Annotated in this window: 50 protein-coding genes and 4 tRNA genes; 24 read left to right on the forward strand and 30 right to left on the reverse strand. The window is 72.3% G+C overall.

The window, feature by feature from the left end; translation table 11 throughout:
* The first annotated feature begins 615 nt into the window (after window positions 1-615).
* The 5 genes from AC07DA_RS34355 to AC07DA_RS34375 all read left to right on the forward strand — a co-directional run bounded on the left by AC07DA_RS34355 (window position 616) and on the right by AC07DA_RS34375 (window position 5309).
* Complete coding sequence (locus AC07DA_RS34355) at window positions 616-1386, forward strand: LPXTG cell wall anchor domain-containing protein (protein ID WP_479132150.1); 771 nt, start codon at window positions 616-618, stop codon at window positions 1384-1386.
* 137 nt (window positions 1387-1523) lie between these two features.
* Window positions 1524-2303, forward strand: coding sequence for an HAD-IIA family hydrolase (locus AC07DA_RS34360; RefSeq protein ID WP_479132151.1), 780 nt, complete (start codon window positions 1524-1526; stop codon window positions 2301-2303).
* Between the two features lie 122 nt (window positions 2304-2425).
* Complete coding sequence (locus AC07DA_RS34365; RefSeq protein WP_479132152.1) at window positions 2426-3262, forward strand: hypothetical protein; 837 nt, start codon at window positions 2426-2428, stop codon at window positions 3260-3262.
* A gap of 2 nt (window positions 3263-3264) precedes the next feature.
* Window positions 3265-3936 carry a class F sortase gene (locus AC07DA_RS34370; RefSeq protein ID WP_479132153.1) on the forward strand — a complete coding sequence of 224 codons (672 nt, stop codon included), beginning with the start codon at window positions 3265-3267 and terminating at the stop codon, window positions 3934-3936.
* Window positions 3937-4268: 332 nt separating this feature from the next.
* Window positions 4269-5309: a glycoside hydrolase family 6 protein gene (locus AC07DA_RS34375; protein ID WP_479132154.1), complete on the forward strand. Its 1041-nt coding sequence runs from the start codon at window positions 4269-4271 to the stop codon at window positions 5307-5309.
* A gap of 81 nt (window positions 5310-5390) precedes the next feature.
* On the opposite strand, the gene glxA is transcribed toward AC07DA_RS34375, so the two are convergent.
* The 4 genes from glxA to AC07DA_RS34395 all read right to left on the reverse strand — a co-directional run bounded on the left by glxA (window position 5391) and on the right by AC07DA_RS34395 (window position 10577).
* Window positions 5391-7331 carry a radical copper oxidase GlxA gene (gene glxA / locus AC07DA_RS34380; RefSeq protein ID WP_479132155.1) on the reverse strand — a complete coding sequence of 647 codons (1941 nt, stop codon included), beginning with the start codon at window positions 7329-7331 and terminating at the stop codon, window positions 5391-5393.
* Window positions 7328-9328 (reverse strand): glycosyltransferase family 2 protein, encoded by a 2001-nt coding sequence (locus tag AC07DA_RS34385; protein ID WP_479132156.1) that lies wholly within the window; start codon window positions 9326-9328, stop codon window positions 7328-7330. The genes glxA and AC07DA_RS34385 overlap by 4 nt, the downstream gene beginning before the upstream one ends.
* Window positions 9329-9652: 324 nt before the next feature.
* Window positions 9653-10366, reverse strand: coding sequence for a FadR/GntR family transcriptional regulator (locus AC07DA_RS34390; RefSeq protein WP_479132157.1), 714 nt, complete (start codon window positions 10364-10366; stop codon window positions 9653-9655).
* A 137-nt stretch (window positions 10367-10503) separates the two neighbouring features.
* Window positions 10504-10577, reverse strand: a tRNA-Lys gene (locus AC07DA_RS34395).
* A 199-nt stretch (window positions 10578-10776) separates the two neighbouring features.
* Between AC07DA_RS34395 and AC07DA_RS34400 the strand changes: the two genes are divergently transcribed.
* From AC07DA_RS34400 to AC07DA_RS34415, 4 genes are all read left to right on the forward strand, one after another.
* Window positions 10777-12084, forward strand: a complete 1308-nt coding sequence (locus AC07DA_RS34400) for a peptidoglycan-binding protein (protein ID WP_479132158.1) — start codon at window positions 10777-10779, stop codon at window positions 12082-12084.
* A gap of 134 nt (window positions 12085-12218) precedes the next feature.
* On the forward strand, window positions 12219-13340 hold the full coding sequence (locus tag AC07DA_RS34405) for an SPFH domain-containing protein (RefSeq protein WP_479132159.1): 1122 nt from the start codon (window positions 12219-12221) through the stop codon (window positions 13338-13340).
* Window positions 13341-13441: 101 nt separating this feature from the next.
* Complete coding sequence (locus AC07DA_RS34410) at window positions 13442-14047, forward strand: lytic polysaccharide monooxygenase auxiliary activity family 9 protein (RefSeq protein WP_479132160.1); 606 nt, start codon at window positions 13442-13444, stop codon at window positions 14045-14047.
* Between the two features lie 97 nt (window positions 14048-14144).
* Window positions 14145-14612: a hypothetical protein gene (locus tag AC07DA_RS34415; protein ID WP_479132161.1), complete on the forward strand. Its 468-nt coding sequence runs from the start codon at window positions 14145-14147 to the stop codon at window positions 14610-14612.
* Between the two features lie 52 nt (window positions 14613-14664).
* Here AC07DA_RS34415 and AC07DA_RS34420 read toward each other — a convergent pair.
* The 6 genes from AC07DA_RS34420 to ehuB all read right to left on the reverse strand — a co-directional run bounded on the left by AC07DA_RS34420 (window position 14665) and on the right by ehuB (window position 18839).
* A tRNA-Lys gene (locus AC07DA_RS34420) sits at window positions 14665-14738 on the reverse strand.
* A gap of 95 nt (window positions 14739-14833) precedes the next feature.
* Entirely contained in the window at window positions 14834-15592 is a 759-nt protein-coding gene (locus AC07DA_RS34425; RefSeq protein ID WP_479132162.1) for an IclR family transcriptional regulator, read from the reverse strand.
* Between the two features lie 197 nt (window positions 15593-15789).
* On the reverse strand, window positions 15790-16575 hold the full coding sequence (ehuA, locus tag AC07DA_RS34430; protein ID WP_479132163.1) for an ectoine/hydroxyectoine ABC transporter ATP-binding protein EhuA: 786 nt from the start codon (window positions 16573-16575) through the stop codon (window positions 15790-15792).
* Entirely contained in the window at window positions 16565-17215 is a 651-nt protein-coding gene (ehuD, locus tag AC07DA_RS34435) for an ectoine/hydroxyectoine ABC transporter permease subunit EhuD (RefSeq protein ID WP_479132164.1), read from the reverse strand. Before ehuD ends, ehuA begins: the two co-directional genes overlap by 11 nt.
* Window positions 17212-17913, reverse strand: coding sequence for an ectoine/hydroxyectoine ABC transporter permease subunit EhuC (gene ehuC, locus AC07DA_RS34440; RefSeq protein ID WP_479132165.1), 702 nt, complete (start codon window positions 17911-17913; stop codon window positions 17212-17214). The genes ehuD and ehuC overlap by 4 nt, the downstream gene beginning before the upstream one ends.
* Window positions 17910-18839: an ectoine/hydroxyectoine ABC transporter substrate-binding protein EhuB gene (gene ehuB / locus AC07DA_RS34445; protein WP_479132166.1), complete on the reverse strand. Its 930-nt coding sequence runs from the start codon at window positions 18837-18839 to the stop codon at window positions 17910-17912. Before ehuB ends, ehuC begins: the two co-directional genes overlap by 4 nt.
* Window positions 18840-18946: 107 nt before the next feature.
* On the opposite strand from ehuB, the gene AC07DA_RS34450 reads away from it, so the two are divergent.
* Entirely contained in the window at window positions 18947-19441 is a 495-nt protein-coding gene (locus AC07DA_RS34450) for a DUF3830 family protein (RefSeq protein WP_479132168.1), read from the forward strand.
* Here AC07DA_RS34450 and AC07DA_RS34455 read toward each other — a convergent pair.
* Complete coding sequence (locus AC07DA_RS34455) at window positions 19422-20831, reverse strand: amidase (RefSeq protein WP_479132169.1); 1410 nt, start codon at window positions 20829-20831, stop codon at window positions 19422-19424. The two genes, AC07DA_RS34450 and AC07DA_RS34455, sit on opposite strands and share 20 nt — an antisense overlap.
* 17 nt (window positions 20832-20848) lie before the next feature.
* Window positions 20849-21796 carry a D-2-hydroxyacid dehydrogenase gene (locus AC07DA_RS34460; protein ID WP_479132171.1) on the reverse strand — a complete coding sequence of 316 codons (948 nt, stop codon included), beginning with the start codon at window positions 21794-21796 and terminating at the stop codon, window positions 20849-20851.
* 194 nt (window positions 21797-21990) lie between these two features.
* Between AC07DA_RS34460 and AC07DA_RS34465 the strand changes: the two genes are divergently transcribed.
* Together AC07DA_RS34465 and AC07DA_RS34470 are read left to right on the forward strand one after the other, a co-directional pair.
* A complete protein-coding gene (locus AC07DA_RS34465; RefSeq protein WP_479132172.1) occupies window positions 21991-22806 on the forward strand; it encodes a maleate cis-trans isomerase family protein in 816 nt (271 codons plus the stop codon).
* Window positions 22803-23534 carry a maleate cis-trans isomerase family protein gene (locus AC07DA_RS34470; protein ID WP_479132173.1) on the forward strand — a complete coding sequence of 244 codons (732 nt, stop codon included), beginning with the start codon at window positions 22803-22805 and terminating at the stop codon, window positions 23532-23534. The genes AC07DA_RS34465 and AC07DA_RS34470 overlap by 4 nt, the downstream gene beginning before the upstream one ends.
* A gap of 341 nt (window positions 23535-23875) precedes the next feature.
* Here the strand turns inward: AC07DA_RS34470 and AC07DA_RS34475 are convergent, their stop codons facing one another.
* Window positions 23876-24016, reverse strand: a complete 141-nt coding sequence (locus tag AC07DA_RS34475) for a hypothetical protein (RefSeq protein ID WP_479132174.1) — start codon at window positions 24014-24016, stop codon at window positions 23876-23878.
* Window positions 24017-24332: 316 nt separating this feature from the next.
* Between AC07DA_RS34475 and AC07DA_RS34480 the strand changes: the two genes are divergently transcribed.
* Complete coding sequence (locus tag AC07DA_RS34480; RefSeq protein WP_479132175.1) at window positions 24333-24602, forward strand: hypothetical protein; 270 nt, start codon at window positions 24333-24335, stop codon at window positions 24600-24602.
* Window positions 24603-24699: 97 nt separating this feature from the next.
* On the forward strand, window positions 24700-25797 hold the full coding sequence (locus tag AC07DA_RS34485) for an LLM class flavin-dependent oxidoreductase (protein WP_479132176.1): 1098 nt from the start codon (window positions 24700-24702) through the stop codon (window positions 25795-25797).
* On the opposite strand, the gene AC07DA_RS34490 is transcribed toward AC07DA_RS34485, so the two are convergent.
* Entirely contained in the window at window positions 25767-27617 is a 1851-nt protein-coding gene (locus AC07DA_RS34490; RefSeq protein WP_479132177.1) for a putative bifunctional diguanylate cyclase/phosphodiesterase, read from the reverse strand. The genes AC07DA_RS34485 and AC07DA_RS34490 overlap by 31 nt on opposite strands.
* Before the next feature lie 322 nt (window positions 27618-27939).
* On the opposite strand from AC07DA_RS34490, the gene AC07DA_RS34495 reads away from it, so the two are divergent.
* Window positions 27940-29205, forward strand: a complete 1266-nt coding sequence (locus AC07DA_RS34495; protein ID WP_479132179.1) for a M6 family metalloprotease domain-containing protein — start codon at window positions 27940-27942, stop codon at window positions 29203-29205.
* 59 nt (window positions 29206-29264) lie between these two features.
* Here AC07DA_RS34495 and AC07DA_RS34500 read toward each other — a convergent pair.
* From AC07DA_RS34500 to AC07DA_RS34530, 7 genes are all read right to left on the reverse strand, one after another.
* Window positions 29265-29338: transfer RNA gene (locus AC07DA_RS34500), tRNA-Lys, on the reverse strand.
* On the reverse strand, window positions 29329-29925 hold the full coding sequence (locus tag AC07DA_RS34505; protein ID WP_479132180.1) for a bifunctional DNA primase/polymerase: 597 nt from the start codon (window positions 29923-29925) through the stop codon (window positions 29329-29331). Before AC07DA_RS34505 ends, AC07DA_RS34500 begins: the two co-directional genes overlap by 10 nt.
* Before the next feature lie 121 nt (window positions 29926-30046).
* Window positions 30047-30415 carry a hypothetical protein gene (locus tag AC07DA_RS34510; RefSeq protein WP_479132181.1) on the reverse strand — a complete coding sequence of 123 codons (369 nt, stop codon included), beginning with the start codon at window positions 30413-30415 and terminating at the stop codon, window positions 30047-30049.
* 122 nt (window positions 30416-30537) lie between these two features.
* Complete coding sequence (locus tag AC07DA_RS34515) at window positions 30538-31872, reverse strand: AAA domain-containing protein (RefSeq protein ID WP_479132182.1); 1335 nt, start codon at window positions 31870-31872, stop codon at window positions 30538-30540.
* Window positions 31869-33461 carry a hypothetical protein gene (locus AC07DA_RS34520; RefSeq protein ID WP_479132183.1) on the reverse strand — a complete coding sequence of 531 codons (1593 nt, stop codon included), beginning with the start codon at window positions 33459-33461 and terminating at the stop codon, window positions 31869-31871. The genes AC07DA_RS34515 and AC07DA_RS34520 overlap by 4 nt, the downstream gene beginning before the upstream one ends.
* The gene (locus AC07DA_RS34525; protein ID WP_479132184.1) at window positions 33452-34573 is read right to left on the reverse strand and encodes a hypothetical protein; all 1122 of its coding nucleotides are present in this window, start codon (window positions 34571-34573) and stop codon (window positions 33452-33454) included. Before AC07DA_RS34525 ends, AC07DA_RS34520 begins: the two co-directional genes overlap by 10 nt.
* Window positions 34524-35477: a phosphatase PAP2 family protein gene (locus tag AC07DA_RS34530; RefSeq protein ID WP_479132185.1), complete on the reverse strand. Its 954-nt coding sequence runs from the start codon at window positions 35475-35477 to the stop codon at window positions 34524-34526. The genes AC07DA_RS34525 and AC07DA_RS34530 overlap by 50 nt, the downstream gene beginning before the upstream one ends.
* Before the next feature lie 189 nt (window positions 35478-35666).
* On the opposite strand from AC07DA_RS34530, the gene AC07DA_RS34535 reads away from it, so the two are divergent.
* Window positions 35667-36260, forward strand: a complete 594-nt coding sequence (locus tag AC07DA_RS34535) for a histidine phosphatase family protein (protein WP_479132186.1) — start codon at window positions 35667-35669, stop codon at window positions 36258-36260.
* Here the strand turns inward: AC07DA_RS34535 and AC07DA_RS34540 are convergent.
* Window positions 36257-37708, reverse strand: a complete 1452-nt coding sequence (locus AC07DA_RS34540) for a hypothetical protein (RefSeq protein WP_479132187.1) — start codon at window positions 37706-37708, stop codon at window positions 36257-36259. The two genes, AC07DA_RS34535 and AC07DA_RS34540, sit on opposite strands and share 4 nt — an antisense overlap.
* A 301-nt stretch (window positions 37709-38009) precedes the next feature.
* On the opposite strand from AC07DA_RS34540, the gene AC07DA_RS34545 reads away from it, so the two are divergent.
* Both AC07DA_RS34545 and AC07DA_RS34550 read left to right on the forward strand, forming a co-directional pair.
* Window positions 38010-38405 (forward strand): hypothetical protein, encoded by a 396-nt coding sequence (locus AC07DA_RS34545; RefSeq protein ID WP_479132188.1) that lies wholly within the window; start codon window positions 38010-38012, stop codon window positions 38403-38405.
* Window positions 38406-38545: 140 nt separating this feature from the next.
* Window positions 38546-39415, forward strand: a complete 870-nt coding sequence (locus tag AC07DA_RS34550) for a spermidine synthase (RefSeq protein ID WP_479132189.1) — start codon at window positions 38546-38548, stop codon at window positions 39413-39415.
* A 13-nt stretch (window positions 39416-39428) separates the two neighbouring features.
* Here AC07DA_RS34550 and AC07DA_RS34555 read toward each other — a convergent pair whose 3' ends face one another.
* Window positions 39429-39941 (reverse strand): hypothetical protein, encoded by a 513-nt coding sequence (locus tag AC07DA_RS34555; protein WP_479132190.1) that lies wholly within the window; start codon window positions 39939-39941, stop codon window positions 39429-39431.
* Between the two features lie 134 nt (window positions 39942-40075).
* On the opposite strand from AC07DA_RS34555, the gene AC07DA_RS34560 reads away from it, so the two are divergent.
* The 5 genes from AC07DA_RS34560 (at window position 40076) to AC07DA_RS34580 (ending at window position 45553) form a co-directional block, all read left to right on the forward strand.
* Entirely contained in the window at window positions 40076-40780 is a 705-nt protein-coding gene (locus AC07DA_RS34560; RefSeq protein ID WP_479132192.1) for a response regulator transcription factor, read from the forward strand.
* Complete coding sequence (locus tag AC07DA_RS34565; RefSeq protein ID WP_479132193.1) at window positions 40777-42165, forward strand: HAMP domain-containing sensor histidine kinase; 1389 nt, start codon at window positions 40777-40779, stop codon at window positions 42163-42165. The genes AC07DA_RS34560 and AC07DA_RS34565 overlap by 4 nt, the downstream gene beginning before the upstream one ends.
* 174 nt (window positions 42166-42339) lie before the next feature.
* Entirely contained in the window at window positions 42340-43653 is a 1314-nt protein-coding gene (locus AC07DA_RS34570; protein WP_479132195.1) for an ABC transporter substrate-binding protein, read from the forward strand.
* Between the two features lie 32 nt (window positions 43654-43685).
* On the forward strand, window positions 43686-44669 hold the full coding sequence (locus AC07DA_RS34575; RefSeq protein WP_479132196.1) for a carbohydrate ABC transporter permease: 984 nt from the start codon (window positions 43686-43688) through the stop codon (window positions 44667-44669).
* Window positions 44666-45553 carry a carbohydrate ABC transporter permease gene (locus tag AC07DA_RS34580; protein ID WP_479132197.1) on the forward strand — a complete coding sequence of 296 codons (888 nt, stop codon included), beginning with the start codon at window positions 44666-44668 and terminating at the stop codon, window positions 45551-45553. Before AC07DA_RS34575 ends, AC07DA_RS34580 begins: the two co-directional genes overlap by 4 nt.
* Before the next feature lie 94 nt (window positions 45554-45647).
* Here AC07DA_RS34580 and AC07DA_RS34585 read toward each other — a convergent pair whose 3' ends face one another.
* The 4 genes from AC07DA_RS34585 to AC07DA_RS34600 all read right to left on the reverse strand — a co-directional run bounded on the left by AC07DA_RS34585 (window position 45648) and on the right by AC07DA_RS34600 (window position 50457).
* Window positions 45648-47084, reverse strand: coding sequence for a GH1 family beta-glucosidase (locus tag AC07DA_RS34585; protein WP_479132198.1), 1437 nt, complete (start codon window positions 47082-47084; stop codon window positions 45648-45650).
* A 114-nt stretch (window positions 47085-47198) separates the two neighbouring features.
* On the reverse strand, window positions 47199-48104 hold the full coding sequence (locus tag AC07DA_RS34590) for a carbohydrate ABC transporter permease (protein WP_351350647.1): 906 nt from the start codon (window positions 48102-48104) through the stop codon (window positions 47199-47201).
* An 11-nt stretch (window positions 48105-48115) separates the two neighbouring features.
* Complete coding sequence (locus tag AC07DA_RS34595; RefSeq protein WP_479132205.1) at window positions 48116-49129, reverse strand: carbohydrate ABC transporter permease; 1014 nt, start codon at window positions 49127-49129, stop codon at window positions 48116-48118.
* A gap of 5 nt (window positions 49130-49134) precedes the next feature.
* Window positions 49135-50457: an ABC transporter substrate-binding protein gene (locus AC07DA_RS34600; RefSeq protein ID WP_479132200.1), complete on the reverse strand. Its 1323-nt coding sequence runs from the start codon at window positions 50455-50457 to the stop codon at window positions 49135-49137.
* A gap of 410 nt (window positions 50458-50867) precedes the next feature.
* Between AC07DA_RS34600 and AC07DA_RS34605 the strand changes: the two genes are divergently transcribed.
* Window positions 50868-51923: a LacI family DNA-binding transcriptional regulator gene (locus tag AC07DA_RS34605; RefSeq protein WP_479132201.1), complete on the forward strand. Its 1056-nt coding sequence runs from the start codon at window positions 50868-50870 to the stop codon at window positions 51921-51923.
* Window positions 51924-52043: 120 nt separating this feature from the next.
* Here the strand turns inward: AC07DA_RS34605 and AC07DA_RS34610 are convergent.
* From AC07DA_RS34610 to AC07DA_RS34620, 3 genes are all read right to left on the reverse strand, one after another.
* Window positions 52044-52116, reverse strand: a tRNA-His gene (locus AC07DA_RS34610).
* Window positions 52117-52231: 115 nt separating this feature from the next.
* Window positions 52232-52834 carry an oligoribonuclease gene (gene orn, locus AC07DA_RS34615; protein WP_479132203.1) on the reverse strand — a complete coding sequence of 201 codons (603 nt, stop codon included), beginning with the start codon at window positions 52832-52834 and terminating at the stop codon, window positions 52232-52234.
* A gap of 207 nt (window positions 52835-53041) precedes the next feature.
* Window positions 53042-54295: a helix-turn-helix domain-containing protein gene (locus AC07DA_RS34620; protein WP_479132204.1), complete on the reverse strand. Its 1254-nt coding sequence runs from the start codon at window positions 54293-54295 to the stop codon at window positions 53042-53044.
* Window positions 54296-54393 lie beyond the last annotated feature (98 nt).

The following is a 54393-nucleotide window of genomic DNA, read 5'->3' on the forward strand; positions in this document are numbered from 1 at the left end:
CTACGAACGCAAGGCCGAGCACTTCCTGGCCTTCACGGCCATCGCCTGCAGCCTCATCTGCTACCGCAGACTCACCAAATGAGACGACGTCTAAACAGCCCTCGACTGCTCCGACTGCTCCGACTGCTCCGACTGCTCCGACTGTCCCGAGTTCTCCGACCCTCCGACTGCTCCGACTGCGCGACCGCGCGACTGCCCCGACTGCGCGACTGCTCCGACTGCGCGACTGCCCCGATGGGCCCGAGGGTTCCGCCCCCTGACCGCCCTGAACGCCCGGACCGCCCCGACCACCCCGGCTCGCCGAGGCCTCGACGGCCCGGCCCCCGCCCACCCGGGCCCGCTGACTTCTGACCGCCCGGCCCCCGGACCACCCGAGCCCGCCGAGCCCAAGACCGCCCGCCCCTCCCGACCACCCGAGCCCGCCAAGCCCAAGACCACCCCGACCGCCCCGACAACCCCTAGCCCCCGACCACCCCAAGTCCTCGCCCCCGCCGCCCCCCCGGCCCCCCGCCCCCCAGGACCTGTCCGCCGAGCGGGCGGATTCGTGCCGCCGTTCGGGGCACTTCCCGGCCCGGCCGACTTCCCTCCGGCCCCGGGCGGCAAGGTCACGTCATCATGCGACTCTGCACGCCCGCTCGTCTCTGCCTGGCGGCGGCAGCCACCGCCGTCCTGTTCACGGGTGCTCCCCCGGCGTATGCCGAGGACCCGGCGCCCGCCTGTGCCGCGCCCGACGACCACACCTTCCCGCTCACCACCCGCCTGCGCGGCGGGCCGGACACCTACACGGCCGGGGGCGGCTTCGGGACCTGGTACCTCGACCTGACCAACACGACCGACCGGACCTGCTCCGCCATCCATCCCGTCGTCGTGCTCGTCGACGACCGGCGCGCCCTGGAGCCCTCCCAGCCCCGGCTGGAGTTCTTCGCAGGGGACCGCGCCCACCCCGTGCGGTTCGAGCGGACCGGCGAGGACGAACTCGTCGGGGCGTTCACCGACGAGGAGGACCGCTTCGGCGGGTTCACCGTCGCCCCGGGCCGGACCGTCACCGTGAAGGTGCGGCTCGCGGTCACCTCGGACGCCGCGCCCAACGAGGTGACCGCCAACGCCGCGGTCGTGCAACGGCACGACGACGACGGCGACTGGGTCGGCCAGTCCAACGACTACCGCTTCCGCATCGAGGGCGACGGTCCCGGCACCGACACCGGCACCGGAACCGGCACCGAGCCCCGCCCCGACCCCGACACCTCCGTCCCGCCCCGCGAGGACCGTTTCCCCTTCGCCGAGGAACTGGCCCGCACCGGAACCGGCGTCCAAGTCGCCGCGGCCACCGCGGCCGGGCTGCTCATCGGGGGCGGGGTACTGCTCCTGGTCCGCAGACGCTCCTGACGCACCGTCCCCGGCGGGCGGCACGGGGACCCGCGCGTCCCGCCTGTCGGGACGTGGCCGGCGGCCCATTCCGCAAGATCCCGCCACTGTTTAGGCTGGGTCGCACGCTGGACCGCGTACGGCAGGAGATCCCGCACATGGCAGACCGCAAGCCCATCGAGTCGTGGCTCACCGACATGGACGGTGTACTCATCCACGAGGGCGTACCGATCCCCGGAGCCGACGCCTTCCTCAAGAAGCTGCGGGAGTCGGGCAAGCCCTTCCTGGTGCTGACCAACAACTCGATCTACACCCCGCGCGACCTGCACGCCCGGCTGAAGCGCATGGGCCTCGAGGTGCCGATCGAGAGCATCTGGACCTCGGCTCTGGCCACCGCCCAGTTCCTGGACGACCAGCGGCCGGGCGGCTCGGCGTACGTCATCGGCGAGGCGGGCCTGACCACCGCGCTGCACGACATCGGCTACATCCTCACCGACCACGAGCCGGACTACGTCGTCCTCGGCGAGACCCGCACGTACTCCTTCGAGGCCATGACGAAGGCGGTCCGGCTGATCCTCGGCGGTGCCCGGTTCATCGCCACCAACCCCGACGAGACCGGCCCGTCCACCGAGGGCCCGCTGCCCGCCACCGGCGCGGTGGCCGCGCTGATCACCCAGGCCACCGGCAGGAAGCCGTACTTCGCGGGCAAGCCCAACCCGCTGATGATGCGCACGGGGCTGAACGCCATCGGGGCGCACTCCGAGACCAGCGCGATGATCGGCGACCGCATGGACACCGACGTGCTGGCCGGCATCGAGGCCGGGATGCGGACGTTCCTGGTGCTCACCGGCCTGACCCGGCCCGATCAGGTCGAGGACTTCCCGTACCGGCCGTCGCAGATCGTGGACTCGATCGCGGACCTCGTCGACCGCGTCTGAACCCCCCGGCGGCACGTCCGCCGGCCTCAAACCCGTCGCCACCCGTACGGAGCAGTCACCGCGTCGCTGCGGATGCGGTGACCGCTCCCGCGGGGGAGGCTCCAGGCATCTGGAGGTTCACGATGGGTTCCCTGAGAGTCACGGTCTGTACGGCTGTCCTGGCCGCGGCCGCCCTGACGCCGACGGCGTACGCGGCGGACACGGCAGGCGCGGCGGAGAGAGGGGACACGGGGAAGGCGGGGAGCGTCTCGGTGACCCCGGCGACCGCCGCGCCCGGCACGGACGTCGCGCTCCGGGTGACCGGCTGCGCCGGGCGCACGGCCCTCGCCGCCTCGCCCGCGTTCGTCGCGGACGCCCGGCTCACCGTCGCGGACGCCGCCCGCGAGCTCACCGGCGACACCCGCGTCCGCTCCACGCTCGCACCGGGCCCGTACACCGTGCGGGTCACGTGCGGCGAAGCGGAACGGACCGGCACGTTCACCGTCCGGAAGGGCACCGCCGACGGAGGATCGGCCGTACGAGCGCCCGCACCCGGGGCGGACGGGCAGCCGCCCGCACCCGTGGGGGAGGGGCGGGCACCCGCCGGCGGCGCCGGCGAGGACCACGGGGAACCCGGGACGGCCGGACGGCCCGCGTCCGGCACGGCCGGCCGACCCCTGGACCTGGAATCCGGGACCGGCGGGCCCCCGCCCGTCCCCGGTGGCGACGGGCGGTCCGCCCCTCCCGATCCCGGCCACGAGGGCGACGAACCGGGGTCCGCCGCCGACCGCCCCGGCGCGCCCGCTTCGCCCGTCGCCCCCGTCCGGGCCGGCGGGGGCGGTGCCGCCGGCCTGGTCGCCGCCCAGGAGCGCGGGACCGGTCCCGGTACCGCGCAGGGGGTGACCGGCCTGGTGCTCGCCGGCGTGGCCGCGCTGGTCGTCGCGCTGGGCGGGTTCCGCCGGAGCCGTGGAACGGGTTGACCATGTCCGACCAGGAACCGCGGCTCTCCGCGGGCACCGGCCGCCTGCTGACCGGCGTGGCCTGGGTGGTGCTGCTGCTCGGCCTGTGGCTGTGGGGCCGCGAGGTCACCGACGTGCGGCACGGCATGTCCGCGCCGACCACGGGAGACATGGCGGCGGCCGGCCGGCCCCCGGACGTCAAGCTGCCCCCCGCCCACCGCCCCCTCACCGACGCGCTGCCGCAGCGCGTCGACATCCCCGGCCTCGGGGTCCAGGCCCCCGTGGTGGCACGCGGGCTGGACGCGCACGGCGCGCTCGACCCGCCGCCCTACGACCAGCCGGGCGTGGTGGGCTGGTACGCCGGTGGGGTCGCGCCCGGGGCGCCCGGCACCGCGCTGCTGGTCGGCCACGTCGACACCGACACCCGGCCCGCGGTGTTCTACAAGGTCAGCGCCATGCGGCCGGGCCAGACGATCCGGGTGATCCGGGCCGACGCGAAGGTCGCCGAGTTCACCGTCGAGTCCGTCCAGGTCCTCACCCGCGACCGCTTCGACGCCCACCAGGCCTACGGCCCCCGGGAGTCGGGGCGGGCCGAACTGCGGCTCGTCACCTGCGGCGGCAGCTTCGACCGTACGACCCGCAGCTACACGGCGAACGTGGTCGTCTCGGCGTATCTGACCGGAACCGGCCTGTAGCGGACGGCACGGCCCCCCGGGCCCGGCCGGCGGCCCGCTCCCCCTGAAGCCGCCGACCGGGCCGGCCTCGACCGCGCGCGCACGGGCCGCGGGAGTAACCCGGCGAGCTGCGCGGGAGGACACGGGAGCCACGGTGGGTGAATCTCTGGCCGGAGGCCGGCCCGCAGGAAAGACTCTAGAACCAAAGAACCGCCCGGGCCTAGAGGCGGGATGACGCCACGTCCCGATACGGTGGCGCTGCGTCATCCGCGCAGGTCCCGCTCGGCATCGTGGGCGCTGCGGGACGTATGTCAGGATTGAGCCTCGGAACGCTGCACCCAAGGGGGAGCTGGATGTACGGCAGCAGGGGGGTCGGGACGCACGCCGGGCGGCGGGTGTCCGCGGTGGTGCTGGGGGCGGCACTGCTGATCGCGGGATGTTCGGGCGGCGACGGTGGCGACGACGGTCCGGACCCGGGCGCCGAGGCGGGCGCCGGCATCACCCAGCAGCCGAAGGACACCGCCCCGTTCTGGGTCAACCCGAACGGTACGGCGGCCCGGCAGGTCGCCGCGCTGGAGAAGGCCGGCAAGAAGCAGGAGGCCGAGCAGATCCGCAAGATCGCCGAGCAGCCGGTCGCCGAGTGGGTGGGCCCGGACAACCCCGAGGTACAGACCCGGGGCTTCACCGAGGCCGCCGACAAGGCCGGCCGTACGGCGCTGCTCGTCCTCTACAACATCCCGCACCGCGACTGCGGCCAGTACTCCCAGGGCGGTGCCGCCGACGGCGACGCCTACCGGGCCTGGCTCGACGGCGTCGCGGCGGGCATCGGTGACCGCTCGGCCACGGTCGTCCTGGAACCGGACGCCCTGCTCCACCTGGTGGACGGCTGCACCCCGCAGCAGTTCCACGAGGAGCGCTACGACCTGCTCAAGGGGGCGGTCGCCAAGCTGAAGTCCCTGAAGAACACGAAGGTCTACCTGGACGCGGGCAACGCCGGCTGGCAGAACCCCGACCAGATCTTCGAACCGCTGCGGCGCGCGGGCATCGATCAGGCCGACGGCTTCTCGGTCAACGTCTCCAACTTCTACTCCACGGAAGACTCCATCGCCTACGGCAAGCAGCTCTCCGCCAAGGTGGGCGGCAAGCACTTCGTCATCGACACCAGCCGCAACGGCAAGGGCCCCTACACCCAGGGCGCCCCGGACGAGCGCTGGTGCAATCCGCCCGGCCGCGCCCTGGGCGAGAGGCCGACGACCAGGACGGCGGACCCGCTGGTCGACGCCTACCTGTGGATCAAGCGGCCCGGCGAATCGGACGGTGAGTGCAAGGGCGGCCCGAAGGCGGGCCAGTGGTGGGAGGACTACGCGCTGAAGCTGGCGAAGGCCGCTTCCTGATCCGGTTCCCCGCCACCCCGGCACGTGGAAGGGGGCGCTCTCCTCGTGGAGAGCGCCCCCTTCCGCCGTCTCAGCCGCCGGTCACGGCACCCTGACCCACTGCGCCTTGCTGGGCGTGCCCTCGGCGTCCGTCACGAAGAGCATGTACCAGCCCGCCTGGACCAGGTTCCGGTTCTCCGGCACGGTCACCGTCAGCTTGTCGCCGGACGCCTTGAAGTCCAGCGCGATGGAACGCTGGTCGATGTCCGTGACGTGCGTGGCGGCGCTCGGCCGGATCAGCCGCACCTTCTTGACCTTCGCCGCGTCGGAGGAGGTGAAGGCCGCCGTGCCGCCGCGCTCGATGGTCTTCGGCCCGCCCGACAGGGAGGGCCGGTCGGCGTCCCCGTAGAGGTAGGGCGGCGTGTAGATCTCGATGCGCTGCTCGAACTTGCCCGGCTTGGTGTTGGCCTTGTCGGCGTAGAGCGAGTCGGAGCCGAAGACCATCACGCGGCCGTCGGGGAGCAGGACCGAGCCGGAGTGGTAGTTGCGGCCCACCAGCGGGTCGGCGACCCGCTTCATCTCGTTCTTCTCCGGGTCGTACAGCCGCGCCTCGAAGATGTTGGAGTCGCCGCGGCCCCGGTAGTCCTCCGAGCCGCCGGAGATCAGCACGCTGTCGTCCGGCAGGACCGAGGCGTTCGGGTAGCGGGTGCCCTTGTCCAGGGACGGGCCGTCCACGAAGCCCGGGTCGGGCTTCTTCAGGTCGACGATCCGGGTCTTCTCGCTGGACCGCTGGGACTCGCCGACGCCACCGCCGCCGATCACCATGTACTTCTCGTCCTGCGCCGGCGGCAGCAGCACCGTGCCGGACGTCTCCATCAGCTTGGGGTCGCTCAGGCCGGGGATCTTCGTGAACTTGTTGGTGTCCACGTCCCAGATGCCCGGGTCGCGGCCCACGTTGTCCGGCCCGTAGCCCGCGTTGGAGCCCGAGTAGAAGATCTTGCCGTTCTGCATGAGGAACAGCGCCGGGTAGGTCGGGAACTGCCGGACCTTGTCCGTGTAGGTCCACTTCCTGGTCTTCGGGTCGAAGACCTCGTTCTTGCCCGGGACCAGCTGGCCGATGTCGTCCAGGCCGGAGACGCTGAGGATCTTCCCGTCGCTCAGGGTGGTGAGCGTCGGGTACCAGCGGGCCTCCTTCATGGGGTCGACCTTGATGTACTTCTCGGCGACGGGGTCGAACTCGAAGGCGTCGCGGATGCCCTGGAAGTCCTTCTTGTCCAGGGCGAGCTTCTGCGCGATGCCGTAGGTGTTCTTGGCGTCGGCGCCCTTCAGACCGTGCACGCGGTAGTTGTCCTGCGTGCCCGTCTCGAACTTCTTGCCGCGCTTCTGCGCCTCGACGTAGATCCGGCCCAGGCCGGGGTCGTTGCGCAGGAACCTGCCGGTGGCCTTGTCGAAGACCTTCTTGGCGCGCGGCACCAGCACCGGGTCCTTCGAGACGAAGGTCTTGCCGTTCTCCTTGCCCGTGAACTTCGTGCCGGCGGGCAGGGTGATCGGCTTGTCCGGGTTCTCGTTGTGGACGATCATCAGGCCGCCGGCCTTGGTGACGTCACCCTTGAGCTTCTCGTACCGCTTGGTGCCGCCCGCGATCAGCAGGTTGCCGTTGGCGAGCTGGGTGTGGCCGGTGCAGAACAGGTCGCTGGGCGTGGGGACCTTCTTGATGGTGCCCTTGACCGGGTCCCAGATCCGGGTGTCGAACTTCTTCGCGTCGAAGTTGTCCTGGTTGTTGCCCGAGCCCGCGACGAGCAGCACCTTGCCGGTGCGCAGCAGCGCCGCGTGGATCGTGTTCTGCCGGTACTCCTCGGGAAACTCGATGATCTCCCACTTGCCGTTCGCGGCCTTGTACTCCGGCTGGTTGATCTTGTACTGGTGGTATTTCTCGGTGCTGAAGCGATAGAGCCACGGCCCGTTCATCCCGGCCAGCGCGAGTACCACCGCCGTGCCGATCGCGAGTCGACGGGCCCGGCGGCGGCCTGCACGGTCGTTCATTCCTTACGTCCCCCAAGTCCACCAAGGGCGATCTGCATGGTCTGGTCGGTCCCCCCGACCTCCCCGTGTGCGCCCGGGGTCGCGGCCCACGTGGGCTTGTGCTGCGGGGCGTGCGGCGCGTGCTGCTGCGGGACGGGCAGCGGCTGCGTCCGGTGCGGGCCCGCAGAGTCCTGCGGCGGCTCCCCGGAGGGAGCGGCGGGCTTCTTGGCGTCCTGCCTCATCTGCCAGCGCCACGCGAAGATCGGCGTGGCCGTGATCAGCATCGCGAAGGTCGCCCAGATGATCATCGCGGGGTGCGAGTGGCCGAAGACGAAGCCGGCCGTGATCGAGCCGCCGAAGATCAGGATGAAGTACCAGTGGTAACGGAACGTCCCGAACCAGCGGTCGGGGCTCGCGGAGTCGCCCTTGGGCGTGACCACGAACTTGCTCTTGCGGCGCAGCGCGGAGTCGATCAGCGCCTTGGCGTACAGCGGCGCCGACAGCGCCGACATCACCATGCCGGCCACACCGCCGGAGCCTTCCGGCTCGTGCGGCGAGACGTTGTGGCGGCGGTTCCAGACGTACAGCCCGATCTGCAGGGCGGAGGCGTTGCCGTAGAGCATCAGCCACACGGCCGGGTCGATGTTCACACCCGAGGCGCCCAGGCCCAGGAACAGGCAGCAGCTCAGCGCCGCCAGGATCCAGTTCAGGGCCGACATCGGGTAGAAGATGATCATCATCGTGTAGTTGAAGAGCTTGCTCGGCGGCAGCGAGTACCAGCCCTTCCAGTACTGCTTGAGGATCGTCTCGTACGTCCCTCGCGACCAGCGCATCTGCTGGGTGAAGAAGTCCGTCCAGGCGCTGGGGCCCTCACCGACGGCGAGCACGTCCGGGGTGTAGACCGAGCGCCACTTGTTGCCCGTCGCCGGGTTCTTGTGGCGGTGGATCTCGAAGCCGGTCGCCATGTCCTCGGTGATCGAGTCGTACAGGCCGCCGATCTGCTTGAGCGCCTTGATGCGCACGGCGTTGGACGTGCCGACGAACATCGGGGCGCCGTAGCGGTTGCCCGCGCGCTGGATCAGGGCGTGGAAGAGGAACTGCTGCGACTCGGCGGCCTTGGTGACGAACGAGTCGTAGTTGCCGTAGACCTGCGGGCCGATGACGAAGCCGACGTCCGGGTCGCGGAAGAAGCCGAGCATCCGCTCCAGGTAGTTGGGCAGCGGCACGTGGTCGGTGTCGACCGAGGCGAAGAAGTCGTAGTCGTCGCCGTGGGCTTCGAGCCAGGCGTTGTAGTTGCCGTGCTTGGTCTTGGCGCGGTGCGGGCCCTTGGCCTGGTTCCACTTCGCGACACCCTTGCGGGAGAAGTGGTGCACGCCGAGGCGCTCGCAGACCGCCTTCACCTCGGGGTCGTCGCCCTCGTCCAGCAGCCAGACGTGCATCAGCCCCCGGTGGCGGATCTTCACCGCCGCCTCCAGGGTCTTCGTCACCATCTCCAGCGGCTCCTTGCCGGGCACGAAGGAGGTGAGGAAGGCCACTCTGGTGCCGACCTCGGGCACCACCGGGATCGGGTCCCGGGCGACGAGCGTGGCGTGCGCGTTGGACACCACGTTCATGCAGCGGAAGAACTCGATCAGGCCGATCGAGACGAGCATCACCATGTCGAGCGCCGGCAGCCAGTCGAACGCCGGGTAGTCGCGCTCGGTCCAGTGCTCCGGCTGCAGCAGCCAGAACAGCAGCACCAGCGACAGCACCGGGGCCGCGGCCAGCATCAGGGCGACCCGGATGCGGTGCGGCTCCTGCGAGATGAGCGAGCGGTACTGCACCTTGTACGGCTTGCTCGGATCGGGCTGGGTGAGGGGACCCGCGAGCCGGCTGTAGTGCTCGTAGTCGTACCTCGGCAGCGTCTTCTTGATCCGCCGGAACGTCCCCGTGGTGCTCATCCGGTGGGACGGCACCCTCAGCTGGGTCGTCTGGGACGGGTCGTTTTCCTGCCGGGCACCCGTGGGCCTCGACGTCATGAGTCATCCCCCCACACGCGGAGCACCGCGTGTTTCGTCGCTTCCTACCGTCTGCTGCGGTCCCCCTCGACCTTCACAGACGTATCAGTGGTGGGTCGCAGTCACCACGTCATCCACACCCTATAGACATGGCAATGCGACCTTCCGGTTGCATGATGCCCCCCACGGCATCGCTTCATGAACGGGGCCCCTACCCCCACCCGGTGTGCAACCGGTTCCAAATCCCCCCAACTGCCGCGAACCCATAGCATCTTGAAAAACCAGGAAACCAGGGTTGTACGGCGTCCATCATGATCGCAAGATGCGAAACGCGGTGTTTACCGGTCATACGCGCTCATTGTGGCGGATGTGGGGACTCCGTGGAGCCGTCGGGGACAGGCGGGCGCGGATGTTGCCGAAATGCTCCCTTATGGCCTCCTCTGCCCGCATCGCGTCACCGGACCGGACCGCGTCGAGGATCTCCCGGTGCTGCCGGCAGGTCACCTTCGGATCCTGCGGCACACCCCCGAGGTCGGTCCTGACCCGGTGGAAGGCGTCCCAGAACGCCTCCAGGACCTCGCTGAGCAGCACGTTGTCCATCCCTCGGTAGAGGGTGGCGTGGAACGCGCGGTCGGTCTCGGCGAGGCCGGCTCCCCGCGCGGCCTGCTCTTCCATACGGTCGACGAGGGCGTCCAGTTCAACGAGGTCGTCCGGTGGTATCCGCCCCGCGAGCCGGGAGGCCAGGCCGGTCTCCACCGCCTCGCGCAGTTCGAGCAGCTGGAGCAGGGAGTCCTCGCCCCGGTAGTGCCCGGCGACCGTGCGGAAGGCGAGGCCCTCGATCATCGGGGCCAGCGACATCGGGCCGACGTAGGTGCCGAAGCCGTGCCGGATCTCGACGATGCCCATCGCCTGGAGCGCCTTCAGCGCCTCGCGCACCGAGTTCCGGCTCGCGCCGAGGTACTCCATCAGCTCAGGCTCGGTCGGCAGCGGGGCCCCGGAGGCCAGCCGGCGGTCGATGATGAGCTTCTTGATCCGCTCTTGGAGGTCACGCGCTGCCATGGCGAGAGGGTATCCGGCCAAACGTGCGGTGGCCCCGGTTCCGGCCAGAGAAAAGTTCCGGCCAGCACGGAACCCGGGCGCGGGACCCCTCCGGGCACGCGAAAAGGCCCCTCGTCGCCGAGGGGCCTTCCGGTCGGTGCGCCGCCAGGGACTCGAACCCCGGACCCGCTGATTAAGAGTCAGCTGCTCTAACCAACTGAGCTAGCGGCGCGCGCTGACGTCGTAACTCTACAGGACGCACGGGGGTGCTCCCGACCACCCCCGCCCGCCCGGGCGGGCGCCCGGGAGCGGGCCCCGTACATCATTCGGACCGTCAGCATGCGCGTCGGGAAGACAGTTGCGAAACTGACGACGCGCGCCCGGACGTCCACGGGCACCGCGTTTTCCGCCGGAAGTGTGAGGGGAATCGCATGGAGTCTCCGGTATTCGAGGAATTCGACCCCGCGAGCGACTGCGACTGCCCCGGCTGTGTCCACTGGCGCCGCGTCCTGCCGCATTCCCCGGCCGGCCGCACAAGCGCCCACCCGGCCGCCCACCGTGCTCTCGCCCTGGCGGCCGTGGCGTCCGCCGCGCTCGGCGCGGGACAGGTCGCACCGGCCGCGGCCGCCCTGCCCCACGCCCCCCACCGGCCGGGTGTTCCCCCAGGTGAGGAGTCCGACACCCCGCAGGGCCACCGCGCGCCGCTGCACGGCCCGGCCGGGCGGCCGGCGCTCCCGCGCAAGCCCTCCGCCATCACCCGCACGGAGATCATCGACCGGGCGAAGACCTGGGTGGACGCGAAAGTGCCGTACAGCATGACCGCCTACTGGTCCGACGGTTACCGGCAGGACTGCTCGGGTTATGTCTCGATGGCCTGGAAGCTGCCCGGGAACGAATGGACGGGCAGTCTCGCCCAGTACGCGGATCCCATTTCCAAGGAGGAACTCCAGCCGGGCGACATTCTGCTGTTCCACAATGCGGCCAACCCTGAGAGCGGGTCGCACGTCACGATTTTCGGCGGCTGGACGGACGACACGCACAGCCACTACATGGCCTACGAGCAGACCCGCCCGCACACACGGCGGCAGTCCACCCCGTACGCCTACTGGAGCGACTCCGACCGGTACGTCCCCTACCGCTACAAGGGCGTGACCACCGAGGAGCCGGCCCCCGAGCCGGACGGCGGGACGCCGGGTGCCCCGGCGGCCACGCCGTTCCCGGGGGCGGCGTATTTCGGCCCCGGCGCGCACAACAAGTACGTCACACTGCTCGGCCGCATGCTCGTCGCGCGCGGGGCCGGCGCCGCCTACGCCTCGGGCCCCGGACCGCGCTGGACGGACGCGGACCGGCGGGCCACCCGGGCCTTCCAGCTGGCGCAGGGCTGGACGGGCGCCGACGCGGACGGGCTGCCCGGGCCGCGCACCTGGGAGCTGCTGGTCACGGGCGAGGGCAACGACGTCAAGGGCGGAGCGGTGGGCCCGCCGCCGTCCTCGCACGGCGTCCCGGGCTACCCGGGGCGGGCGATGTTCCGTCCCGGCGCCGACAACGTGTACGTCACCCGGCTCGGCAGGCAGCTGGTGCGCAAGGGGTTCGGCAGGTTCTACGCGGTCGGGCCGGGGCCGCGCTGGACCGAGGCGGACCGGCGTGCCGTGGAGGCGTTCCAGCGCACCCAGGGCTGGCGGGGCGGCGCGGCCGACGGCTACCCGGGCCCGGAAACCTGGCGACGTCTCTTCTCCTAGGCCCAAGGGCCCCGAACCCGGCCGACCTGGCCGAATCCCGTCCCGGCCGGCCCGGGAGGCCCGCACCCGGCAGGCCCGGGCCGGTGCCGGGAACCACCGTTGTGACGCATCTGGCGCGGAGGCTGGAGGCAGGCATGAGTACGACCACTTCCCACACGTCCGAGCCCGACGGACCCGCCGAGGGGCCGGGCAGGCCCGCCCGGCTCATCCAGAACGAGGCCACCACCGAGATCCCCGTCCACCTGCTGTTCCGCGACGACCCCGACCCGGCCACGGTGGCGCTGCGGCCCGCGGTGGTCGGCCGCAGGCAGGGCACGGGGGAGCAGCCCCGCACGCGGCGAGCGGCCGCCGCGGCGCCGCGGCCCGCGCCGCGGATCGACCCCGACCTGGCCGAGCGGCCCGCACGGGTGCTGCCCGGGACGGTCGGCGTGCTGGCCGGGACGTGCGGGGCGGCCGGGTGCGCGGCCACCTCCTGGTGGGCCGGGCTGCTGCCGCCGCTGGTCCTGGAGGCGCTCGGGCTGCCCGCCCAGACCGGGGCCGGACTCGGCCCCGCGCAGTGGGCCGCGTACGCGGGCGCCGGCGCGCTCGGCCTGTTCGGGTTCGGGGGACTGGCCCGGGGGCGGACCGGCCGGGCCTGGGTGCTGGACCTGTTCGGCCGCTACCGGGGGACCGTCCGGCGCTCCGGGCTGCTGTGGGTCAACCCGCTGCTGCTGCGCCGCCGGGTGGACGTACGGCTGCGGCACTGGCGCAGTGAGCCGCTGCCCGCCACGGACGCGGGCGGGGTCGCGCTGCGGGTGGTCGTCCAGGTGGTGTGGCGGGTGCGGGACACCGCGCGGGCGACCCTGGGCGTGGAGGACCACGAGTCGTACCTGCGCGAGTGCGTGGAGGCGGCCCTGGCCCGGGTGCCGGTGGAGACGCCGGGCGGGGCCAGGGGGGCGGGGGACACCGGGGCCGAGGCCCTGACCCGGCTGGTGGCGTCGGACGCGGCCCCGGTCGGCCTGGAGGTGTTCTCGGTGCAGCCGCTGCGGGTGGAGTACGCGCCCGAGGTCGCGGCCGCGATGCACCGCCGCCGGATCGCCGCCCTGGACGCCCGGCACCGGGCGAGCGTGCTCACCTCGGTCGTGGACTCGGTGGAGGACACGGTGACCCGGCTGACCATGCGGGGGCTGGTCGACCTCGACGACTACGAGCGCAAGGCGCTGGTGAAGGACCTGACGGTGGCGTTCTGCGCGGGCCGCGGGGAAACAGGTCCGTGATTGGTATGGACATGTTCAACTAACGGCCATACTCTCAGACTTGGTCTAGACCTACCTGCACGCCTCAGCGAAACTCCCCCACGTTCTCCAGGAGCGGCAGCATGCGCACAAGGACCAAGTTGTCCGCACTCGCGGTGGGACTGGCCACGACCGGAGCCCTCGTACTCTCCTCCGGCGGCGCCAGCGGTCACGGCTACACCGACCTCCCCATCAGCAGGCAGAAGCTCTGCCAGAACGGCACGGTGACCAACTGCGGTTCCATCCAGTGGGAACCGCAGAGCGTCGAGGGGCCGAAGGGCTTCCCGGCCTCCGGACCGGCCGACGGGCAGATATGCAACGGCGGCGTCGGCCACTTCAGCCAGCTCAGCGCGCCCCGCACCCCGTCCGGCGGCGCGTGGCCCGCCACGAAGGTGACGGGCGGGCAGAACTACACGTTCCGCTGGCAGTTCACGGCCATGCACGCCACGACCGACTTCAAGTACTACATCACCAAGCCGGGCTGGAACCAGAACCACAACCTGGCCCGGTCCGACCTCAACCTCACACCGTTCTTCACGGTGCCGTACAACGGGCAGCGCCCGCCGCAGACCCTCTCCCACACGGGCAGGCTGCCGTCCGGGCTCAGCGGCCGGCACGTCATCGTCGCGGTGTGGACGATCGCCGACACGGCCAACGCGTTCTACGCCTGCTCGGACGTCACCTTCTGAACCTCTGAGGTTCCCTTGAGTCACCGCGGTGGCCGGTGTGGGTAGGTTCCTCCCACGCCGGCCGCCGGGGCCGGCGCACCGGCTTCGGGGGTGCGTGATGGACGTGATCCTCTGTGCCGTGCCCGGCCTGGTCATGGCACTGGCCGTCTGGATGGCCTCTCGCGTGGTGCGGTGCTGGTGGCGGATCCGCGGCGCCTGGGACAGCGGACTGACGGTCGAGGCGCGGTGCCTCGGGGCGTACCCGGCGGGGCGGGGCGGGCTCCACCACGTCTACGAGTTCATCGCGCACGACGGCCGGGTCATCCGCTTCGAGGAGGACGGCGGTCCCGCGACGACCACCGAGGGCGACTACGTCATGGTCCGCTACACCGGCGGTCGCCGAGTCGTGGCCACGGCCCAGGCGCCGAGCCGGGCACGACGGGCGATGACCGCGGTCGGCCTGCTCGCGTTCCTCGGCGTGGTCGCCCTGTTCTGCGCCGGCTTCCTCACCGCGTACGGCCAGGCCTCCGGCCCGTACGGCGACCTCGTCTCCGGTGTCGACCGGGGGACGTCCGTGGCGCCGTGACCTCGGTACAACGCCGAAGGGCCCCTCGCTCCCACGAGAGGCCCTTCACCGGTGCGCCGCCAGGGACTCGAACCCCGGACCCGCTGATTAAGAGTCAGCTGCTCTAACCAACTGAGCTAGCGGCGCATGACTCCCGCCGACCGCCAAAACCGTGTTCCGCGGCGGCGACGGAGAAAATACTACCTGGTCCGAAGGGGTGCTCCGGACCAGGCGGCGCGGCGCTAGATCGCCATGGACAGCAGCACCGGCGCGGCGTTGCGGTTCAGGGTGTCCGCGGCCTGGCGCAGGCGGTGGGCGTGCTCGACGGGCAGCGACAGGGCCAGGCAGCCGACGGAGGAGCCGGCCGTGATGGGGACGGCCGCGCAGACCGTGCCGACGGCGTACTCCTGGAGGTCCAGGACGGGCACGGTCGGCGGCTGGGCCTCCAGCCGGGACAGCAGCAGCCGGTCGCTGGTGATGGTGCGCGAGGTGAGGCGGGCCATCTTGTGCCGGGCGAGGTGGTCGCGGCGGCCGGCGTGGTCGAGCTGGGTGAGCAGGCTCTTGCCGATGGCGGTGGCGTGGGCCGAGGAGCGGAAGTCGACCCACTCGTTGACCTTGGGGGTGGCCGGGCTGTCGGCGTACTGGGTGACGCTGATCTCACCGTCGACGTACCGGCTCATGTAGACGGCGGCGCCGACCGAGTCGCGCAGCCGGTCCAGGGTCTGCTGGATCTTGTCGCGCAGGGCCTGCTCACGCCGGCGGGCGGAGGCGAGACGGGCCAGGGCCTCGCCGGTGACGTACGCGCCGTCGGTGATCTGCTCGACGTAGCCCTCGCGGCGCAGCATGCGCAGGAGCGTGGTCAGTCGCTCCGGTCCGATGCCGGTGCGCCGGGCGAGCTCGGCGTCGGTGACGCCGGAACTGTTTCGCGCCACCGTCTCCAGGACGCGCAGGGCTTCCTGGGCCGAGTGGTACGGGGTGGTCGGCTCGTGCTTCAGCGCCACGGTGGTCTCCCCCTGCGCTTGCTGTAGGGCCGTGATCCGGTCAGTGAACCGTGTCCAGACTAACCGGCAAAGCCGCTGCGGGGAGCGGGGCTTGACAAGATTCCCGGGCATCCGAACTGGGACACTGATCCTCTGGCATATGCCAGAGGCATGCCCCAGTCCGGCGTCCGCGCGTTCTGCCTGCTCACGTGCCGTAGTCAGAGCACTGCGCTGAGGAACTCCCGGGTGCGGTCCTTCTCCGGTTCGCTGAAGATCTTCTCCGGCGGACCGGCCTCGATGATCCGGCCCGAATCGAACATCAGCACCTGATCGGAGATGTCCCGGGCGAAGTTCATCTCGTGGGTCACGCAGAGCATGGTGATGTCGGTGGAGCGGGCGATGTCCCTGAGCACGTCGAGCACGCCGGCGACCAGCTCCGGGTCGAGCGCGGAGGTCACCTCGTCCAGGAGCAGCACCTGCGGGCGCATCGCCAGCGCCCGGGCGATCGCCACCCGCTGCTGCTGGCCGCCGGACAGCTGCCCGGGGTGCTTGTCGAGGTGGTCGGTCAGCCCGACCAGCTCCAGCAGCTCGCGCGCCCGCTCCTCGGCCGCGTCCTTGGACAGGCCGAGGACCGTGACCGGCGCCTCGGTGATGTTGCGCAGGACGGTCATGTTCGGGAACAGGTTGAACTGCTGGAACACCATCCCGATCTTCTTGCGGACCTCGCGGACCTGCTTCTCGGGCGCCGGGAACAGCCGCTCCCCGTCCACGGTGATCGTGCCCTCGTCCGGCTTGGTCAGCGTCATCAGCAGCCGCAGGATCGTGGTCTTGCCCGACCCGGACGGGCCGATCAGCGTGACGTGCTTGCCCGCGTCCACGGAGAAGTCCAGGTGGTCCAGGACCGTGTGGTCGCCGAACCGCTTGGTGACCTGCTCCAGCCGGACCAGCTCGCCGCCGCTCCTGGCGGGGTTCTTCTCGGGGTGGGGGAGGATGTCAGTGGACAAGGCGTCGCTCCAGGGCTCGCAGGGCAAGGGAGGCCAGGTAGGAAATGACGATGAAGGCCACTCCGATCACCGTCAGGGGCTCGGTGAACCGGAAGTGCTCCTGCGAGAACAGGCGGGCGTGACCGAGCATCTCCAGGACGGTGATCGCCATCAGCAGCGGGGTGTCCTTGAGCATCGCGATGACGTAGTTGCCGAGCGCGGGCACGACCCGGCGCACCGCCTGCGGCAGGATCACCGCGGTCCACGTGCGGCGCAGCGGCAGGTTCAGCGCCGTCGCCGCCTCCCACTGGCCGGCCGGCACGGCCTCGATACCGGCCCGGTAGACCTGCATGGTGTACGTCGAGTAGTGCAGCCCGATCGCGAAGACTCCCGTGGCCAGCGCCGAGAAGGCCAGGCCCCATTCGGGCAGCACGTAGAAGAGGAAGAACAGCTGCACCAGCAGCGGGGTGTTGCGGACGAACTCCGTCACCGCCCCGACCGGCCAGGTCACCCAGCGCGTCGGCGCCCGCATCAGCAGCGCCCACACCAGGCCCAGCGCGAACGAGATCAGTGAGCCGAGCACCAGGATCTGCAGGGTGACCAGCAGGCCGGCCCAGAAGTCCGGCATGAAGTCGGAGACCGCGCTCCAGTCCCAGTTCATCGGACCGCCTCCACCGCGACCGGATCGGGAGCCCTGGTCGTGCCGCCGGGCTTCCTGCCGACGCCCGGCTTGAGCTTCTTCTCCAGACCGCGCATGACCCGGGTGAGCAGGAAGGCGATCAGGAAGTAGATGACCAGGACGTACGTGTAGATCTCCGCGCTCTCCTGGAGCGCCAGGCGCACCAGGTTGCCGCTGAAGGCCAGGTCGCCCATGCCCATGACCGACACCAGGGCGGTGCCCTTGAGCAGTTCGATCAGGAGGTTGGAGAACGGCGGGATCATCTCCGGCACCGCCTGCGGCAGCAGGATCAGCCGCATCCGCTGCCAGGGCGTGAAGCTGAGCGCGATCCCGCCCTCCTGCTGCGCCGGGTCGACCGCGGTCAGCGCGCCGCGCACGATCTCCGAGCCGTAGGCGCCGTAGGTCAGGCCGAGCGCCAGCGTGCCCGCCCACAGCGGCACCAGCTGCCAGCCGAAGGCCGGGGGCAGCACGAAGAACACCCAGAAGATCATCACCAGGGCCGAGGTGCCGCGGAACACCTCCGTGTAGAAGCCCGCGAGGAAGCGGACGATCCACAGGCGGTGGGTACGCGCGACGCCGACGACGAAGGACACCGCGGCGGCCAGCAGCGCGCTGCAGACGAGCAGTTGGACGGTGACCCAGACGCCCTTGAGTACCAGTTCCCAGAGTCCCGGGGTCATCCGCCGCAGAGCTCCTTCGCGGTCAGATCCGTCATCTCGGCCTCGGTGAAACCGAACGGCTTGAGGATGCGGAGGAGTTCGCCGCTCTTCTTGAGCTTGCGCAGCTCGGCGTTGAAGGCGTCGCGCAGCTTCGTCTCGGTCGGCCGGAACGCGAACGCCCCACCGTCGACGTGCGGTTCGCCGTCCACGATCGGCTTGAACGGCTCGGTGGCCTCCGCCTTGGCGGACTTCTTCACCACCTCGCGCACGGTGAGCGCCGTGCCGGCGAACACGTCCACGCGGCCCGCCTCGACCGCGTTCAGCCCCGCCACCTGGTCCGGGACGATGAGGATGTCGCTCTCCTCGTACCCCGCCTCGACGGCGTACTGGATCTCGGCGTATCCGGTCCCGGTGGCGAACTTCGCCTTCTTCTCGACGACGTCCTCGTAGCCGCGCAGCCCCTTCGGGTTGCCCTTGCGGACGATGAACGCGTCGAGCATCTGGTAGTCCGGGTCCGAGAAGATCACCTGCTCGCAGCGCTCGGGGTTGACGTACATCCCGGCGGCGACGACGTCGAACTGCTGGGAGTTCAGGCCGGGGATGAGCGAGCCGAACTCGGTCGGCACGGGCTGCACCCGGTCGACGCCCAGGCGCCTGAAGATGACCTTGGCCAGTTCCGGTGCCTCTCCGGTCAGCTCGCCGTCCTTGTCGATGAAGCCGAACGGGATCTCGCCGGCGATGCCGAGCCGGACCACACCCGCCGCCCGGAGCCGGTCGAGGAGGTCACCACCCTCGGCGTCCGAGGCCGTCGCGACGCGGCTGCACCCGGTCGCGCCCAGCGCGCCGAGCGCCGCGACCCCCGCGAGCAGCGACCGGCGGGCGGGCCCGGATCCGGGCCGGGGTATGTGTTGCGGACTTCTCAGTGGGCTTCTGTGTGCTGGAGCCATGGGCGCGCGGCTACCCGAACGCATCCGGGTTATGCCGCTCTTTTCGAGCCCCCCACCTCGCCCGTGCGCCCTTGACCGCGGCCGACGGGGGCACTCCGATGGAGGACATGGCTGATCGCTACCTCGAAGTCTCGCTGGTCAAGCGCGGCGTGACCTGCACGGCCAGGCTGCTGGACGACCGCGCGCCGATCACCTGCGCGGCCGTCTGGGACGCCCTTCCGCTGGCCGGGGACGTCTACCACGCGAAGTACGCGCGCAACGAGATCTACGCCCTCTTCCCGCCTTTCGCCCCGGCCGAGCCACCCCTGGAGAATCCGACCGTCACCCCCATTCCCGGCGACCTGTGCTACTTCACCTTCGCCGGCGCGGAGCTGGGCACCACGTCCTACGGCTACGACCGCGAGGTCCGCGCCGGGACCACGCTCGTGGACCTGGCCCTGTTCTACGAGCGCAACAACCTGCTGCTGAACGGCGACGTCGGCTGGGTGCCCGGCATCGTCTGGGGCCAGGTCGTCGACGGCCTGGCGACCATGGCCGAGGCGTGCAACGACCTGTGGCGGTCGGGGGCGGCGGGGGAGACGCTCAGCTTCCGGAGGGCGTAGGCCGGCCGCCCGGCGCCACCCCGGCCCCGTACAGCGCGTGGGCCGCCCGCAGCACCAGGTCGTCCCGGTGCCGGGCGGCCACGAGCTGCAGCCCGACCGGCAGTCCGTCCCCGTCGAAGCCGACCGGCACGCTCGCCGCGGGCTGCTGCGTCATGTTGAACGGGTAGGTGAACGGCGTCCAGCCCGTCCAGCGCCGGTGGCCGGACCCCTTCGGCACCTCGGCGCCCGCCTCGAACGCCGTGATCGGCAGGGTGGGGGTGGCGAGCAGGTCGTAGGTGTCGTGGAAGCGGCCCATGCGGCGGCCCAGGTCCATCCGGACGTCCACCGCGGCCAGGTAGTCCAGCGCCGAGTACCGGGCGCCCCGCGCGCAGATCTCCCGCAGGCCCGGGTCCAGCGACTCCCGCTGGTGCGGGGCGAGGTGCCGCGTGACCCGCGCGGCCCCGCTGAACCACAGGGTGTGGAAGGCCCCCACCGGGTCGGTGAGGTCCGGGTCGGTCTCCGTGACGTACGCGCCGAGTTCCGCCAGCCGCTCCACCGCCCGCCGCACCGCCGCCGCCACCGCCGGGCGCACCGCCACCTGCCCGCCCAGCGTCGGGGAGTACGCCACCCGCAGCCCGCGCACCCCGCCGCCCAGGCCCTCGGTGTACGACCCGGGCGGCGGGGCCAGCGCCGACCAGTCGCGCGAGTCCGGGTGGCCGATGACGTCCAGCAGCAGGGCCGCGTCCGCCGCGTCCCGGGTCATCGGTCCGACGTGCGCCAGGGTGCCGAAGGCGCTCGCCGGGTAGAGCGGCACGCGTCCGTAGGTCGGCTTCAGGGCGAAGATCCCGCAGAACGACGCCGGGATGCGGACGCTGCCGCCGCCGTCCGTGCCCAGCGAGAGCGGCCCCGCGCCGAGCGCCACGGCCGCCGCGCTGCCGCCGCTCGAACCGCCCGCGGTGCGCGAGGGGTCGTACGGGTTGCGGGTCACGCCGCTCAGCGGCGAGTCCGTCACGCCCTTCCAGCCGTACTCGGGCGTCGTCGTCTTGCCGAGGAAGACCGCCCCGTGCTCGCGCAGCCGGGCCACGGACGGGGCGTCCTCGTCCCAGCGCCCCGCGGGGTCCACCGCCTTCGAGCCGCGCAGGGTCGGCGCCCCGCGCAGCAGCAGGATGTCCTTCACCGTGACGGGCACCCCGTCCAGCAGCCCCCGTGGCTCACCGCGCCGCCAGCGCTCCTGCGACTCCCGGGCCCGCTCCAGCGCGTCCTCGGCGGTCAGCCGCACGAAGGCGTTCACCTCCGGCTGGATCGCCTCGGCCCGCTGAAGCGCCGCCCGGGTCACCTCGACGGGAGAGAACTCGCCCGCGCGGTACCCGTCGAGCAGTCGTACGGCCGTCAGCTCGGTGAGCTCGGTCATCCACCCTCCCAGGGGCGTCAGTGTCCGGGTACGTACCCACGCTGCTTGTCGACCACGTTCCGCAACGGCTCGCCGGACGCCCACAGTTCGAACAGCTCCACGAACTGGGCGCCGAGCTCGTCGCGCCAGCCGACGGTGTCGCCGCTCATGTGCGGGGACACGATCAGGCCCGGGGCCCGCCACAACGGACTGTCCCGGGGCAGGGGTTCGCTCTCGAAGACGTCCAGGGCGGCGCCCGCGATCCAGCGTTTGTCCAGGGCCTCGGCGAGGGCGTCCTCGACGACGAGCGGGCCGCGGCCGATGTTGACGAACCGCGCGGAGGGCTGCATCACGCCGAAGCGCCGGGCGTCGAACATGCCGCGCGTCCGCTCGGTGAGGGGCGCGGCCGCGATCACCCAGTCGGCGCGGGACAGCAGCCGGTCCAGGTCCTCCGGGCCGTGCACGCCGGCGCGCGCGGCGCGGCCGACCAGCGAGGTCGTGATGTCCAGTGCCTTCAGCGTGCGGGCGATCGCCCGGCCGATCGGGCCGGACCCGACCACCACCGCCCGGCTCCCGGCGACCTTGACCGACGCGCGGTGCCGCCAGGTCCGCTCCCGCTGGAGCTCCAGGGTGCGGGGCAGGTCCTTGGCCATGGCCAGCACGAGCGCGGCGACGTACTCGGCGATCGGCTGGTCGAAGACGCCGCGGGCATTGGTCACGACCGTGTCGGAGGCGGCCAGTTCGGGACACATCAGATGGTCCACCCCGGCGCTCGCGGTGTGCACCCAGCGCGGGCGCGGGCCCTCGCCCGGCCAGGCGTCCCGGACGGCGCGCGAGGTGAAGTCCCACACCAGGAGTACGTCCGCACGCGGCAGGCGCTCCGCGAGCCCCGCCGCGTCGGTGTGCTCGATGCGCGCGCGGCCGGTGAGGCGGCCGAGACGGGGGAGGGGTTCGGCGTCCAGGACGAGCAGGGTGGGGGTGGGCATGAGCAGCCGTTTCTCCAGCCGTTCGGCGGGCCGGGGCCGTACGGGGGCCGCGGGTGACGACGAGTTGACCCGGTGTTGACCAGGGGGTGATCCGGGCGGATTGACCACGCTCGCACCCGAACCTACCGTCGTCAACACGGGCGTTCCCACGATCCGTTGCGTACTCGTCGCCCAGCGTGAGGCCGGTGCCCGCCATGGACGTCCCATTGCTCGGCGGGCCCGGCCCGCAGCGCGGGGTCGGCGTCGTCGCCCCCTTCGACTTCGCCCTGGACCGCGAACTGTGGCGCTGGGTCCCGGACGGCGTCTCCCTCCACATGACGCGCACGCCCTACGTCCCCGTCGAGGTGAGCCTCGACCTCGCCCGCCTGGTCAGCGAGCACGAGACGCTGAGCGAGGCGGTCCGCACGCTGACCGCGATCACCCCGGAGGTCGTGGCCTACGCCTGCACCTCCGGCAGTTTCGTCGGCGGCCTGATGGGCGAGCGCGCGATGTGCGAGGCGATGAGCCGGGCCGGGTCGGTCCCCGCGATCACCACCTCCGGGGCGCTGCTGGAGGCCCTGGTGGAGCTGGACGTGCGCCGGGTCGCGCTGGTCACGCCGTACACGGTCTCCGTCACGCGGTCCCTGGAGGCCTACGTCGCCCAGGCCGGCGTGACGATCTCCGGCCGCGCCTTCATGGGTCTGACCCGGCACATCTGGAAGGTCCCCTACCGGGAGGTCGTGGACATGGCCCGGCAGGCCGTCCGCGGCGACGCCGACGCGCTGTTCATCAGCTGCACCGACCTGCCCACCTACGACGTCATCCCCCCGCTGGAGGCCGAGCTGCGGATCCCGGTGATCTCGGCCAACCAAGTGACGATGTGGGCGGCGCTGCGCCGGCTGGGTACCCGTGCGGTGGGGCCGTACCAAGCGCTGGTCAATCCGGCGGCGCGTTCCGGCCCCCTACCGCCGGGGGCGGACCCCGGTCCCGTAGTGCCGGAAGAAGAGCAGCGGCAGGAAGGCTGGACATGACAGCACTGGGATTCCTCTACCCGGGCCACTCCGCCGAGGACGACTATCCGCGCATCGAGCAGTTGCTGGGCAGCGACATCCGGATGGACCTGGTGCACACCGACATCGGTGAGGACGCGCACCGGGTGGACGCGCTGCTGGAGATGGGCTCCGCCGGGCGGCTGGCGACGGGCGTGCAGGAGCTGCGGCACGCCGGTGCGGAGGCCGTGGTGTGGGCCTGCACGAGCGGCAGCTTCGTCTACGGCTGGGACGGCGCCCAGGAGCAGGTCCGCACGCTGGCCCTGACCGCCGGCATGCCCGCCTCCTCGACGTCCTTCGCGTTCGTGCACGCGGTGCGGGAGCTGGGGGTGCGGCGGGTCGCGGTCGGCGCGACCTACCCGGAGGACGTCGCGCAGCTCTTCGCGCAGTTCCTGCGCTCGGACGGCGTCGACGTCGTGTCGGTCAGCACCTCGGGCGTCGTCACGGCGGCCGAGGTGGGCAGGTGGGGCGAGCCGGAACTGCTCGCCCTGGCCCGGAATTCCGACCACCCCGACGTGGAGGCGCTCCTGCTGCCCGACACGGCCCTGCACACGGCGGCCCACATCCCGGCCCTGGAGAAGGAGCTGGGCAAGCCGGTCCTGACGGCCAACCAGGTCACGGTCTGGGAGGCCCTGCGCCTGGCGGACCGCAGGGTGAACGCGCCGGAGCTGGGCGCGCTGTTCACCCGGGAGCCGATCGTCCAGGCGTGAGCGGGCCCGCCCGGCCGGTGCGACCGCCCGACCCGGTGCGGCCCCCGGCCCGGGCGGCTCTCCGGCGCGTCCTCAGCCCCTCCGTTCGGGTGGCGGGGGCGGGGGATACGGAGGCGGTGGGACACGGGGCCGTTCCCGGGGCCGCCGGTACAGGACGGAGGGGAACACCGAGCCGACGATCCCACCCGCGGCGGCCCCGACCAGCATGGCCAGCGGGAGGTCCCAGCCGACGCCGGAGTCGAACAATTGCTGCGGCCCCGCCACCACGGCCCCGAAGGCGCCCGCCGCACAGGCGCCGCGCCGGCGGTCACCCCGGCCGCCCCGGTCCGTCCGCCCGCCCATCAGGTCCTCCCGCGGCGCCACCGCAGCACCCACAGCACGGCCCAGGCGACGAGGGCGAGCGTGAAGGCCGCGCTCACCGCCAGCCGGGCCCCCGACCACACCGTCCCGTCCGGGTCCCAGAAGGCTTCGACGGCGTTCATGCTCACGGCGATCGTGAACGTCGCCTCAAGGCATCTCGCGGCACGCCTCGTCGTGAAGTCCAAGGTGTCCTCCCAACAGCCGGTGAAAGGGCGCGGTGCCCCCGAACGGACCGTCCATGCGGCCCGGAATCGGTCCTGCCGCTTATTCGGGGCAAAGCCGGGCGTAACCGGTCCCGTGGCGTGCTGGGAGCTGAGGAATGCTCAACTCCGCCGCCCCAGGGGGCCCTTGGGTTGACCGAAAGCGCGTTCCCCTTCCCGCGTGCATTCCGTGCACACTGGCCACGTCCGCAGCCAGTCGTGCCGTGAAGGACCCCCGATGGCCGAACCGGGCCCGTTCAGATCCCCCGCAAACGCCGTCCGGCGCTGTGCCCGCCTGCTGTGCTGGAGCCTGGCCGCGGCCATGGCCAGCGCCGCCGTGGACGCCTTCGGTGATCCCCGGGCCGACTGGTGGGGCCTGGTGTGGCCCGTGCCGTGGTGGCTCTTCGGGGCGACCACCCTCGCCTGGACCGTCCTGCGGGCCCGGGAGAAGGCGGACCCCCCGCCCCCGCCCGGCTGCGCGCGCGGCGACTGGGAGCAGGCCGCCTGACCGCCCGGCCCGGACGCCCGGGCCGGGAATAACCGGAGACAGTCCCCTGTTAGAGCCGGAACGACAGCACACGGCCCACAGCAGGAGGCACCCCACCGTGGCGGCAGACGAGATACGCGGCGCAGCGCAGGGCAGCGCCCCCGTCCCCCTCTCCGTACTGGACCTGGTCACCGTGGGGGCCGGCCGCACCGCCTCCGACGCGCTGCGCACCAGCGTCGACCTGGTCCGTCTCGCGGAGCGGCGCGGCTTCCACCGCTACTGGGTCGCCGAACACCACTCCATGCCCGGCGTGGCCTCCTCGTCCCCGGCCGTGATCCTCGCCCACCTCGCCGCCCACACCGACCGCATCCGCCTCGGCTCCGGCGGCGTGATGCTGCCCAACCACGCCCCGCTGGTGATCGCCGAGCAGTTCGGCACGCTGGAGGCCATGGCCCCGGGCCGGGTCGACCTCGGCCTCGGCCGGGCGCCCGGCACGGACGGCGCCACCGCGGCCGCCCTGCGCCGCACCGACCGGCTCGACGAGAGCGCCGACGACTTCCCCCAGCAGCTCGCCGAGCTGACCCGCTTCCTCGACGACGACTTCCCCGACGGGCACCCCTACCGCCGCGTCCACGCCGTCCCCGGCCCGGTGCAGGCCACCTCGCCCGGCGGTGTCCAGTCCCGGCACCGCCCGCCGGTCTGGCTGCTCGGCTCCTCCGGCTTCAGCGCCCGCCTGGCCGGGGCGCTCGGCCTGCCGTTCGCCTTCGCCCACCACTTCTCGGCGCGGAACACCATCCCGGCCCTGGACCTGTACCGGGAGTCCTTCCAGCCGTCCGCCGTGCTCGACGCCCCCTACGCCCTCATCGGCGTCTCCGCCCTCGCCGCCGATGACGAGAGGGAGGCGCGCCGCCAGGTGCTGGCCGCCGCCCTCGGCATGGTCCGGCTGCGCACCGGCCGCCCCGGCCTCGTGCCCACCCCGGAGGAGGCCGAGGCGTACGGCTTCAGCCCCGTGGAACGGGACTTCGTCGGCTCCTGGAACGCCAACGTCGTCCACGGCACCCCGGACGAGGTCCGCTCCGCCCTGGACGACCTCGCCAAGCGCACCGGCGCCGACGAACTCATGATCACGGCCAACGCGCACGGCGGCGACGTCCGCCTGCGCAGCTACGAACTCATCGCCGGCGCCTACGGTTTGGCGACGCCCGCCTCCGCCTGAACGTCCGGCGTGCCGAGCAGCTCGGAGATGCGGTCCGGCGACACCGGGCGGGAGTACAGCCAGCCCTGTCCGGTGTCGCAGCCGATGCGCCGCAGCCGGGTCGCCTGCGCGGAGGTCTCCACGCACTCGGCCGTGACGGTCAGCCCGAGCCGGTGCGCGAGCTGGATCATCGCCTCGACCACGACCTCGTCGGCCGGGTTCGCCCGGCTCGCCGCGTCCCGGTCGTCGTACTGGAAGCCGCGCACGAAGGACCCGTCGAGCTTCAGCGCCGACACCGGCAGCCGGCTCAGGTAGGCCAGGTTCGAGTAGCCCGTGCCGAAGTCGTCGATGGCGATGCGCACGCCCATGTCGCTGAGGGCCTTCAGGGTCTGCAGCGGACGGCCCGCCGAGCCCATCACCGCGGACTCGGTCAGCTCCAGCTGCAGCAGGTGCGGCGCGAGCCCCGTCTCGGCCAGGGTCTCGGCGACGTCCGCCACCAGGTCGGAGTCCCAGATCTGACGCACCGCCACGTTCACGCTGACGAAGATCGGCGGCTCGCCGGGGTGGTCCAGCTGCCAGCGGCGGGCCTGCTCGCACGCCGTGCGCAGCACCCAGCGGCCCAGCGGGACGATCGAGCCGTCCTCCTCCGCAAGTCCGATGAACCGATTCGGCGTCAGTACGCCGAACTGAGGATGATTCCAGCGGACGAGCGCCTCGACCCCGTGCAGCCGGTCGTCCTCCATGCCGACCAGCGGCTGGTACTCCAGCCGGAACTCGTCCCGGTCGATGGCCGGCCGCAGCGTGGAGGCGAGGGCCTGGCGGGTCATGCGGTGGGCGTTGCGCTCCGGGTCGAACAGGGTCCAGCGGGCCTTGCCGTCGGCCTTGGCCCAGTAGAGCGTCGTGTCGGCGGCCTGCATCAGGGCGGTGGGGGTCGTGCCGGCCGCGTGCCGCTCGACGACCCCGATCGACGCCGACACCGACAGCCGCCGCCCGGAGAGGTCGAAGGGGTCCTGGACGGCCCGCAGCACGGCTTCGGCCAGCTCGGCCAGTTGTTCGGTGCCCGTGGAGTCCTCGACGAGGAGCGCGAACTCGTCCCCGCCCAGCCGGGCCACCAGCGGGATGCTGGCGCGGGACCGGCCGGCCTCGTTCGCGCAGCGCGTGAGCCGCTCGGCGACGGCGGCCAGCAGCCGGTCCCCGACGCGGTGGCCGAGGGTGTCGTTGATGGCCTTGAAGCCGTCCAGGTCCAGGTAGCACAGCCCGATCCGGCCCGTGCCGCTCTGCTCGTACGACTCCGCCTCCAGCGCGGCCGACAGCCGTTCGAAGAACAGTGTGCGGTTGGGCAGCCGGGTCACCGGGTCGTGCATCTGCAAGTGCCGCAGCCGGGCCTGGAGTTCCCGGCGGGCGCTGATGTCGGCGACGGACAGCAGCACGGCCCGGTCCTCGCCGGGCAGCGGGGCGACCGTGACCTGCACCCACAGCGAGTGCCCGTCGGGGTGCTTGAGGCGGCGGGTGCAGCGCAGCCGGGACTGCCGGCCACGCAGCACCTCGCGGTAGGCGTGCAGGCTGCGGGTGTCGGAGGTGAGGTCGACCAGGTCGGCGGCGACGGCCCCGGCCAGCTCGCCGGGGGCGCTGCCGAGCAGCGCGGCGAGCGCGTCGTTGGCGCTGACGACCATGCCCTCGGGGTCGACCACGGCCATGGCGAGGGGGGCGGCCGTGAAGACGGCACGGTAGGGCGGCCGTGACAGGGGCTCGGTACGGGGAGACGTGTCGATCTCACTCTCTGTGACGACCGGCCGGTCGAGGTCTGCCGCGGGCGCCGGCCCTTCGGAGGTTCCGCTCACCGCTCGCTCCCGCATGTATTCGATCTCTGTCCGTGCAGGAAAGGTCAGGAAAGTGTGCCGATCATAGAGGCTGGCCCCAGGGCCTTCCAGCCGGTGTCCAGTCTCCCCGACCAATCGGCCCTTCTGCCAGATCGTTTCTGCTCGCACCTGGGCGGCTTCTTCAGGGCCCCGACCAGTTGTGACGTTCCGTGAGTGCTCTGAGGGTGCCGGCTTCCGCATTTTTTCGGACCCTTCACCCGAGTGGTGCAGGCAAACAGGGCGCAGTACGACAAATCATCACAGGCTGGGTGCGGTGTCCCGCGAACCGTACCCGGAGGTACCCGTGCCGCGTCCGTTTCCGCGCGCCCGACTGCGCAGCACCGCGGCCGTGTTCACCACCATGTCGGCCCTCGCCGCGACGTCCCTCGGCACCGGCCCCTCGGCCGCCGACGCCGACTCGGCCGCACCCTGCGCGCTGACGCGCACCGACGCCCACCACTCGGAGGGCCTGGACACCTGGAACGCCGACTATCCGCGCCCGACCCGGGCCCTGGACGCGGTCATGGTCTTCCTGTCCTTCCCGGACGCCCATCCGCTGACCACGCCGCAGGAGCTGACCGCCGACCACTTCCCGGCGACCACCCGCTTCTTCGAACGGGCTTCCTATGGCCGGTTCACCCTGCGGCCGCACCCGCTCGGGCACTGGATCCGGATGCCGCAGCCCTCCACGGCGTACGCCATACGGCGCGACTGGAGCCCCGAGCACCGCTCCGCGTACCTGCGCGACGCCCTCGCCGTCGCGGACCCGCAGGTCGACTTCTCGCGCTACGACGTCGTGTACTTCGTCGCCGACCCGGACGCGCCGGGTGTGGACTCCGACGCGACCAAGGTCGTGAACCTCACGAGCCCGCTGCGGGCCGACGGCACCGACCTGCGCCGGGTCGTCACGGTGTTCGAGCAGCATCCGCCGGACCGGCTCGTCCTCGCCCACGAGACCGGGCACGTGTTCGACCTGCCCGACCTGTACCACCGTCCCGCCGACGGCAAGGGCGACTGGGACACGCATGTCGGCGACTGGGACCTGATGGGCAGCCAGTTCGGCCTCGCCCCGGACCTGTTCGGCTGGCACAAGTGGAAGCTGGGCTGGCTGGACGCGCGGCAGGTGCGGTGCGTCCAGGACGCCGGGCCGGCGCGGCTGACCCTGGAGCCGCTGGCCGCGGGGCCGGGCGGACCGGCGGAGGGCACCGCCGGGGCACCGGCCTTCGGGCTCGGGCGGGGCACCAAGCTCGCGGTGGTGCGCACGGGGCGGGACAGCGTGCTGGCCTTCGAGGCGCGGGGGCCGGCGGGCAACGACGCGGCCGCGTGCCGACAGGGCGTGCTGGTGTACCGGGTGCGCGGCGGGGCGCATTCCGGGGGCGGGCCGATCGAGGTGATCGACGCCCACCCGCGCACGGAGGCCTGCTGGGAGGACTCGGTCTACCCACCCCTCGCGGACGCCCCCGTCGCCCTCGGGGAGAGCTTCACGGTCCCGGGGGAGGGTGTGCGGGTGGAGGTGGAGGGACGGACGGCCACGGGCGCCTGGATCGTGAAGATCGGGGTGGGGCACTGACGCCGCCGAGGGCCACGTGAAAGGCCCCCTCGCTCTCGCGAGGGGGCCTTTCACTGTCGTGCGCCGCCAGGGACTCGAACCCCGGACCCGCTGATTAAGAGTCAGCTGCTCTAACCAACTGAGCTAGCGGCGCCTGCTGACGTCGTAGACCTTAGCACCCTGGTCGGCGGGAGGAAAAATCGAAATCCGCACGGCGGCCCGGGCCGCCCGCACCGCCGCCCACAGCAGGACCTCGGGGCCCGGAAGCCAGGGCTGACGGGTGTCCGGGGCGACGAGCCAGCGGGACCGGCGGACGCCTCCCGCCGGGGCGGGGACGGTCACGGCGTCGCCGGTGCCGTGACACAGCAGCGGGGGCACGGCGTCCGTGCGGCGGCTTCCCCGGACGCCCCCGGCGTCCCGGCCCTGCGCGCCCCACTCCTCCCACTCCAGCAACGCCGGCAACCGCTGAGCCGTGCCCGGCGCGGCGAACAGCAGCATCCGGCCGCGGTACTCCGCCACCGGGCCGGAGCCCGGCCCGTCGTCCCACAGCCGGTCGAGCATCCGCCGCCCGAACACCGCGGGCGCGCTGACCACGTCGAAGGCCGAGCCGCAGGGCAGCACGACCGGCGCGTTCGGCCGCTCCTCCCAGAGGGCGAGCGTGCTTCGCGGATACGTTCCTGCCGAGGCGAGCCAGGCGGCTCCGTCCGGGGTGACGCGGGAGGCGTTCCATGCGCTGCTCATGACTCCAGGTCTACCGGGTGTGAGCGCGCGGTTCCCGAGGGTTGCGGGAAACCGGGACAGGAAGGGGTGGGCGGGGGTATCTTGCCCGGCTGGCATATGCCGGGTGATCGGGCGGGGCGGCCTAGACCGGGTCGCCGGGCCCGCGTCCCTCGGCCCCGCCCCGCATCAGGTCCCGCCCGAACTCGACCATCTTCTTGGCGTAGTCCTCGGTCCACTCGGCCCGCTCGGCGATGTCCGCCGTCGTCAGCCGGTCGAACCGCCGCGGATCGGCCAGCTGCGCCGCCGCCATCGCCTGGAACTCCACCGCCCGGTCCGCCGCGGCCCGGAAGGCCAGCGTCAGCTCCGTGGCCCGGGACAGCAGCGCCCGGGGGTCGTCGATCGACTCGAGGTCGAAGAAGTGCTCGGGGTCCGAGGCCGCCTCCGCGGGCTCGAAGAGCAGGGGCGCGGGGCGTAGCCGCGGTTCGTTCCGACGCGGCGTGGGCTCCGCCATGTCTTCTCCTCCTCGTACGTCGCGCTGACCCTCCGGCTGGACCGGGCCACCGTCCATTGTCGCGCGGGCGCGCAAGTGGGCATCGCCGTCGTGGACGAGGACGCCCCACCACCCCCCGTCCGCTACGGCCGCCAGGACACGCGATGTTCGGCCAGGTGCGCCAGCACCGCGTGGTTGGCCTCCCAGCCGTCGGGGAACTTCACCACCGTCCCCAGCTGCACCGGCTCCGTCGACGGATAGTCGTCCAGCAGGTCGGTCACGCCCGCCCGGCACACCACCACGCAGGCGTGCCGGTGCCGGGAGGCCAGGACGCACAACCGGCCCGTCTCCAGGTGGAAGGCGGTGGCGTCCGGGCGGCCGGACAGGGGGTGGAGGACCACCGTGACGTCGTACTCGCGGCCCTGCAGCCGGTTGGCCGTGTCCACGACCACGTCGGCGACGCCGAGCTCGGCCAGCGCCGCGCGCACCGCGGCCGCCTGGTCCCGGTGCGCCGTGCCCACGGCGATCCGGTCGGCCGTCAGCGGCGAGGGGTCCGGTGAGCGCTCCGAGGTCGTCGCGCCGCCGCGGTCCAGCAGGCGGCGCACCACCGTGGCCACCGCCCGCACCGCCTCCGGGTCCGTGCGCGGGGTGTGCCGGGCGGGCAGCTCCAGCAGTCCCCAGCCCGACGCCGCCGCCTCGTCGATCACCCGGTCGGGGCCCGAGCCGTCCGACGGCACCGCGAAGGCGAGGGCGCGGTCGCCGGGGCCGGTGCCGCTGCGGAACGGCGTGTACGGGTAGAAGGCGTCCGAGACCAGGGGCGCCGCCGAGGCCGGCAGCCGCCAGGACACCGGCAGGCGGTGCTGGGGCAGGTCCGGGTTGTGCGCGAGCAGGGTCGACACCGCTGAGGCCGACGGGTCGTAGGCGAGGCCAGCCCACTGCTCGCTGCCGACGATCGCGAACGGGTCCAGCTGTCCCGGATCGCCCACGAACAGCGCCCGCTCGAACAGCCCGGCCACCGCCAGCAGCGCGTCCGAGCGCATCTGGTACGCCTCGTCGACGATCGCGTACCGCCACGGCTCGTCGGTCTTCACGTGCGCCCACTTCGCCGCCGTGGAGAGCACCACGGCCAGCCCGGCGAGGTCGGCCGCCTTCGCCGACGGGCGGACGTTGTCCAGGCCGTCGAGTGCCTTGTCGTACGGGTCGGAGTCGCTGCTGTGCAGCCGGCCCACGGGCAGTTCGGGGTTCTTCTCGGCGAGCCGCAGGACGAGGTCGTCGACCTGGGCGTTGGTCTGCGCGACCACCATCAGCGGGTGACCGGCCTCGGCCAGTTCCAGGGCCGCGCGGACCACCAGCGTCGACTTGCCCGCGCCGGGCGGGGAGTCCACGACGACGCCGCGCGCGGTGCCGTGCAGCGTGTCGTGCAGGATCGCGTCGATGGCCTGGGCCGCGGCGGCCGAGGGGTCGAACACCGTGGTCACTGCACATCCTCCTCGGTCACCGGGTCGGCGGCCTCCAGCGTCGCCTCGCCGGGCGGCCCGCCGTGCGTCCACGGGGTCTCCTCCGGGTCGGGCAGCTTGGCGCCGCCGCGCTGCTCGTGCTCGAAGAGCGTGAAGCAGACCCGGTCGCCCTTGACCGGCACCGACCCCGGTTCGGGCTCCCTGCCGCGGCCCATCTTGTCGAGGATCCGCAGCACGAGGCACGCGCCGTCCTCCTCGGCCGTCACGAACTCCGCCGACTGGGGCTTCCCGCCCAGCGACCGGTACACCTTCGTGCGCTCCCCGAGATGCGGCCGGTCGTCCGTGCGGACCGTGACCAGGGGCCGGGGGCTCGGGCGCTTGCCGTCGCTGTACGCCATCGCCACATCGGTGACCTCGCCCGCGAAGGCCTCCCCGGACAGGCGCCGGCCCGCCATCACCAGCGGGTCGTCGAGGGCCTCCTGCGCCTCCAGCCGGGCCTGCTCGCGCTCGCGGGTGGCCAGCTTGTTCGCCGCGGTGACGGCGTCGTCGCGGCGCGGCTGCGGGGGCTCGCCGGCCCGGACCCGGTCGCGGTGGCCGGTGAACGACCAGCGGTCGCGCGTCCACCGCTCCTCGACATGCGCCCCCGGGGGCAGCGCGCGCAGCAGGTCCAGGCCCCGCCAGACCGCGTCCCAGGTGGGCCGGGTGCGGCTGAGCACCAGGTCGCGGATCTCCCGCTCGGCGGCGGTCACCGCGCCCAGCCGGTCCTCGGCCTCCAGGCCGTCCTCCGCGGCGGCGAACGCCGTGCGGGCACGGTCGTAGCGCTCGATGGCCGGGGCGAGGAGCTTGTTGTCGAACGCCGGGTCGGTGGCCGGACCGGCCGGGGGACAGGTCAGCTGCCCCTGGGCGTCCCGCTCCAGCTCGGCCCGCAGCGCCGCCTCGGCGCCGGTCACGCCCTCCGGCGGGTCGATCCAGGCGAGCAGCGCCCCCAGGTGCTGGTCCTCCAGGGTGGACTGCCCGGTCGCCCAGTGCCGGCCGAGGACGTCGGTCATCGCCAGCAGCAGCGAGGAGCCGGGCACCCGGGCCCGCTCCCCGAAGTGCGTCAGCCACCGTCCGAGCAGCGGCACCCGGGGCGGCGCCGGGTACGGGGCCTCGGGATCCTGCTCGGCCGTGCGCCGGAACCGCATGGACCGCCCGAGCAGCCGCACCAGGTCGATGCCCGCCCGGCTCGGCACGAGAAGCTGCGGCGCGTCCGCGCACAGGTCCACCTCGACCTTGACCCGCTTGCCGGTCTCCGGGTCGGTCTCGGTGCGCTCGGCGGCCTCGACCACGTCCGCGTAGCCGTCGACGTACGGCAGGACCACGTCGGCCAGGTCGGCCAGGAACTGAAACCGCAGGTCCCTGTCGCGGGGCTGCGGGACGGCCAGCAGCCGCGGCGCGTCCCGGTCGGTGCCCACCAGAGCGCCGAGCGGGGCACCGGCCTCACCGGCGGTGACCAGCGGCACGAACACCAGCGGACGGTCGGACAGGTGGCGGTGGCGGACGGTGGCGGCGGGCTGGGCGCGGCCGGTGCTGACCGCCTCCAGGCGGGCCAGGGTGGAGATCAGTGACACGCCGCCTCCAGGGCCTCGGCGCGCAGGGCCGCCGCACGGCGCAGCGCCGCCACCGCCGGGTCGTCGGGGTCACCGGTCTCGCCGCGGGCCGCCGCCAGGACGTCCTCCACGGTCGTCAGACCGCCCAGCTCCGCCCGCACCGCGCGGCCCAGCGAGGTCACCGCGCCCCGCTCGCGCGAACGGGACCGGCAGTGGAAGGCCAGCTCGCACGCGGACAGGCACTCGGGCGCGTACGTCGCCGGGACCGACTCCACGGCCGCCGTCAGCTCCTCGGCCGGCAGCTCGGGCGAGAAGCACGTGCCCTCGGGGAGCGCGTCGGCGATGTCCTCGATGCGGGTCAGCCGGGCCAGCTGGCGGGCCGTCACCGCGCGCTGCTTGCGGATGTCGACGGCGGACGCGGCCGGCAGGTTGGAGAAGTCCCGGGGACAGACGAGCAGGACGCGGTGGCGCACGCGCGGGGCGGGCACCAGCCGGGCCGCGACCTCCTCCAGCGCCAGCACGTACACCGCGGCCTGCCGGGCCGCCGCCCCGACCTTGGCCGGGTCCGCCGAACCGTCCAGCAGCGGGAAGGACTTGATCTCCACGACCGTCCAGCTGCCGTCGGGGTGCACCACCACCGCGTCGGGCTCCAGGAACGCCGGGGAACCCGCGACGTCCAGGGCGAGCATCGGGTGGTCGAGCAGTGTCCACGCACCGGGGTGCGCGGCGGCCTGCCGCAGTTCCAGCGCCGTACGGGCCGTCCGCCCCTGGGGGCCGGTCGCCGTCAGGTCGGGCACGCGCGCGCCGGTGGGCGGCTCGGCGGAGCGGTCCAGCTTCTCGTGCACCAGCCGCAGCAGCTCCGCACCGCCGTCGGCCTTGACCTTCGCCTCGAAGGCGTTGCCCCGCGTGAGCGCGAACTGCGACTGCCCGAAGGCGGATGGCGCGCCGAGCGCGCTCGCCAGGGCCGTCTTGTTCACCCCGGCGCCGTCGAGGATCGCGCGCCGCGCGCAGCCGGGGTTGGCGGCCAGCGCCGCCAGGGCGCGCGCGTCCAGTGCCTTCGCGGGGACGTCCGGGCCGCGCAGCTCAGCGAGCCGGTGCCGGAGCGCCGTCCCCCGCGTCCTTGGGGGAGGCACTCGGCTCGGCCCCTGCTCCGAACCGCGACTCGCGCTGCCGTGGAATTCGCTCACCCGCGGAAGTCTGGCATCCGGCACTGACAATCGGGGAACCCGCGGCGGAAGTGACCGCCGGGACCGGTGCGACGCGCGGCACGAACCGCGCCCTGACCCGGTCGGCCGTCCGCATCACCAGCGGTGCCAGGAGCAGCCCGACGCCCATCACGGCGGCGCCCGCGACCGCGTCGAGGAAGTAGTGGTTGGCGGTGCCCATGACGACGATCGTCGTGATCAGGGGGTAGGCGACACCGGCCGCCTTCGTCAGGCGCGTACCGCCGTAGCGCCACAGGATCACGCCGCACCACAGGGCCCAGCCCACGTGCAGGCTCGGCATCGCCGCGTACTGGTTGGTCATGCCGCCCATGCCGCGCGGTGCGCTCGCGGCGCCACCCCACCAGCCGTAGGAGCTGTACTGGGCCATCGTGTCCACGAAGCCGTGGCTCGCGTCCAGGAGCCGGGGCGGGCAGGTCGGCAGCAGGGTGAAGCCGACCAGGCCGATGAGGGTGGACGTCATCAGCCAGGTGCGCGCGGCGCGGTAGCGCACGGCCCGGGAGCGGAACAGCCACACCAGCAGGGCCGGGGTCACCAGGTAGTGCAGCGACGCGTACCAGAAGTCGGCGGGTATCCCTATCCACGGCTCGCGCGTGAAGAGGCGGTTGAGCGGGTGCTCGAAGTTCAGGTACAGCGCCTTCTCGAAGCGCAGCAGGGCCAGGCCGTGGTCGACCGCCCCGGAGACGTCGCCCCGGGCGAGCAGCCGGCCCGCCGAGTAGCAGGCGTACACGAGCAGGATCAGCGGCAGCTCGGTCCACCAGCGCAGCCGCGGTGCGGGGTCCGCCTCGGTGCCCGGTGTCTCGGTGTGCGGCATCCGATGCCCTCCCCCTTCTTCTCATGCGGCGCCCGGCCGTCCGGTCGTGCCACTTTACGGCGTACGGGCTCGCCCTGGGGGCGCCCTCCGGCCCTCAAAGACGCAGAGATCGCCCCCCGGGTTGCCCGTCAGGGGGGTGCGCGATGATGGAGGAGTTCCGCTTGCGTTCTTCCTCCGGAAAGGTTCCCCATGGCTCCGCGCATCCTGCTGGCCCGCCACGGACAGACCGAGTGGTCCCTGTCCGGCAAGCACACCGGCAGGACCGACGTACCCCTCCTGGAGGAGGGCCGGCGCGGCGCCAAGCTGCTCGGGGAGCGCCTGCACCGCCCGCCGTACGACGGCCTGCCCGCGGCCGAGGTGCGCACCAGCCCGCTGGCACGCGCGCGTGAGACGTGCGAACTGGCCGGTTTCGGCGACCGCGCGCGTGCCTGGGACGCCCTGCTGGAGTGGGACTACGGGGCGTACGAGGGCATGACCCCGGCGGACATCCAGGCCGTCCGCCCCGGCTGGCTGATCTGGCGCGACGGCGTCCCCGAGGGCGAGACCCTCGCCGGGATGACGGCCCGGGCGGACGAGGTGGTCGCCTGGGCGCGCTCGGCGGACCGCGACGTCCTGGTCTTCGCCCACGGCCACATCCTGCGCTCCATCGGCGCGCGCTGGCTGGGCCTGCCGATCGACTTCGCGGCCCGCATCCGGCTGAACCCGACGTCCCTCTCCGTCCTGGGCTGGGCCTACGGCGAACCCGCGATCGAGAGCTGGAACGACCTCGGGCACCTGGCCTAGGTCGTCCGGGGCAAGGACGCGTACCGGTCCAGGAACGCCGACACGCCCGAGGCCCCGCGGTGCGGTGCCAGCACCCGCGCGGTGGCCGCCAGCATCGTCTGGACGCGGGACGACTGGACCTCCTCCAGCAGGTCCAGCACCCGCGTCCCCGCGACGGCGGCCTCGTCGGGCCGCCCGCCGCGGGCGAGGTCGTCCGCCAGCTCCGCCGTGTACAGCGCGATGTTCCGCGTGAAGTGCGGGTCCTGCAGTTCCGCCGCCCGCCGCGCGTGCCGTGCCGCCCGGGGCCAGTCGCCCAGCGTGGACCAGCACTGCGCCTCCAGACCCTCCAGCTCGGCCTCCCCGTAGAAGCTCATCCACTCGGGGTCGGCGTCCGAGGGGCCGCGCTCGAAGAAGGTCTGCGCCCGGGCCAGTGCCTGCTCGCAGGCGACGCGGTCGGCGAGGCCGGCCCAGCCGCCCGCCTCGCGCAGCGCGAGCAGCGACATCAGCCGCGCCGACCCCACGGGCCGGGCGACGCGCTGCGCTGCCTGGGCCGCCCGGACCGCCTCGCGCGGCCGGCCCGCGTCGCGCGCGAGGAACGCCGTGTTGCAGAAGGCGTGCGCCTCCAGGCCCGGATCCCCGGTCATCCGGGCGGTCGCCAGGGCCTCGGCGTAGTGGGAGCGGGCGTCGTCGAAACGCCCCGAGTCATGGGCCAGCCAGCCCACGGAGATGGCCAGTTCTCCGGCGCCCGAGCAGAGCCGGTCCGCCGTCGTCCGCCGGGTCGCCCCGGCGTCGAGCAGGGCGTAGGCGGCGCGCAGCGGGGCGGCGGCGCGGCGGTAGAGGCCGTCGGCGCCGTGCCGGTCGTCGAGCAGCCGGATCCGCCGTACGGCTTCTTCCAGCGCGCCCGCCTCGCTCGCCCCGGGGCGGCGCCCGGGGCGCTGTGCCGCCGAGGCGTCGCGGGCGAGGCCCACGGGCCCCAGTGAGGCGGCGGCCACCGTGGCGCCCCCGCCGGTCATGAATGCGCGACGTAGCACGTCGCTCTCCTCGTAGGTGTCGTGCGGATGGTGCGGGTCGTACGGGTTGTGCGTTTCATACGGCTCGCCCGCCCCGCTGGTCTCACGCGTGGCGTCCGCCGGGTTCGTGGTGCGTGTCCGGGGCGCGTCCTCGGTGTCGCGCGCCCGGCGCCCGCGTACCGACGAGCGGGGCGCGAACCCCAGGTCGGTGAGTGTGAGGCCCGGAAACATGTGCAGGAACACCCGTTCGTATGCGTAGTTGGGGCAGCGGATCTCACCCGCCTCCACCCGGCCGATGTAGCGCGCGTCACAGCTGACCCGCTCGCCGATCTCCAGGGCGGCCCGGCGGATCGCCGCGGCGAACTCGGCCGGTGAGCGCTGCCCCCGCAGCCGCCGGAAGGCGAGATTCGGCCGTGCCGGCCGATCGGGTTGGGATGAGGTCACCGCTGACGACGCCATGGCCGGGTCCTCTCGTGCGAACCGTCGAACCATGCCGGATCGGGGCCGACTTGGGACTGTTCGTCCGCATCGTCGGCCCTGTGCCCGGCGAGCAAGAACGTACCTGCTGTGTCGGAGCCCTCACGCTGGGTTTGACTACAAACCGGATATCTCATCCGTGATCCGCCATGAAGTGCCATCCTTTGCGGCTGACTTCCGCCGTAGCCGTTGACGGTCCGCCGCGTTGAACCCTGTGGACCGGGAGCAGGCCCCCGTCTCCCGACCGCTCGTCCAAGCAGGGGTTTTCGTGGTGGAGGCCGGGATGGAGACCAGCCGGATCAACGATCCTCGTACGCCGCCGAGTACGCCGGCGGCCGGTTGCGATGTGGTGACGGTGCCGGCGCGGCAGGGACTGGAGGCGGTCGACATCCTGCGGCGCGGACCGGGGGAGGCGGTGGGGTCCGTGCTGCACGACGACGGGGGCGGCACGCTCGGCTTCCTCGTGCCGCCGGGGACGGCCGCGGCCTGGGACCTGCCGGGAAGCACCTGCACGGGTACCGACGGCCGGGGACTGGCCCTGACGCCCCGGCCCCCGGTCGAGGGCTCGCACTGGCTGCTGCCGCCGGGCGAGGCACACCTCGCGACGGACCCTGCGGTACTGCGCAGGGCCCTGGGGGAGGCCGCCCGCACGATCGAGGCCGCCGACAGCTGCCGCTGAGGCGGGGCGCGAGGGCCGCGGGTGGCGAGGGACCGGATGGCGAAGGACCGGGGCGCCGACGCTGCCGGGGAGACGCGAGGGACGGCTGCCGCCGCCCGCAGCCGTACGTTCCGCTCGTCGGGCGGCCCGATAATGGCCCCATGGGAAAGTCCAGGAGCGGCCGGCGGCGGCAGGCCGACGCGGAGACCGTCGTCGAGAGCGTCGACGGCGGGCTCGCCGAGCTGATCCCCGACCGCGACCGGACCCGGGCCTGGACCCTGGTGATCGACGGAGCCCCGCAGTCGCACGTCGACCTGGACGACCCGACCCACCTGTCCTTCGAGTACCAGCGCCGCCTCGGGCACGTCATCGACCTCGTCGCCCCGCCGGGCCGGCCGGTGCACGCCGTGCACCTCGGCGGAGGCGCGTTCACGCTCGCCCGCTACGTCGCCGCCACCCGCCCCCGCTCCACCCAGCAGGTCGTCGAACGCGACGCGGCCCTGGTCCGGCTGATCCGCCGCGAGCTCCCCCTGGACCCGAACGCGCGCGTCCGCGTCCGCTCCACCGACGCCCGCGAGGGACTCGCCAAGGTGCCGGACGGCTGGGCCGACCTCGTCGTCACCGACGTCTTCAGCGGGGCGCGGACCCCGGCCCACCTGACCTCGACCGAGTTCCTCGACGACGTCCGCAGGGCCCTCAAGCCGGGCGGGGTGCACGCCGCCAACCTCGCCGACGGGCCGCCGCTGACCCACCTGCGCGGCCAGATCGCCACCGCCGCCGCCCGGTTCGAGCACCTGGCGCTGGTCGCGGACCCGACGGTGCTGCGCGGCAGACGCTTCGGCAACGCCGTGCTGGTCGCCTCCGACGCGCCGCTGCCCCTCGCCGAGCTGACCCGCCGCGCCGCCTCCGATCCGCACCCCGGCCGGGTCGAACACGGCAGGGCGCTCACCGACTTCACCGGCGGGGCCCGGCCCGTGACGGATCTGGCGGCGGTGGCCTCCCCGGCCCCGCCGGCCTCGGCGTTCCGGTGAACCCGGGCGGCACTCAGTAGGTGCCGATCTCCACACGCGGCGGCCCGTCGTGCCAGGTGCAGAACACCGACACCCGTTCCGCGCCCCGGGAGAACTCCACGCGGATCCACGACTCGGTCTTCCACACCTGCATCGACCAGCCCGCGCCGGGAGTCGCCGAGACGAGCGAGGCGGAGGCCGTCCCGAGGTCGAACACCGCCCGGCCGCCGTCGGTGTCGTAGCTCTTGACCCGGCCGGTGACGCCGGGGGAAGGGGAGGGACCGGGTTTGCGGGTGGGGGAGGGGGCCGGCCGCGCCGTCGTCGTCGGCGGCCTGGAGGGGGTCGGCTTCGCCTCGGGCGTCCGCTCCCGCGGCGGGGACGGCGGCCGCGACTTCGGCGCACTCGCCTCGGCTGCCTTGATGGGCAGGGCCCGCGGCGGGTCGTAGGCGGTGCCCGCCATCACCGTGTGGACACCCCACCACGACAGCGTGACCGCCGCGCCCGTGGCGAGCAGCCAGGCCAGTACGTGAACGAGTCCTCTGCGCATCGCGGGCCATCCTGCCTCACCGGTCCCGCGCGTTGTCCACCCACCGACCCCCGCGGGCGGCCCGGCCGTCCCCACGCCCGGAGTTGACCACAGGCCCGCACCCCGTCTGTTCGGGATGGCGTACGGTGCGGCGCATGGCAAGTGTGCTCGTGGTCGAGGACGACCCGTTCGTACGCTCGGCGCTCATCCGGCACCTGACCGACGCCTCGCACACCGTGCGCAGCGTCGGGACGGCGCTGGAAGCGCTGCGCGAGGTCGCCCATTTCCGGTTCGACGTGGTGATCCTGGACCTCGGACTGCCCGATCTCGACGGGTCCGAGGCCTTGAAGATGCTGCGCGGCATCACGGACGTGCCGGTGATCATCGCCACCGCCCGGGACGACGAGGCGGAGATCGTCCGGCTGCTCAACGCCGGGGCGGACGACTACCTCACCAAGCCCTTCTCGGTCGAGCACCTCTCGGCCCGCATGACCGCCGTGCTGCGCCGCGCCCGCTCCGGCGCCGGGGAAGCGGAGCCGTCCCCGGTGATCCGGGTCGGCGGACTGACCGTCGACCCGCTGCGCCGCCAGGCCGAGCTGGACGGCGCGCGCCTGGACCTCACCCGCCGGGAGTTCGACCTGCTCGCCTTCCTGGCCCGCCGCCCCGGAGTGGTCGTCCCGCGCAAGGAACTGCTCGCCGAGGTCTGGCAGCAGTCCTACGGTGACGACCAGACCATCGACGTCCATCTGTCCTGGCTCCGGCGGAAACTGGGCGAGACGGCCGCCAGCCCCCGCTATCTGCACACGCTGCGCGGCGTCGGGGTGAAGCTGGAACCGCCGGGGGCGGAGGCGCCGCGATGAGGTGGGCCCTGGTCAAGGTGTCGCTCGCCGTGACCACGATGGTCGTGCTCGCGTTCGCCGTGCCGCTCGGGCTCGTCATCCGCGAGATGGCCAGGGACCGCGCCTTCTCCAACGCCGAGCGGGAGGCCGCGGCCGTGGCCCCGGCCCTGTCCATCACCACCGACCGCGACCAGCTGGAGCGGGTCGTCGCCTCGGCCGGCTCCGACGCCGGGATGGCCGTGCACATACCCGCCGGTGACGGCCAGCGCGCCCTCGAACTCGGGCGGCAGCGCGCCGCCGACCGGGACATCGAGGCCGTGCGCGCACTGGGCCGCGCCTCCACCACCGGCGTCCCCGGCGGTTCCACGCTGCTCCAGCCGGTCGCGCTCAGCACCGGCGAGATCGCGGTCGTCGAGGTGTACGTACCGGAGTCCGAGGTCACCAACGGCGTGGGCACGGCCTGGGCGGTGCTCGCCGGGGTCGGGACCGCGCTGGTCGTCGGCTCCGTCGCGGTCGCCGACCGGCTCGGCGTGCGCATGGTCCTGCCCGCCCGGCGCCTGGTCGAGGGGGCGCGCGAGCTGGGCGAGGGCAAGCTCGGCGCCCGCGTCCCGGAGCAGGGCCCGAGCGAACTGCGGCTCGCGGCGGTCGCGTTCAACTCGATGGCCGACCAGGTCGTCCAACTCCTCGTCAACGAGCGGGAGCTGGCCGCCGACCTGTCCCACCGGCTGCGCACGCCCCTGACCGTGCTGCGGCTGAACACCGCCTCGCTCGGCGAGGGGCCGGCCGCGGAGCAGACCCGGAGCGCGGTCGAGCAGCTGGAGCGCGAGGTCGACACCATCATCCGTACGGCCCGGGAGGCCAAGCCGCAGACGGCGGCGGCCGGTCCGGGCGCCGGGTGCGACGCGGCCGAGGTGGTCCGGGAGCGGATGGCGTTCTGGTCCGCGCTCGCGGAGGACGAGGGCCGCAAGTGGCGGGTGGCCGGGGCCGACCGGCCGGTGCGCATCCCCGTGGCCCGCGCCGACCTGGCCGCCGCCCTGGACGCGCTGCTCGGCAACGTCTTCCGGCACACCCCGGAGGGCACGGCCTTCGCGGTCGACGTGCACAACGCCGAGGACGCGGTGATCGTCCTCGTGTCCGACGCGGGACCCGGCATACCCGACCCGGAGGCCGCCATGGCCCGCGGCCGCGGCTCCGGCAGCGACGGCTCGACCGGGCTCGGCCTGGACATCGTGCGCCGGCTCGCGGAGTCCACCGGCGGGGACGTCCGCATCGGCTCCTCGGTGCTGGGCGGGACCGAGGTGCGGATCTGGATCCAGCTGGACGGCCGGGCTCCGTCCGGCGCGGGCCACCGGCGGCTGCGGCGCCGGCGTCGCGGCAGGCCGGCCGCCGCCTTCAGGCACTCCTGAGAGGCCGCTCCACGGGTCGGTCACGTTTCTACAAATGCGCGGGACGGCTCTTGACGCATGACCGGACAGGGGCTGTTATTGCGCCACCGTGTTCGGTCAAGTTGATTTCTGGTCGATTGCGACCGGATTTCACGCCACACCCTCGTGACCGAACCCTGCCCCCAGGAGCCGTTCATGCGCGACCTCTCCCTCCCCGGATCCTCCCTCTCCGCTCCCGGCCGCCGCTCGGTGCTGCGCGGCATAGGCGGCGCGGCCCTGCTCGGCGCCGGCGTCCCCCTGCTGAGCGCGTGCGGCGGCAGCGGCACGGCGGCCGACCCCAAGACGGTCAGCCTGGGCTCGAACTCCTCCGACGCGGTGCCGAAGAAGGCGTTCGCGGAGATCTACGCCGCCTTCACGAAGAAGTCCGGCATCGAGGTCGACGTGAACACCAAGGACCACAACACGTTCCAGGAGCAGATCAACTCCTACCTGCAGGGCACGCCGGACGACGTGTTCACCTGGTTCGCCGGCTACCGGATGCAGTTCTTCGCCGCGAAGAAGCTCGCCACCCCGATCGACGACGTGTGGCAGAAGATCGGCGGGAACTTCCCCGAGGCGATGAAGAAGCTCAGCAAGGGCGAGGACGGCAAGTACTACTTCGTGCCGCTGTACACGTACCCGTGGGCGGTGTTCTACCGCAGGAGCGTCTTCGCCCGGCACGGCTACCAGGTGCCCACCACCTGGGACGACTTCGTCGCCCTGTGCAAGCGGATGCAGAAGGACGGCCTGGTCCCGATCGCCTTCGGCGACAAGGACGCCTGGCCCGCGATGGGCACCTTCGACCAGATCAACTTCCGCACCAACGGCTACGACTTCCACGTCGAGCTGATGGCGGGCAAGGCCTCCTGGACGGACGCCAGGGTGCGCAAGGTCTTCGACCACTGGACGGAGATCCTGCCCTACCACCAGGAGGGCGCGGTGGGCCGGACCTGGCAGGACGCGGCGCAGGCGCTGGTCGCGAAGAAGGCCGGCATGTACCTGCTGGGCACGTTCGTCGGCCAGCAGTTCACGAACAAGGCCGATCTCGACGACCTCGACTTCTTCGCCTTCCCGGAAATAGACCCGCGGTTCGGGCAGGACACCGTCGAGGCGCCGACCGACGGCTTCATGCTCTCGAAGGACCCGAAGAACAGGGCGGGCGCCGCCAAGCTGCTGGAGTACCTGGGCACGCCCGAGGCCGAGGAGATCTACCTCAAGGCCGACTCCAGCGTGGTCGCCGCCTCGGCCAAGGCCGACACCTCCTCCTACACCGCGCTGCAGAAGAAGTCGTTCGAGATGATCTCCGGCGCGAAGAGCCTGACGCAGTTCATGGACCGTGACTCCCGCCCGGACTTCACCTCCACGGTGATGCAGCCCGCGCTGCAGAACTTCATCCGCAACCCCAGGAACGTCGACGGCATCCTGTCGTCGATCGAGCGCCAGAAGAAGACGATCTTCGCATCCTCCTGACCCGGACGGAGAACCGACGACCCGGATCCGCCATGACCGCCACCCCCGCCAAGGTCCCGGAGCCCGCCGACGTGCCGGCTCCGGGGCCCGCCCCCGCGCCCGCGAGCCCCACCGCGTCCCCGCGGCACCGGCGACTGCTCACCCGCCGCGACCGCGTCACGCTCGGCCTGATGGCCGGCGTGCCCACGCTCCTGCACGTCACCCTCGTGTGGCTGACGGCCCTCGCCTCGATCGCGCTGGCCTTCACCACGTGGGACGGCATCGGCTTCGACTCCATCCGATGGGTCGGCCTGCAGAACTTCCGGGAACTGTTCACCAGCAACCCGCAGTTCTGGCCCGCCGTCGAGCACAACGTCGTCTGGTTCGTCGTGCTCATCCTGCTGCCCACGCCCTTCGGCCTGTTCCTCGCCGTGCAGCTGGACAAGAGGATCCGCTTCAGCCGCGTCTACCAGACCGCGTTCTTCCTGCCGGTCGTGATGTCGCTGGCCGTCATCGGCTTCGTGTGGCAGCTGGTCTACAACCCCGACACGGGCCTGATCAACAGCGTCATCGGCGCCAACAGGCCCGGCCACTACATCGACTGGATCGGCGACCCGGACCTCAACCTGTGGGCCGTGCTCATCGCCGCGTCCTGGCGGCACACCGGCTACATGATGATCCTCTACCTGGCCGGCCTGAAAAGCGTCGACCCCGCCCTGCGCGAGGCCTCCGCGCTGGACGGCGCCAACGAGTGGCAGACGTTCAGGAACGTCGTCTTCCCCACGCTGCGCCCCACCAACACCGTCGTCCTGGTCGTCACCATCATCGAGGCCCTGCGCGCCTTCGACCTGGTCTTCGTCTTCAACAAGGGCGCCCAGGGCACCGAACTGCTGTCGATCCTGGTGACCAACAACATCGTCGGCGAGTCCAGCCGCATCGGATACGGCTCCGCCATCGCCGTCGTGCTGCTGGTGATCTCCCTCGCGGTGATCATCCCGTACCTGATCGCCACCTTCCGGAAGGAGCGGCGCGCATGAGCACCGCGAGCGCGCCGGTCAGACGGCGCACCCCGGTCCGCCCGGCCCGGGTCCTGCTGCACACCTTCCTCGTCGTCACGGCGCTGGCCTGGCTCGCGCCCCTGCTGTGGGCGCTGCTGGCGGCGATGCGGCCCTACGCCGAGACCAGCGAGAAGGGCTACGTCTCCTGGCCCGACAAGCTGACCCTCGCCAACTTCACCGACGCCTTCCAGCAGTCGGACATGCCGCACTACCTCGGCACCACCCTGCTGATCTCGGTCCCGGCCGTGCTGCTGACGCTGCTGCTGTCGTCGATGGTCGCCTTCTACGTCAGCCGCTTCGACTTCCGGCTCAACCTGGCGCTGCTGCTGGTGTTCACGGCGGGCAACCTGCTGCCCCAGCAGGTCATCATCACCCCGCTGTACCGGCTGTACCTGCTGATCGACCTGCCCGGCATCACCGCGAGCGGCAAGCTCTACGACTCCGCGCTCGGGCTGGTCCTCATCCACGTGGCGTTCCAGTCCGGCTTCTGCGCGTTCGTGCTCAGCAACTACATGCGCTCGCTGCCGCACGAGCTGACCGAGGCCGCGCTCGTCGACGGGGCGTCGGTGTGGCGCATGTACTGGCAGATCGTGCTGCCCCTGTGCAAGCCCGCGATGGCCGCCCTGGCCACCCTGCTGTCCATCTGGATCTACAACGACTTCTTCTGGGCCATCGTGCTCATCTCCACCGGCGAGAACATGCCGATCACCTCGGCGCTGAACAACCTCTCCGGGCAGTACTTCACCGACCCCAACCTCGTCGCCGCCGGCGCCCTGCTCACCGCGATCCCCACCCTCGTGGTGTACTTCGCGCTCCAGCGCCAGTTCGTCAGCGGCCTGACCCTCGGCGCCAACAAGGGCTGAGGTCCGGCGCACGGCATGCCGTGCGGGGGATCGCCGTGACGGTCCGGGGCGCGGCACTCCCCTAACCGTGCCGCGCCCCGGACCCCGTCCCCGGTCAGACCGCCTCGGCCTCCGGGAGCGTCCCCGTCCGCGCCGCCCGCGCGTACCAGTGGGCGCTCGTCTTCGGGGTGCGCTCCAGCGTCGCGTAGTCCACGTACACCGCGCCGAAGCGCTTGCCGTAGCCGTACGCCCACTCGAAGTTGTCCATCAGGGACCACAGGAAGTAGCCCCGCACGTCCGCGCCGTCGGAGATCGCCCGGCGGACCGCCGAGAGGTGGCCGTGCAGGTAGGCGACCCGCTCCGGGTCGTGCACCCGGCCGTCGGAGTCGATCTTGTCGTCGTAGGCCGCGCCGTTCTCCGTGATGTACAGCGGCAGGCCCGGCGCCTCACGGGTGTAGCGCATGATCAGCTCGTGCAGGCCGGTCGGGTCGATCGTCCAGCCCATCTCGGTGCGGTCGCCGGGCGTCTGGTGGAAGGCGACGTCGTCCGCGGCCGGCCACGGCGAGTGGTCGCTCGACCCGTGCCCGTCGGCGCGCGGCGCCTTCGCCGATGCGTCCGCCGCCGAGACCAGGCAGGGCGTGTAGTAGTTCAGGCCCAGCGCGTCCAGCGGCTGGTTGATCAGCGCCAGGTCGCCGTCGAGGACGTAGTCCCAGTCCGTCAGGCTCGCCGTCGCCACGTACAGCGTCTTCGGGTAGGCGCCGTGCAGGATCGGCCCGTGGAAGACGCCGTTGGCCAGGTCGTCGATGCGGCGGGCCGCCGCCAGGTCCGCCGGGTCCTGCGAAAGCGGCCGCACCACCGAGGAGTTGAGGCTGATCGCCACCGAGTTGCGGGCCGGCATCGCCGACCGGAGCGCGGACGCGCCCAGCCCGTGGGCCAGGTTCAGGTGGTGCGCGGCACGCAGTGACGCCGCCGGATCCGTCCGGCCCGGCGCGTGCACCCCGGAGGCGTAGCCCAGGAACGCGCTGCACCACGGCTCGTTGAGCGTGATCCACTGCTCCACCCGGTCGCCCAGCGCCTCGCCGACGATCTGCGCGTACTCCGCGAACCGGTACGCCGTGTCGCGCTCCGGCCAGCCGCCCGCGTCCTCCAGCTCCTGCGGCAGGTCCCAGTGGTACAGGGTGACGGCCGGCTTGATGCCCTTGGACAGCAGCTCGTCCACCAGGCGGCGGTAGAAGTCCAGGCCCTTCTGCACGGCCGGGCCCCGCCCGGTCGGCTGCACCCGCGACCACGAGACGGAGAAGCGGTAGGCGCCCAGGCCCAGCTCCGCCATCAGCGCCACGTCCTCGCGGTAGCGGTGGTAGTGGTCGACAGCGATGTCACCGTGGTCGCCGCCGGCCGTCTTGCCCGGCGTATGGCTGAAGGTGTCCCAGATCGACGGCGTACGGCCGTCCTCCCGGACCGCGCCCTCGATCTGGTACGCGGAGGTCGCCGCGCCCCAGAGGAAGGCGGGAGGGAAGGTCACCGGGGTGGCCGGGTTCTCGGAGTCAGGCATGGAAGCGCTCCCAATGAGGTCGTGGAGACCGTTGGTGGAGGGGGAGAGGAAGAGGAAGAGGAGAGGAGGGAGGGGCCGGAGCGGCGTCGGCCCGGCCCCCTGGCGGACAGGGCGTCAGCCCTTGACGGCGCCCTGCATGATGCCGCCCACGATCTGCTTGCCGAAGATCGCGAAGACCAGCAGCAGCGGCAGCGTGCCCAGCAGCGCGCCCGCCATGATCAGCGACTGGTCGGGCGTGTAGCCACGGCCGAGGCCGGCCACGGCGACCTGCACGGTCGGGTTGCCGGTCTGGGTGAGCACCAGGAACGGCCACAGGAAGTCGTTCCAGGTCTGCACGAACATCAGCATGCCGAGCACCGCCATCGCGGGCCGGGCGGCGGGGAACACCACGTGCCACACCACCCGCCAGCTGCTCGCGCCGTCCACCCGGGCGGCCTCGATGATCTCGTCGGGCAGCGCCTGGAGCAGGTACTGCCGCATGAAGAACACACCGAACGCGCTCACCAGCGACGGGAAGATCACCGCCTGGAGCTGGTCGGTCCAGTCCAGCTTGGCGACCATCATGTACAGCGGGATCACGCTCAGCTGCGGCGGCACCATCATCGTGCCGATGACGATCAGCATCAGCGCGTTGCGGCCCTTGAAGCGCAGCTTGGCGAAGGCGAACCCGGCGATCGTCGACAGCACGACGATGGTGAGGGCCGAGATGCCCGCCACGATCGTCGTGTTGAGGAACGCCTCGCCGAGGTTGGCGTCCGTCCAGGCGATCTCCAGGTTCTTGAACAGGTTCGAGCCGAACCAGAACGGCGGCGGCGTCTGCGCCAGGCGCTGGTTGTCACGGGAGGCGGCGATCGCGGTCCACACCAGCGGGAACAGCGACACGATCGTGAACAGGATCAGGATCGCGTACGCGATCGGACCGCCGTGCAGGGTCCCGCCGGCCCGCGCCGACTTCGGCAGGCGCGAACGCCTGGTCTGCCGGGCGGGCGTGGTCTCGGGGGGCGTCACAGTCGTCGTCACGGCCACAACTCCTAACTACTGGCGCGCAGCCGGCGCGAGATGACGTAGTTGACGATGCCGATGACGATCAGGATCAGGAACATTGTCCAGGCGATCGCCGAGGCACGGCCCAGGTGCTGGTTCACCCAGCCCTGCTCGTACAGGTACAGGCCGAGCGTCTGGAACTGGTGCTCCGCGCCGCCGGAGGCGCCCTTGTTGGCGTCGAACAGCAGCGGCTCGCCGAAGACCTGGCTGGCGCCGATGGTCGACACCACGGCCGTGAACAGGATCGTCGGGCGCAGCGACGGCAGGGTCACGTGCAGGAACTGCTGCCAGCGGCTCGCGCCGTCCAGGGCGGCCGACTCGTACAGGTCCTGCGGGATGGCCTGCATCGCGGCCAGGTAGATCAGCGCGTTGTAGCCGGTCCACCGCCAGATGATGATCGTCGAGACGGCGATCTGCGAGGGCCACTTGTCGCCCTGCCAGTCGACCGGGTCGATCCCGACGAAGTCCAGCGCCCAGTTGATCATCCCGTAGTCACGCCCGAAGAGCAGCACGAACACCAGGGAGGCGGCGGCGATCGAGGTGGCGTACGGGGCGAGCATCGCGACCCGGTAGAAGGTCGAGGCGCGCAGCTTGTAGTTGAGGATGTGGGCGATGCCCATCGCCATCAGCAGCTGCGGCACCGTGGAGATGATGCCGATGGTCAGGGTGTTCTTCGCCGCGTTCCAGAAGAAGTCGTCGTCGAAGATGCGCGTGTAGTTGCGCAGCCCCACCCAGTTCATGTCGGTGGGCGCGGTCAGCTCCACCTGGTGCAGCGAGGCCCATCCGGTGTAGATCAGCGGGAACAGCCCGAAGGCCACGAACAGCAGGAAGAACGGCGAGACGAAGGCGTACGGGCTCCAGCGCACGTCCCGCTGCCATCGGCGGGAGAGCTTGGCCCGGCGCCGCTGCTCCTGCTCGGAGACCGGAGCGGCGGGCGGGCGGCCCGGGGCCGCGCCCCCCTCCTTGGCGGGGGGCGCGGCGGTGTCGTGACGGGTGGCCATGCGGGTCACTGGTCCAGGTTGTTGTCGATGGTCTTCGTCGCCGTCTCCCAGGCCTCCTTCGCGGACTTGCCCTTCGTGACGAGGATGACGCCGTTGTCCGTCAGACCCTGCTGGATGATCTGGTCCTTCGGGCCGATCACCTGGACCGGGATCTGCTTCGCGGCCTCGGCGAAGATCTCACCGATCGGGGCGTCGCCGGTCATGTCGTTCTTGGCGCCCGTGACCTCGGGACTGCCGAAGGCGGCCTGGGCGCTCGGGAAGCTGCCCTGCACCTTGAACAGCTTCGCCTGCTGCTCCGGCGCGGTCAGCCAGGCGACCAGCTTCTTGGCCTCCTCGACGTTCTTGCCGCTCTTCGGCACGGTCAGGAAGGAGCCGCCCCAGTTGCCGGACTTGGGCGCCACGGCCACGTCCCACTTGCCCTTGGCGTCGGGCTGCGACTTGCCCTTGATGTAGCCGAGCATCCACGGCGGGCACGCCATCGCGGCGAACTTGTTGTTGGCGATCGTCTGGTCCCAGGCGGGCTGGAACTGCGTCTGCGCGCCGACCAGGCCCTTCTCCGCCGCCTCGGCGGTCAGGTCGAAGGCGTTCTTGACGGCCGGGTTGGTCTTGTAGATGACCTTGCCGGAGGCGTCGTAGAACTTCTCCTCCTCACTGCTGAGGATCGCGTTGATCAGACCGCCGGGGGAGTCCATGAAAGTCGTGCCCTTGGGGCCGTCCTTCTTGTACCGCTCGCCGATGTCGACGAACTTGCCCCAGTCGCCCGCCCACAGCTTGCCGACCTCCGCGCGGTCGGTGGGCAGCCCGGCCTTCTCGAAGAGGTCCTTGCGGTAGCAGATCGCCATCGGGCCGATGTCCGTGCCGAGACCGATCGTCTGGCCGTCCTTGGTGGTGGCCTGCTGCCACTTCCAGTCCAGCCAGTCGGCCTTGTTCACGCCCGAGACCTTGGAGAGGTCCTCCAGCTTGGCGGACTGGGTGTTGACGATCTCGGCGATGTTGCCGACCTCGACGGCCTGGACGTCCTGCAGGCCGCTGTTGGTGGTCAGGTGGTTCAGCAGCGCCGGGTAGTAGTTCTCGTTGCGTTCGACGACGTTCTCGGCGATCTTGATCTTCGGGTTGAGCTTCTCGTACTCGGCGTAGAGCCCCGCTTCCTTGAAGCCCATGGTGCCGAAGAGCCCGAGCGTGATCGTGGTCTTGCCCTTGCCGCCGGACGACGAGCCGGAGCTGTCGTCTCCGCCGTCGTCGGCACAGCCGGCCAGCAGCCCGGTGCCCAACGACGCGACGGCCGCGAGGGCCAGCGCCTTGCGGGCGGTTCGGATGCGTGCTCGCATGTCGTCCTCCTGTTGCCCTGACGTGCCGACCCCCCGGCCAACTGCATTGTTGGACCCGTTTTCACTCGCTGCGGCTCGGGCGGGGAACGTGCGGGTTGTGTATGTGTCAGGTACTGTGGGAGCGCTCCCACCAGTGATGTGTTGAAGGTTCGCGGGTCGGAGCGGGGGTGTCAAGGGACCGGACAGGGAGAGATGCGTTCAGTTATCGGGACGTTAACTGGACCGGGACGGGAGCCCCTTGGCTGCCCGGTGGGCAGTATCAAGCCAGGAGGGCGTCGGCGGGAGTGGCGCGCCGGGCGGAAGCGGAAGGCCGGGGACGGCAAGCCGTCGGCACCGGTCACCGGAGCCGGCGGTCCTGTTAAATTCCAGGCCAGCCGCAGAGTGCGGGTCTGTACGGGAAGGCGGAGCCCATGGCAAGCCACGGAGCGCGGGGCCGAAGCGGTGGCCGGCCCACCCTCGAAGAGGTGGCGGCGCGCGCCGGTGTCGGCCGCGGCACGGTCTCCCGGGTGATCAACGGCTCGCCCCGGGTCAGTGACGCCACGCGCGCGGCCGTCGAGGCGGCGGTCGCGGAGCTCGGCTACGTGCCGAACACCGCGGCGCGCGCCCTGGCCGCCAACCGCACGGACGCGATCGCGCTGGTCGTCCCCGAGCCGGAGACCCGGTTCTTCGCCGAGCCGTACTTCTCCGACATGCTCAAGGGCGTCGGCGCGGAACTGTCCGAGACGGAGATGCAGCTGCTGCTGATCTTCGCGGGCAGCGACCGGGAGCGGCAGCGGCTCGCGCAGTACCTGGCGGCCCACCGGGTGGACGGCGTCCTGCTGGTCTCGGTGCACGCGGACGACCCGCTGCCCGACCTGCTGGCGCAGCTGGAGATCCCGGCGGTGATCAGCGGCCCGCGCTCGTCGGCGGAGTCCCTGCCGTCGGTCGACTCGGACAACTACGGGGGCGCCCGCCAGGCCGTCGAGCACCTGCTGTCCCGCGGCCGCACCCGGATAGCCCACATCACCGGCCGCCTGGACGTCTACGGAGCCCAGCGCCGTATCGACGGCTACCGCGCGGCGCTGAGCGACGCGGGTCACGAGGTGGACGAGTCGCTGATCGAGGGCGGTGACTTCACGGAGGAGGGAGGCCGCCGCGCGATGACGGCGCTGCTGGAGCGCCGGCCGGACGTGGACGCGGTGTTCGCCGCGTCGGACGTCACGGCGGCCGGCGCGCGGCAGGCGCTGCGTGAGGCGGGGCGCCGCATCCCGGACGACGTCGCGCTCGTCGGCTACGACGACTCGGCGATAGCGCGGCACCTGGACCCGCCGCTCACCAGCGTCCGCCAGCCCATCGAGGAGATGGGCCGCCGGATGATCGACCTGCTCCTCACGGAGATCGCCGACCGCCGCCCGCTCGCCTCGCGGGGGCTGGAGCGCCGGCAGCTGGTCCTGGCCACGGAGCTCGTGCCGCGGTCGTCGTCGTGACGTGCGGGGCGTCGGCGGTGAGCGGGACGAACGGCGGCCCGGCCCGGGGGAGTTGAGACGCCGGGCGGACACGCCGAAGGGGCTGACCCGGTTTCCCGGAGCAGCCCCTTCGGCGTCGAGGGTGAGTGACGGGACTCGAACCCGCGGCATCCTGGACCACAACCAGGTGCTCTACCAGCTGAGCTACACCCACCATGACCGGCTTGGAGATCAGTGTGTTCCCCGACCGGCCGAGAAAAAGTGTACAGGGTCCGAAGGGGTGCTCGCGCCCGCCTTTCCGGGCGGCCCCCGACGGGCCCCTGGCGCACCTACTGAGCAGGCAGGACGTGCTTCGCCGCGATCGCCTTCGCGGTGTCGGAGTCGGGCCCGGGCTGCGGGACGAAGACGGCCTCGCGGTAGTAGCGCAGTTCCGCGATGGACTCGCGGATGTCGGCGAGCGCGCGGTGGTTGCCGTTCTTCTGCGGACTGTTGAAATACGCCCGCGGGTACCAGCGGCGGGCCAGCTCCTTGATCGAGGACACGTCGACGATCCGGTAGTGGAGGTAGTCCTCCAGTGTCGGCATGTCGCGCAGCAGGAAGCCGCGGTCGGTGCCGACGGAGTTGCCGCACAGCGGGGCCTTGCCCGGCTCCTTCACGAACTCCCTCACGTACGCCAGGACCTGCTCCTCGGCGTCCTTCAGCGTCGTGCCGCCCGGCAGCTCGGCGAGCAGTCCGGACGCGGTGTGCATCTGACGCACCACCTCCGGCATCGTCTCCAGCGCCCGCTCCGGCGGCCGGATGACGATGTCCACGCCCTCGCCGAGCACGTTGAGCTCGGAGTCGGTGACGAGGGCGGCCACCTCGATGAGCGCGTCGTCCGACAGCGAGAGGCCGGTCATCTCGCAGTCGATCCACACCATGCGATCGTTCATGTGTCTAACCTTACGGCGCGGCACGCTGCGCGGGTCGGCCGTGTCCTCGGTTGCGGCGGGTGTCCGCGCCCCGGGGCATCGATCCGCTGCTCGCGGGGGGCGCCGCCGCTGCCTGGACGGCCTCGCCCTCGCGGTCCCGGGCGGCCCCGGGCGTGGAGAAACGGGCGGGCGGGCCGGCTGCCGCCGACCCGCCCGGTGACTACCGCGTCACGTCCCGCTGCGCTGGCCCGGCAGGCTCGCCGACAGGGCCGGGGACGCTCCGACCGCGCTCGCGGCCGCCGTGCGGCGGGACTGGAGCGGGACCGGGTGCTCGGGGTGCAGCGCCGCCGCCGACTGGCCGGGCTGACCGGACTGGCCGGGGTGCCCGTCGTGTCCCGGGTGGCCCTGCATGCCGGGCCCGGAGCCGCCGGGGGCGGCCTCGGTGTCCTGCGGACGCTCGCCCTGCGGGCGCCGGGCGCGGTACGCCGCCCGGTACGCGGCCGGGGACGAGCCGAGCTGGCGGCGGAAGTGGCCGCGCAGCGCCACCGGCGAGCGGAAGCCGCAGCGGCCCGCCACCTCGTCCACCGAGTAGTCCGACGTCTCCAGCAGGCGCTGTGCCTGGAGCACCCGCTGCGTGATCAGCCACTGCAGCGGCGCGCTCCCGGTCAGCGAGCGGAAGCGGCGGTCGAACGTACGCCGGCTCATGTACGCGCGTGCCGCCAGGGTCTCCACGTCGAACTGTTCGTGGAGGTGCTCCAGCGCCCAGGCGACGACCTCGGCGAGCGGGTCGGCGCCGATCTCCTCGGGTAAAGACCTGTCGAGGTAGCGCTCCTGTCCGCCGGACCGGCGCGGTGGGACCACCAGGCGGCGGGCCAGGGCCCCGGCCGCCTCGTTGCCGTGGTCCGCCCGCACGATGTGCAGACAGAGATCGATTCCGGCCGCCGTGCCCGCCGACGTGAGCACGTCGCCGTCGTCCACGAAGAGTTCCCGTGGATCGACGTGCACGGACGGGTAGCGCTTGGCCAGCGTCGGCGCGTACATCCAGTGTGTCGTCGCGGGGCGGCCGTCCAGCAGGCCCGCCGCCGCGAGGACGAAGGCGCCGGTGCACAGTCCGACGATGCGGGCGCCCTCCTCGTGGGCGCGGCGCAGCGCGTCGAGCGCCTCGTCCGGTGGCGGAGAAGTGATCGAGCGCCAGGCCGGCACGACGACCGTGCCCGCGCGCGAGATCGCTTCCAGGCCATGCGGTGCGGTGAGTTCCAGGCCCCCTGTGGTCCGCAGTGGGCCGTCCTCGCCGCCGCACACCAGCAGTCGGTAGCGGGGCACGCCGGCGTCCTGGCGGTCGATCCCGAACACCGACAACGGTATGGAACTCTCGAAGATGGGGCCGCCGCTGAACAGCAGCACCGCGACGATCTCCTTGCGACGTCGCCCGGAAAGCTTCCGGGCCGCGGTTTCCGGCGCGGCAGTGGAGTCGTGGCTCATACTGCTAAGACGTCGTCTCATTTGGCGTGCCTGGGTAGTCTGCACCGTGTGGTGATGGTCGAGCGCATGGTGCCGGACGAGCTGTGGGAACTGTTCCA

The organism is Streptomyces sp. NPDC044921, assembly GCF_056432865.1.

Coding starts and splice junctions, on each gene's coding strand:
- AC07DA_RS34355 (WP_479132150.1), top strand. CDS start 616: ATGCGACTCTGCACGCCCGCTCGTCTCTGCCTGGCGGCGGCAGCCACC.
- AC07DA_RS34360 (WP_479132151.1), top strand. CDS start 1,524: ATGGCAGACCGCAAGCCCATCGAGTCGTGGCTCACCGACATGGACGGT.
- AC07DA_RS34365 (WP_479132152.1), top strand. CDS start 2,426: ATGGGTTCCCTGAGAGTCACGGTCTGTACGGCTGTCCTGGCCGCGGCC.
- AC07DA_RS34370 (WP_479132153.1), top strand. CDS start 3,265: ATGTCCGACCAGGAACCGCGGCTCTCCGCGGGCACCGGCCGCCTGCTG.
- AC07DA_RS34375 (WP_479132154.1), top strand. CDS start 4,269: ATGTACGGCAGCAGGGGGGTCGGGACGCACGCCGGGCGGCGGGTGTCC.
- glxA (WP_479132155.1), bottom strand. CDS start 7,331: ATGAACGACCGTGCAGGCCGCCGCCGGGCCCGTCGACTCGCGATCGGC.
- AC07DA_RS34385 (WP_479132156.1), bottom strand. CDS start 9,328: ATGACGTCGAGGCCCACGGGTGCCCGGCAGGAAAACGACCCGTCCCAG.
- AC07DA_RS34390 (WP_479132157.1), bottom strand. CDS start 10,366: ATGGCAGCGCGTGACCTCCAAGAGCGGATCAAGAAGCTCATCATCGAC.
- AC07DA_RS34400 (WP_479132158.1), top strand. CDS start 10,777: ATGGAGTCTCCGGTATTCGAGGAATTCGACCCCGCGAGCGACTGCGAC.
- AC07DA_RS34405 (WP_479132159.1), top strand. CDS start 12,219: ATGAGTACGACCACTTCCCACACGTCCGAGCCCGACGGACCCGCCGAG.
- AC07DA_RS34410 (WP_479132160.1), top strand. CDS start 13,442: ATGCGCACAAGGACCAAGTTGTCCGCACTCGCGGTGGGACTGGCCACG.
- AC07DA_RS34415 (WP_479132161.1), top strand. CDS start 14,145: ATGGACGTGATCCTCTGTGCCGTGCCCGGCCTGGTCATGGCACTGGCC.
- ehuD (WP_479132164.1), bottom strand. CDS start 17,215: ATGAACTGGGACTGGAGCGCGGTCTCCGACTTCATGCCGGACTTCTGG.
- ehuC (WP_479132165.1), bottom strand. CDS start 17,913: ATGACCCCGGGACTCTGGGAACTGGTACTCAAGGGCGTCTGGGTCACC.
- ehuB (WP_479132166.1), bottom strand. CDS start 18,839: ATGGCTCCAGCACACAGAAGCCCACTGAGAAGTCCGCAACACATACCC.
- AC07DA_RS34450 (WP_479132168.1), top strand. CDS start 18,947: ATGGCTGATCGCTACCTCGAAGTCTCGCTGGTCAAGCGCGGCGTGACC.
- AC07DA_RS34455 (WP_479132169.1), bottom strand. CDS start 20,831: ATGACCGAGCTCACCGAGCTGACGGCCGTACGACTGCTCGACGGGTAC.
- AC07DA_RS34460 (WP_479132171.1), bottom strand. CDS start 21,796: ATGCCCACCCCCACCCTGCTCGTCCTGGACGCCGAACCCCTCCCCCGT.
- AC07DA_RS34465 (WP_479132172.1), top strand. CDS start 21,991: ATGGACGTCCCATTGCTCGGCGGGCCCGGCCCGCAGCGCGGGGTCGGC.
- AC07DA_RS34470 (WP_479132173.1), top strand. CDS start 22,803: ATGACAGCACTGGGATTCCTCTACCCGGGCCACTCCGCCGAGGACGAC.
- AC07DA_RS34475 (WP_479132174.1), bottom strand. CDS start 24,016: ATGAACGCCGTCGAAGCCTTCTGGGACCCGGACGGGACGGTGTGGTCG.
- AC07DA_RS34480 (WP_479132175.1), top strand. CDS start 24,333: ATGGCCGAACCGGGCCCGTTCAGATCCCCCGCAAACGCCGTCCGGCGC.
- AC07DA_RS34505 (WP_479132180.1), bottom strand. CDS start 29,925: ATGAGCAGCGCATGGAACGCCTCCCGCGTCACCCCGGACGGAGCCGCC.
- AC07DA_RS34510 (WP_479132181.1), bottom strand. CDS start 30,415: ATGGCGGAGCCCACGCCGCGTCGGAACGAACCGCGGCTACGCCCCGCG.
- AC07DA_RS34530 (WP_479132185.1), bottom strand. CDS start 35,477: ATGCCGCACACCGAGACACCGGGCACCGAGGCGGACCCCGCACCGCGG.
- AC07DA_RS34535 (WP_479132186.1), top strand. CDS start 35,667: ATGGCTCCGCGCATCCTGCTGGCCCGCCACGGACAGACCGAGTGGTCC.
- AC07DA_RS34540 (WP_479132187.1), bottom strand. CDS start 37,708: ATGGCGTCGTCAGCGGTGACCTCATCCCAACCCGATCGGCCGGCACGG.
- AC07DA_RS34545 (WP_479132188.1), top strand. CDS start 38,010: ATGGAGACCAGCCGGATCAACGATCCTCGTACGCCGCCGAGTACGCCG.
- AC07DA_RS34550 (WP_479132189.1), top strand. CDS start 38,546: ATGGGAAAGTCCAGGAGCGGCCGGCGGCGGCAGGCCGACGCGGAGACC.
- AC07DA_RS34555 (WP_479132190.1), bottom strand. CDS start 39,941: ATGCGCAGAGGACTCGTTCACGTACTGGCCTGGCTGCTCGCCACGGGC.
- AC07DA_RS34560 (WP_479132192.1), top strand. CDS start 40,076: ATGGCAAGTGTGCTCGTGGTCGAGGACGACCCGTTCGTACGCTCGGCG.
- AC07DA_RS34565 (WP_479132193.1), top strand. CDS start 40,777: ATGAGGTGGGCCCTGGTCAAGGTGTCGCTCGCCGTGACCACGATGGTC.
- AC07DA_RS34570 (WP_479132195.1), top strand. CDS start 42,340: ATGCGCGACCTCTCCCTCCCCGGATCCTCCCTCTCCGCTCCCGGCCGC.
- AC07DA_RS34575 (WP_479132196.1), top strand. CDS start 43,686: ATGACCGCCACCCCCGCCAAGGTCCCGGAGCCCGCCGACGTGCCGGCT.
- AC07DA_RS34580 (WP_479132197.1), top strand. CDS start 44,666: ATGAGCACCGCGAGCGCGCCGGTCAGACGGCGCACCCCGGTCCGCCCG.
- AC07DA_RS34585 (WP_479132198.1), bottom strand. CDS start 47,084: ATGCCTGACTCCGAGAACCCGGCCACCCCGGTGACCTTCCCTCCCGCC.
- AC07DA_RS34595 (WP_479132205.1), bottom strand. CDS start 49,129: ATGGCCACCCGTCACGACACCGCCGCGCCCCCCGCCAAGGAGGGGGGC.
- AC07DA_RS34600 (WP_479132200.1), bottom strand. CDS start 50,457: ATGCGAGCACGCATCCGAACCGCCCGCAAGGCGCTGGCCCTCGCGGCC.
- AC07DA_RS34605 (WP_479132201.1), top strand. CDS start 50,868: ATGGCAAGCCACGGAGCGCGGGGCCGAAGCGGTGGCCGGCCCACCCTC.
- orn (WP_479132203.1), bottom strand. CDS start 52,834: ATGAACGATCGCATGGTGTGGATCGACTGCGAGATGACCGGCCTCTCG.
- AC07DA_RS34620 (WP_479132204.1), bottom strand. CDS start 54,295: ATGAGCCACGACTCCACTGCCGCGCCGGAAACCGCGGCCCGGAAGCTT.